Genomic DNA, 55,283 nt, shown 5'->3' with positions numbered 1-55,283 from the left:
AGCACTGCCCGACGCCCCACTCGTCCCTGCAACACGTGCATTGTAAAGCGTATCTACACATTCTTTAACCATCTCCAGATTGTCGGCGTCACCAACAATTTCGAGCGGAGACCTCCCGTAAATGTCGTTAGGCCACGGTTTGGTGCTGTGCACGGGACTTCTACTCTTGAATGCTTGCGAGCCGCCGGCGTCAACAAGTTTTTTGATCGCGTCCGCAAGAGCTAAGAAGTCCGCCCTATCTTCGAATCCCTCAGCGGCGAGTACACGCCTCACGTTCGATTGAGGATCGGCCAATGCGGGAACCGTAACACTAAGCTCATCAAAAGCGCCATCATGGTTCCCGTTGGTAACCATGCGGCTGCCCACGCGCGCCGTGGAGAAATGGGTCCACACCCGCTGAAACGGCTCCCTGATGGTCTCGGGAGCGAGTTCGATAAGCTTTGAGGGGAAGACTCCCTCGCTAATCTGACCGGCTGCGGCTGTCGCCTCCATGCTATTCAACTGGAAGTCGTCGTAGTCGAGTAGAGAGCTAACAAAAGTATTTCCCTTGCTGTCCATGCGTCGAAGCATGGAGACGACAGCTTCCTTGTAGCTCGCATGCCCGTGCAGATGCAATACTATCGGAAACTCCGTATCGATTGCTGACCTGCGAGAAGGGCCAGATTGGGCTCGGATCAATGCGTCCGCAATCTTGAGGAAGGATAGCGAGTCGAGTGCGTAAGATTGGGGGACTACCAGCTTGCGTCCGAGCGAGAGGGTTGCGAGAACGTCGGCAAACGCCTGCAACGATTCGGCTTCCGTGGCGTATTCATGTGCCCGGATATTTGTTCGAATCGAGTCAAGCGATTCCAAATATTGGAACGTATTTCCACTCACTTTGCACCTGCATGGAGCGTTGCAAGTCGCATCTGCGCGCCGGACATCGATAGTCTGCGGCCTTCTCGTCCCCACGGGCTCGGTTGCGCCGGCATTGTCTCCCCTTCGGCCGGAAGATTCTTCAGGTGAATGCCCTGCGCATCGAGTCAACCATCGATGCTGCTACCCCTGGTATCCAGCAACCGGCTGAGTCGCCATGGGCGGCCAGCGGAATGCCATGAGAGCCGGGGTCGAGCAGCGACGCCACCCTCCCACCTTCCTCTCACTTGTTGTCTCGTTCGTGGCCGTCCGGGGGGGCGACCGTAGACGAACGACTGGTCGAGTTCGCCTTGGTAGCGAACCGCCCCGGTCAAGCGTGTACGGGGACGAGCAGACTTGGAAAGCGTGCCGGGGTCCTGCTCACGCCGGCCCTGGCTCGGCTGATCTCAGCTGTTCCATCACTGGGCGAAAGCTCAGGACTGGTCTCGCTCCGCAGCCTCACGCTGTGATCGTGGCAGGCCGGCGGCCCGACAGCGGGCAGCCGGGCGACTCCCACCGGACGGGGGCGCACGGGCGGCTGTCAGCGAGGCGTCGGCCGAGCAGCCAACGGAGCAGCCAACGGAGCAGCCAAGCCAGCGAGCATGAGCGGACGATCACGGACGCAGACGTCCAGCCGCCCGGCGGGAGCAACTGCCGGAACAGGAGTCCGGGACCGACTCGTAATGCGTAGGTCGACGGTTCGATTCCGTCAGGCGGCTCGGTACAGAAGCCCAGGTCAACGACCTGGGCTTCGCCGTTTCCCGAGGTCGAGAACAGCGCCGCCGACCGTGCCGGTCCGCAAATAGTCCGCATCCCGCGCGGCGACTGCTTCGTCCAGCCGGTTGGCGACCGCGTCCAGGTCGTCACCGAACAGCCCGGCGTACACGTCCAAGGTCATCGACGCCGAGGCGTGCCCGAGCATCCGCTGCACCGCCTTGACGTTGGCGCCCGCCGCGACGGCCAGACTCGCCGCCGTGTGCCGCAGGTCGTGCGGAGTCAGTCCCGCCAACCCGACCGACGCCGCAGCCGGCGCAAAGACCCGCGAACGGAAGTTGGTGTTCCGCAGCGGCCCGCCGAGTCTAAGCGCTGCAAGAGTCAGGAGCGAGAACTGAGCGAGAACTGACGACGTTGCCGAATTGCGCTCTATCAGATCAAGGCGGCCCGCAAGCGGGCCGCGCCGGCCCGGCCCCGGCCTGCTGGCGACCTTCGGCCGGCATCGGCCGGCCCAGCCGGCCACGCTGACGGACGACCAGGACGTAGAAGACCTCGGGGCTCCGCCCCGAACCCCGGCCCTCCTCAGAGATCGGCCAGGAGCGGATCACCTCGCCGGGCACCACAAGGGCTACCAGCCTCCCCGGACGGGGCCAAGGTCGTTCGGCTGGTGAGGCGCTCCACCTTGTCCCCGTCCGGGGAGGCTGGACGGTCTACGACTGCCCGACGAGGAGATCCGCCCAGCTGGCGATGCCAGCCCAGATCACAACTCCTAGAACAGCTCCCACTGGATGTTGTCCGGGTCGCGGAAGACAATCATGGCTGGACCCTTCGAGTCCGCCTTCACTCCGCTGTTCGGGACCTCGTTCGCCGCCAGCACGTCGGCGAGGCGTGCGACTTCGCCCGCGGGCACGCCGATGGCGATGTGGTCCAGGCCGATGCGCGTTTCGGTGAAGCGGTCGCCGGAAGGCGTGCCGGGCAGGCCCGGGTGAAGCACGAGGCTGGTTGATGTGCCTCCCAGCCTGAACCGCAGCTTCTCACCCGGAAAGTCTTGATCCACCCGCAGCCCAAGGACTCCCTCATAGAAGCGGCGAGAACGTTCCAAGTCGCTTACGCACAGCGTGATGTGATGAAACTGGTAAGTCACCGAGCGGACGTTAGGTTCGAGTCCACTGCCCGTCAACGACATTCCAGCCCGGGCCATCCGTGGGCCAGTAACCGGGGCGCGCAGCGGTCACGAGCGGGCACGAAACGCAACCGGTCAGCCGCCGGCGGCAGGCCTTTCAGGCATCACGACCGGTTGAGCACGCTCTTCCAAACTGACGCTCCGCCGCCTGACCAGCAGTCCGCGTCTAGTCCGCAAGAGGCCGACCGACAGCGGGGGAGTGGTGCGAGATGTCGAGAGGTGTTTCCGCTGCTAGGCCGCCATGTACCGAGGTCGGAGGGACACGCAGTTCGATCTCGTAATGCGTAGGTCGACGGTTCGATTCCGTCAGGCGGCTCGGTACGGAAGCCCAGGTCACAGGCCTGGGCTTCGCCCTTTCCCGAGGTCCACGACGGTACGAGCATCGGTGCCGGTCCGGTCTCCTTGTCGCGCAGCTGGTCGTCGCCGTGGCCGCGCTTGTCGAAGTCCGTGGCCGGCTCGACGCCGAGGCGCACTCCGACGAGGTGCGTGCACTCGGGCGTGTCCGGCTACGTGACGAAGTCGTCTGCGCGGGGGTCGGCATCCCACCCGAGCTGAGCCAGTTGCCGGAGGACTGCTCGCGCCCGAGGCGTCCAGAAGAGCAGAACGTGATCACGTTCTGCGGTCCCGAAGGACACTGCGAGTGCAATGGCCCAATGCCCGCCCAGGACCGGTCCGTATGGCAGGGCGGTTACCTCAGCGTGTTGCAGCACGTCGGAGCCGGCGCGCGACGAGAAAGTCAACCTGCTGTCCTCGACCCAGAGGCACACCGACGGCCAGCGCATCCGCTTGACGACGCGGGGTGAATCGCCGCGAGTGAAGTCACGACGATCGACATAGGTTAATCCACCGCGTGCCAACAAGATCTTGGGAGCCATCACGGGATGATATGCGTAGAGTCCGAGAGCTCGGAGTGTGTCGATTTCCGGGTTTGGGCCTGGCACCCTGTTCGCCGTGGAAGACCTCATCGGGACCCAGGAACCACAGCAGCGGATCACGGACCCGGCTGCGGCAGTCCACGCGCTGGAGCGGGCGATCCCCGGCCTCGTCGAGCACAGACGCCCCGAGCCGGCCCCCGTCAACTGGCGGCTGCTGGAGGAAGGGCTTGGCACCCGCCTACCAACGGACTACAAGCTGCTCGCCGCGCTCTACCCCACCTTCACCCTGGGCGACTTCCTGGTCGTCGGCCTGCCCGCGCCCGGCGCGGAGCATCGCCGGCTGCACGGCATCCGTGACGATCTGGAGATCGTCCAGGACTGGTGGGAGGCGGACATGTCCATCGGCCTGCGCCCCCACCCAGCCCCGGGTGGCCTGCTTCCCTGGGCCCAATCGAACCAGGGCGACCTCTTTCTCTGGACTACAACTACGGCCGAACCCGATGACTGGCCGGTCACCGTCGCATCCCGCAACGGCGGCTGGTGGAACTACCTGGGCGGGGCCGTCCAGTTCGTGGCCGAGCTGATCGACGGCACACTGCAACCGTGGGAGCTGCCGCCGGTGCGCCCCGAGGTTATCGCCCACCGGCACTGAGCGAGCTGGACCCAAGGCGGGATCGTCTAGCCGACGTGTCGCCCACGGCGGCGGTCGGCGCGCTGCGGGTGTCGTAGCTCAGTTGACGAGGAAGGCGCTGGTCAGCGCAGCCCGCACCGCTTCAGGATGTCGATGATGACCGCCGACTTGCCCTGGACGTACAGCGCCATGTCCATCGGGTGTTCCCGGGCGACCCGGTGCTTCTCGGCCGCGTAGCGATCGCGGTCTTCCGGGTGGGTGCGAAGCCAGTCCCGGAGGATCAGGTGCCGCAGGTACTCATCGCAGTCAGGGCCGAAGACGTGCAGATTCACGCTGTGGTCGTGGTTCCAGAGACAGCGGTGCTCGTACCAGTCAGGGTCGCGGGTGCGGAGGAGGTAGCCGGCGGCCTCCAGCGGTGGCACGTACGCGGCTTCGTCTGCCGGATCCGCGACGATGAGGTCGATGTCGAGTCGATTCTTGGCCGCCAGCCCGGGCACGGCGGTCGACCCGACGTGCTCGACGGCGAGCGCCCTGGCGCCGAGTGCAGCCCGGACGACAGCCTCCTCCTTGGCGAACCTGGCGGGCCACTCAGGGTTGTAGGCGTCGATCGTGATGGGTGAGGTGACGTTCGCCGGACGGTTGCCGACTGCTCGCTTCGCAGCCTTGTCGCCGGTGAGATCCAGCGATGCCCGAGGCAGCGGTGGAATGCGCATTGCCGGCACGTTAGTGTGGCCGCCCGTGATTCGCCGCCCCGTTCGACTGGCTTCGCGGGATTCCGCCCGGCGGATCGCAACAGAAGCCCAGGTCAACGGGCGTGAGCTGGTGCCCGTCTGGTCGTACCATCCGGCTGCCGGTGGCGGCACGGAGGCGGCCGGACAGGGAGTACGACCAGGCGAACCCGGCCGGACGCGCTGATCGGCCGCCTCGGCGCGATGCGCGATGGAACGGGCTGTCATAGTGGCCGCATGCGCTTGATCAAATATGGCCACGCCTGCGTGCGCCTGGAGGCGGACGACCGGGTACTGGTGATCGACCCGGGGACGTTCTCCGAGGCCGAGGCGCTCGACGGGGTGGACGAGGTGCTGGTGACGCACGAGCACTTCGACCATCTCGACATCGCCAAGCTCGTGGCGGCGAGTCAGCGCAACTCCGCGTTCCGGGTGTACCTGCCGTCGGCGGCGATCGAGTCGGCCCCCGAGCTGGGCGGCGCAGCGGTCGCGGTCGATGCGGGGCAGCGGTTCACGGCGGCCGGGTTCGCCGTCGACGTGGTGGGCGGGGCACACGCCGAGATCTACGACGGTCTGCCCGGCTGCGCCAACGTCGGGTTCGTCGTCGACGGCACGCTCTACCACCCGGGCGACTCGCTGTTCGTCCCGCCGTCGCCGGTGGCGACGTTGCTCGTGCCGGCTGCCGCACCCTGGCTCAAGCTCAGCGAGGCGTTGGACTTCGTGCGGGCGGTACGGCCGAAACGGGCGTTCCCGATCCACGACGCCACGCTCAACGAGCTCGGCCAGGAATATTTCGACGGCTGGTTGGACCTCAAGGGCGGCACCGATTACGCGCGCATCCCGGTCGGGAAGTCGGTGACAATCCACTAGGTGGTGTCACCGCGGGTCGCCTCCTGACCTGCGAAAACTTCACTGTGGCCGGCCATGGAGCCGGCTTGGACGCGCGTCCTTCGTGGCCCGGCAGGCGGGATCCGTACGCCAGGACCGGTGGTCCCGGCCGGCCTGGCCGCAGGTTTGCCTACCCGGACGGCGGGGAGACTCGGCGCATGGGCTACCCCGACGAGTCCCCCGAGAGCCAGTTCATTCGGCAGGTGACAGCGCTGAGCGGAGAGCAGGCTGCGCTCTGGTTCTGGTCCGGTCTGGAAGACATAGCGGATGCGGCCGCCGTCCATCGTGACGAGGATCTGTACCTGGCGGTCCGCAAGATGGCCATCGCCGCGTTGTCCCAGGGCATGCCGTTGTCGTCGTGCAGCCCGGAGTACGTGTCCTGCCCCGCCTGCCATGCGTACACCGGTCAGAACTGCATCAACCTGCCCGGTCGGATGCTGCAGGACAAGCTGCATCCGGAGCGGGTCGAGCGGGTCCGGAAGCTCTGCGAGTTGATGGGCGTCGAGGCGTAGCCCGCTGCTGTTCCCGCCTCGCACCATCAGGGGTAGAGGTGCGGCGACAGGCACGACGCGAAGACCAACGCGAACCCCGCGTCGAGAATCGATGGCAGGCACAGCCACGCCAGCAGACCCGGCCGCGGCGGACGCCGTGCCGCACGGGTGCGGGGCGGCCCGAGGCGGCGGTCCAGATCGGGCGTGAAGTACTGCGCCAGTGCCCACTTCAACCCGCTGACCAGGGCCATGCCCAGGGTGAACATGCCCAGGGTTGCGGCCACCGCCATGACGGTTCCGAGGACCGGCATCGACGGCAGGTGCGGTCGGAGTTGAGCTGCGCCGATGTACCCGGCCAGCGGGACCATGGCCAGGCCGAACCACGCCTGGGTGCGGAACAGGTTGGCCATCTCGGCGTCCCCGCCGGTGGGTGGCCGGTCCCGCGCGTGGCCGCGTACCTCCGGCAGCGTCCAGACGAACCGCTTGTCCCGGTTGGCCAGGCGCACCAGCAGCGGCGCGGCCAGGACCACCACGGGCCGGCCCAGGTCCCACAACTGCCGGCGCCCACCACCGCGGCGGTCGACCATCAGCGGATCACCTGGCCACGACGCATCGCACCATTCTCGCCAGCGACCGCCAGCGACCGCCAGCGACCGCCAGCGACCGCCAGCGACCGCCAGCGACCGCCAGCGACCGGCAGCGACCGCCAGCGACCGGCAGGGGCCGGCCCGGCCGATGACCCCACGGTCCGGGGCCGGGGCCGGGCCGGCCCGGACGGCTTCGACGAAGCCAGCCCGCGCCGGCCCGGACTGCTTTGACGAAGCGAGCCCGGCGGGCACGGCTCGGGGCCGGCCCACCGGGCTCGCTCCGGCAGGGAGGTGAAAGGTCAGCGGTCGCGGTGCGGGTCGGCCGGGTCCGGCGGGAAGGTGCCCGCCCGCTGCGCCGGCAGGTCGGTCACCGCGTACCCGGTCTGCGGGTTGTCGTCCTGGCTGTCCCTACGGTGCCGGGCCAGCGCGGCTGCGCCGGCCGTCGCGCCGGCGGCCACGGCGCCCGCGGCCACCGCGGTGCCGGAGACGCCGGCCTTGCCGTCGTCACCGACCGAGCCGGCGGCGTGCGCGAGGCCGGGCGTGCCGAGGGTACGGCCGTCGTCGACGGTGCCGCGCCAGGCGCCGGTCTCGGCGCCCCGGCTCTCGATATACGCCTTGAACTTCTCCAGGTCGGCCTCGGTCCGCTTCTCGACGATGTGCAGCTTGTCGCCGGCCTTCTCGACGAGCCCTTCCGGCTCGTACTCCAGGCAGAGGCGGACCTGCGTGCGGTCGGTGTCGATCGGCTGGAAGTAGACCGCGCCGGCGTTGGTGGCGCCGCTGGTGGCCGCCCAGGCCACCTTCCGGTCCGGCACCTGCTCCAGGACCGTGGCGTCCCATTCGCGCTTCACTCCGCCGATCTCGGCGACCCAGTGCATCCGCCGGTCGTCGAGCTGGCGCACCTCCCGCACGCCGCCCATGAACCGGGGGAACTCCTCGAACTGCGTCCACTGGTTGTACGCGGTGCTCACCGGAACATTCACGTCGATGGACTTCTCGACCTTCGTGGTCATGGATCCTCCTCGTCGTTCAGTCGTCGGCTGAGAAATCCGTACCCCGGGAAGGCGCCCTCAACCTCGGGCGCTGCTGGAGGCCGTCGGCGTCGAGCCCGATGAGGAGCAGGTCTACCTGGCGCACAGCGCCCGACGGACGGTGCCCCTGCCACTCCTCCGGGCTGCTCATCTCCTGCGTCGGCACGCCTGCCTCCCCCCGTCGGTCGACGGTGACGGCGAAACCGTCCCGCGGGCGGCCGGTTTCCGTCATCGTCAGCTAGGGGCGCGCGGCAGACCAGGTTTGCCCCCGGTCGGCCCGGGTACGGGCTAACCCGCAGCGCGCCCGGATCGATCGACGGAGGCGGAGATGGAGAGCCGGCTGAAGGTGCTCGGGCACCCGGTGCACCCGATGCTGGTCATGTTCCCGGTGGCGCTCCTGGTCACCGCGGTGATCTTCGACGTGGTGGACACCGTCGGCGGGCCGGACTTCCTGGGCGAGGTCGCGTACTGGAACATCGCGGTCGGCCTGATCGGTGGCCTGCTGGCCGCGGCGGCCGGCGCGGTCGACCTGCTGGCCCTGCCGACCGGCACCCGCGCGAAGCGGGTCGGGCTCACCCACGCCGCCGCCAACCTCGCGGTGATCCTGCTCTTCGCCGCGGTCTGGGTGGTCCGGCTCAACGCCGACTCCCGGGCCGCCGGCGGCGCCCTGATCGCCATCGAGGTGGTCGCGGTGGCGATCCTCGGGGTCAGCGCCTGGCTCGGCGGTGAGCTGGTCGACCGGCTCGGCGTCGGGGTGGACCCGGAGCACGACCTGAACGCCCCGAGCTCGCTGCGACCCCCCTCGGCGAACCAGCGGATCGGAGAGGCGCGATGACGGAACAGAGTGGCGGTCGGGGCTGGCGCGGACGCCAGCAGGGCTGGGACCCGATGGGTGAGCTCCAGTCGCTGCGCGCGGAGCTGAGCCGGCTGGTCGGTGGCCGGTCCGGCAGCCCCGACGTGGAGCTGACCGAGGCCGCCGACGGCTGGGAGGTGGTGGTCCGGCTGCCGGGCGTGGCACCCGAGGAGGTCGCCGTCGAGCTGGACGACCGGGAGCTGTGCGTACGGGCCCGCTCGGAGGCCGAGGTCAACGCCGATCACGGCATCCCGGGCGGCTTCGAGACGCGCGGCTTCGAGTACCGGGTGGACCTGCCGTCCCGGGTGGACCCCGACCGGATCGACGCGGTGATGGACCACGGCCTGCTCCGGGTGCACCTGCCCCGGGCCGCCCGGCCCGCGCCGCGCACCATCACCGTCGGCCGGTCCGGTCCCCGTGCCGCCACCGGGAACGGCCGGCGGCTGGCCGATCCGGCCGCGGACCGGGAGCTGCACCACCCGGACACCACGGTCGACGAGATCGACCGGCCGTAGGGGTCGCGTGGGCACCCCGGGCGACAACCCCAGCTCGCCGCGCCGCGACCTGCCGCCGTCGCCGGTGCTCGGCCCGATCGGGGAGCGGGTGCCCAATGTCGAACGGATCGCCGTGCTGCGGGCCAACGCGCTCGGCGACTTCATCTTCATCCTGCCCGCGCTGGAGGCGCTGCGGGCCGCGTACCCGGCGGCGGAGCTGGTGCTGCTCGGCGCGCCGTGGCACGCGAAGCTCTGGGCGGACCGGCCCGGCCCGGTGGACCGGGTGCTGGTGGTGCCGCCGGCGCCCGGCATCCGGGAACCGGGGCCGGGCGAGGAACCGGCGGCCATGGCGGACTTCCTGGCCGCGGCGCGCGCGGAACGGTTCGACCTGGCGTTGCAGGTGCACGGCGGCGGCGCCAACTCCAACCCGGTGGTGGCCGGGCTGGGCGCCCGGGTCACCGCCGGCCTGCGCGCCGAGGACGCGCCGCCGCTGGACCGCTGGCTGCGCTACGTCTACTACCAGCACGAGGTGATCCGGGCCCTGGAGGTGGTGGCCCTGGTCGGGGCGCCCGCCGTCACCATCACCCCGGCCCTGGCGGTCACCGACGCCGACCGGGCCGAGGCCGGCCGGGTGCTCGGCGCGCCCACCCGGCCCCGGGTGGCGCTGCATCCCGGCGCCACCGACAATCGCCGCCGCTGGCCGCCGGACCGGTTCGGCGCGGTGGCCCGGGCGCTGGCCGGCGACGGGTACGAGGTGCTGGTCACCGGCACCCCGGCCGAGCAGGAGACGGTCGACGCGGTGGTCGCCGCGGCCGGCGTGCCGGTCAGTCCGCAGGTCGGCACGCTCAGCCTCGGCGGGCTGGCCGCCTGCTACCAGGGCTGCGCGCTGGTGGTCTCCAACGACACCGGGCCGCTGCACCTGGCCGCCGCCGTCGGCACCGCGACCGTGGGCGTCTACTGGGTCGGCAACCTGATCAACGGGGCCACCCCGCTGCGCGCCCGGCACCGCCCGATCGCCTCGTGGACCACCCACTGCCCGGTCTGCGGCGTGGACTGCACCCCGGGGATCTACCCGCACCGCCCCGGCGACGGGGAGTGCCCGCACCGCGACTCTTTCGTCGCCGACGTACCGGTGATCGAGGTGGTCGAGGCCGCCCGCGAGCTGCTCGCGGACGTCGGCGTCTCCGGCGGCGTCCGGGTCGAGCAGGTCAGGCCGGCTGGTCGGTGAGGAGCACCTCCCACGCCTCCACCTCCCGTTCGGTCACCGTGGTCGGCGACTCCAGGTGGTACGCCCCGCTGGGCAGCACGCCCGCGCCGCCGTGCCGCGCCATTACCGCGAGCTGGGCGGCGACGTCCTCGCCCTGGTGCCGCTCGTGCACCCGCCGCCAGAACTCGAAGCCGCCCGCGTCGACCAGCCGGGCCCGGTCGTAGAGCACGCACCCGCCGATCCAGGAGATCTTGTACGCCCGCCAGGCGCCCGGCGGCAGCCGCAGCTTCTCGGTGACGTGCAGCAGGTTCGCGGCCGGGTGGATGGACGCCCGCTGCCACTGCGGGGTGCCGGGGCGGATCCGTTCCGGCACGGGCCGGCCCGGCCACTCCTCGTAGTGCCGGTGGGTCTCCGGCCGGACGTCGTCGGCGTACGACAGGCCGTGCACCGCGTTGCCGACGAACCCGCAGCCCAGCTCGCGGATCGCGGTGACCAGCCGGGACAGCGTGCCGGGTTCCAGCCAGACGTCGTCGTCGAGGCAGAGCACGTACTCGGCGACCGACCGGCTCAACAGGTAGGCGCGGTGTTCGGCCAGGCCGCGTCGGGGCAGCCGGCGGGTCAGCAGCACCGGGTGACCCCGGTGGCGCAGCGCCCGCACCATGGTGGCCGCGGCCGGGTGGGCGTACGCGGGGTCCCCGTCGGACTGGTCGCTGACCACCACGCCGAAGCCGGGTACGTCCTCCTGGGCGGCCAGCCCGGAGAGGGTGACCGCCAGTTCGGCCGGGCGGTTGCGGGTGGGGATCAGCACGTCGAGCTGCCGGGGGCGGCGGAACCCTGCCGGGTCGCCGAGGTCGAGCGGTCGGTTCACGCCGACCTGCCCTCGCCGACCGGCGGGGTGACCGACTGGGCCCGGATCCGGTCGATGATCGCCGAGGTGGACCGGTCCGGCACGTACCCGAGGGTGCGGACCTGCCCGCCGAGCCGGCGGACCAGGGGGGCCTCGGGAACCATCTCGGGCGGGTAGTCGCCGCCCTTGACGTAGACGTCCGGGCGGACCGCCTCAATCAGCCCGGCCGGGGAGTCCTCCTCGAAGACCACCACGTGGTCGACGCACTCGAGCGCGGCGAGCAGCGCGGCCCGGTCCTCCACCGGGTTGACCGGCCGGTCCGGCCCCTTCAGCCGCCGTACGCTGCCGTCGGAGTTGACCGCCACGACCAGCAGGTCGCCGAGCGCGCGGGCCTGGGTGAGGTAACGGACGTGCCCCGGGTGCAGCACGTCGAAGCAGCCGTTGGTGAACACGATCGAGCGGCCGGCCCGCCGGTGCTCGGTGACGATCGCGCCCAGCTCGGCGGCGCCGACCAGGGTGGGATGGTCGCCCTCCTCCGGGCCGGTGCCGAGCGCGTCCAGCAGGTCCTCGCGCCGGCACACGCAGGTCCCGGTGTCGGAGACGGTGATGGTGGCGGCGAGTTGGGCGAGCTGGGCGGCGGTCGGCAGGCTCGCCTCCGCCGCCAGCGCCAGGGTCATCGCGGCCAGGTACGCGTCCCCGGCGCCCACCGCGTGGCTGGCCGGGACCGGGGTGCTGTGGCTGCGCCGGGGCTCGCCGTCGGCCCCGCCGACCACCGCGCCCTCGGTGTCCAGGGTCACCGCCACCACGTCCGCGCCGGTGTGCGCGCGCAGCTCGTCGAGGCGCGACTGGGCCAGCACGGCCCGGTCGACGCCCTCGCCGACCTCGGCGTTCACGGTCACGCCGGTGCCGGTCACGCTCAGCCCGTCGCCGGTGAGCGCGACCCGTTCCTCGCCGGGCGTCGGCTCGCCGGTCGGTCCGGCGGCGGCCGGCGCGGTGCCGGAGGTCGGGTGTGGGGTGCCGGGCGGCCGGTGCCCGGCGGGGGCGGAGCCCATGGCCAGGCTGCTGCCGTCGCGGAGCGGGTCCGGGACCGGCGCGGGCTCACCGGCGCCGCCGGGGGCCGCGCCGACGACCAGCTCGGAAGGGCCGTCGGCCGGGTCGTCCTGGTGGTCCAGGTGCAGGCCGTCCACCCGCCTCGGCGGGTGCCCGGCGCCGTTGAACCCGGCGGCCGCCCGGGCCAGCAGCCGGGTGGCCTCGGCGAAGCTCGGCGTCACCACGGTGGGGTTCAGGCCGCGCCAGTCGGCCAAATCGTGCGCGTCGAGGGCGACCGTGGCGTAGCGGTCCCGGTTGGCGACCAGCCAGGCGCGGACCCCGCCGGGCAGCGCCCCCAGGCCGTAGTCGCAGACGACCAGGGTGAGCGGCTGACCGTGCGCGGCGGCGTGCAGCTCCTCGGTGGCGCAGTGCAGCGCGGTCAGCAGCCGGGCCACCCCGTCGTCGTCGAGCGCGTCGTCCGGGTCGCCGGAGTCCTCGCGGAGCAGGATCTGGTTACCGGCCAGCATCCGCCGCTTCACCGGGGTCGGCCGGCCCGGCTGGTTGACCGTACGGTCCCAGACGCCGGCCCGGTCGAGGCAGTCGTGCAGTTCGTCGCCGGCCACGTCGGCGCCGACCGGCGCGACCAGGGCGGCCCGCCCGCCGAGCGCGGCGACGTTGACCGCGGTGTTCGCCGCGCCGCCGGCCGCGGAGATGCGCCGGCGCAGGGTGAGGACGGGGGCGGGCGCCTCCCGGCAGAGCCGGTCGGACTCCGCGAACCGCCACTCGTCCAGCATGGCGTCGCCGACCACCAGCACGGGGCGCCCCAGCCAGCTCTCCACGACGGTGGCGAGCCGGCGCTCTTCCGCTGCTGCTCCTGCCATGCCCCTTCGGGTCCCCCGAGCCGGTCCGGCCAAACCTGCCCGGCTGAGGGGCGGGCCACGCCGGGGTCCGGTTTCGTCGCGCCGGCCCCGGGAACGGGTCAAGAACACCCCGGAGAGGAGAAAGCACCATGGCAGCGACACTGCAGGGCAAGCGGATCGCGTTCCTGGCCGCCGACGGCGTCGAGGAGGTCGAGTACACCAAGCCCCGCGAGGCGGTGGAGAGCGCCGGCGCCCGGGTCGAGCTGGTCTCGATCGAGCCCGGTGAGATCCAGGCCTTCAACCACCTGGACCACGGCGGGAAGCACCCGGTCGACGTGACGACGAAGGAGGCGGACGCCGGGGCGTACGACGCGCTGGTGCTGCCCGGCGGCGTGGCGAACCCGGACTTCCTGCGGACGGACCCGGAGGCGGTCCGGTTCGTGAAGTCGTTCTTCGACGCCGGCAAGCCGGTCGGCGTGATCTGCCACGGGCCGTGGACGCTGGTCGAGGCGGACGTGGTGCGGGGCCGGCGGATCACCTCCTGGCCGAGCCTGCGTACCGACCTCACCAACGCCGGCGCCACCTGGGTCGACGAGCCGGTGGTGACCGACAACGGGCTGGTCAGCAGCCGCAAGCCGGACGACCTGCCGGCGTTCTGCGCCAAGATCGTCGAGGAGTTCGCCGAGGGTCGGCACTGACTTCTTCTCCCGCCGGGGGCATGATCCGCCCCCGGTGGGAAAGGAAGCGGGATGACAGCCCAGGCCGCTCGTCCCGTGCTGCCCGCCCGCCAGATCCGCCTGCTGATGCTCGGCCTGATGACCGGCATGCTGCTGGCGGCCCTGGACCAGACCATCGTCGGCACCGCGCTGCCCACCATCGTCGGCGAGCTGGGCGGGATCAACCACTACTCGTGGGTGGTCACCGCGTACCTGCTCGCCTCCACCGCCTCGACGCCGTTGTACGGCAAGATGGCCGACCTGTACGGGCGCCGCCCGGTCTTCCTCTTCTCGATCGGCACGTTCCTGCTCGGCTCGCTGCTGGCCGGCCTGTCGCAGAACATGACCCAGCTGATCGTCACCCGGGGTGTGCAGGGCCTCGGCGCGGGTGGCCTGCTGACCCTGGCGTTCACCATCATCTCGGACGTGGTCTCGCCCCGGGAGCGCGGCCGCTACCAGGGATTGTTCGGGGCCGTCTTCGGCATCTCCTCGGTGGCCGGGCCGCTGGTCGGCGGTTACTTCGCGGAGACCAACTGGCGGTGGATCTTCTACATCAACGTGCCGCTGGGCATCCTCGCGATCGTGGTCTGCTATCACGTGATGCGGCTGGTGCCGTTCCAGCGCCGGGACCACGCCGTCGACTGGCTCGGCGCGGGGCTGCTGGTCGCCGGGGTGAGCTGCCTGCTGCTCGCGCTGAGCTGGGGCGGCAACGAGTACGCCTGGGGCTCCGGGGTGATCATCGGGCTGCTGGTGGCCGGCGCGGTGCTCGCGGTGCTCTTCGTGCTCCAGGAGGCCCGGGTGGCGGAACCGATCCTGTCGCTGCGGCTGTTCCGCAACCGCACCTTCTCGCTGGCCAACCTGGCCGGGTTCGTGCTCGGTCTGGTGATGTTCGGGTCGATCATCTTCATCCCGCTCTATCTCCAGCTGGTCAAGGGCGCCTCGCCGACCCGCAGCGGTCTGCTGATGCTGCCGATGATGGCCGGCATCATCATCACCTCGATCCTGACCGGCCGGGCGATGAGCCGGATCGGGCGGTACAAGTGGTTCCCGGTGGCCGGCTCGGCCGTGCTGGTCGCCGGCATGCTGCTGTTCCGGCAGCTCCAGGTGGCCACCTCGCTCTGGGTCGCGTTCGGCTTCATGGTGGTGATCGGGGTCGGGCTGGGGCTGTGCATGCAGTCGCTGATCCTGGCCGTGCAGAACGCGGTCGACCCCCGGGACCTGGGCGCGGGCACCTCCTCGGCGACCTTCTTCCGGTCGCTGGGCGGCTCGTTCGGGGTGGCCATCCTGGGGGCGGTGCTGTCGTCCCAGCTCACCCGCCACCTCGCCGACCGGCTGCCGGGCGCCATCGCGCAGCTGCCGCCGGACCAGCGGGCGGCCGTGGCGGCCAGCGGCGGCACCGACATCTCGATCAACGATCCGGCGACGGTGCTGGCCCTGCCCGGCCCGGTGCGGGCCGCCATCCAGGGCGCCTTCGTCGACGCGCTGCACCTGGTCTTCCTCACCACCGGGCTGATCGCCATTCTGGCCGTGCTGGTGACCCTGCTGATGCCGAACGCCCAGCTGCGCGGGGCGGGGCCGCAGGGCGCCACCGGCGGGGCGGACCCGCTGGGCGGCAAGGCGCCCGCGCCGGGCGGCAAGCCGCTGGCGAAGGAGTCGAAGGAGGAGGCCGCCGCCGAGATGGAGGCGAAGTCGCAGACGATGCTCTGACCGGCGGTCAGCCGCGCCGGCCGGGCCCGGCCGGCGCGGGCCGGCGGGTCGGCCGGCGGCCCGTCGGGGTCACCGTCACGTCGCGGCGACGCTGCGGCGGGGGGCCCGCCGGGGTCGCCGTCACTTGAGGATCAGCCGGTTGGTCTGCTCGAAGACGTCCAGGTCGGCGAGGGTTTCGTGGACGCTGGCGGAGAGCGGGGTGGGCAGTTCCTCGGGGTGGAAGAAGCCGGCGTCGGTGGTCTCGTCGGTCATCCGGAGCAGGTCACCGTCCCACTCCTCGACCCGGAACGCGGTGGTGAAGACCTGGTAGGTGTGGCCGTACATGTTGGTGTGGGTGCGGTCGGGGCCGGTGTAGAGGGCGAAGGCGCTGACCCGCAGGGCGCGCAGCCCGGTCTCCTCGCGGACCTCCCGGACGGCGCAGTCGGCGATCGACTCGCCCAGCTCCATGGCCCCGGCCGGCAGCGCCCACTGGCCGTTGTCGGAGCGGCGGATCAGCAGCACCCGGGCGGCGTTGTCGCGGACCACGGCCCGGGCGCCCACGAACATCAGGGTGCGGTCGCCGGCGAGGGCGCGGAGCTGCCCGACGTACGAGTCGGCCCACGAGATGCTCACCCGGACAATCTACGCACCCCGCCGGGGTACGTCGGCCGTTCCGGGGGTTCCGTACGTGTGACCGGCGACACTACGTTGTTACCCATGCGTAGCACGATGATGGACGCCCCCCTCCAGGTCGCCCGGATCCTCGAACACGGCTCCACCGTGCACGGCACGGCCGAGGTCGTCACCTGGACCGGCGCGGAACCCCGCCGGATGTCGTACGCCGAGGTGGGCCGCACCGCCGCCCGGCTGGCCCACGCGCTGCGCGACGAGTGCGGGGTGACCGGCGACGAGCGGGTCGCCACCTTCATGTGGAACAACAACGAGCACCTGGTGGCGTACTTCGCCGTGCCGAGCATGGGCGCGGTGCTGCACACCTTGAACATCCGGCTCTTCCCGGACCAGGTCGCCTACATCGCCAACCACGCCGAGGACCGCGTGGTGCTGGTCGACACCACGCTGATCCCGCTGCTGGCCCGGGTGATCGGCGAGCTGGTCACGGTGCGGCACGTCGTGGTGGTCGGGGGCGGCGATCCCGCGCCGCTGCTGGCGGCGGCCGGCGACCGGATCACCGTGCACCACTGGGACGCGCTGCTGGACGGCCGGCCGGAGGTCTACGACTGGCCCGAGGTGGACGAGCGGGACGCCGCCGCGCTCTGCTACACCTCCGGGACCACCGGCAACCCCAAGGGGGTGGCCTACTCGCACCGCTCCATCTACCTGCACTCGCTCCAGGTCTGCATGCCGGAGGGCTTCGGCCTCGGCCCGGAGGACCGCGAGCTGGCCATCGTGCCGATGTTCCACGCGATGTCCTGGGGCCTGCCGTACGCGGCGTTCCTCTCCGGGGCGTCGCTGATCATGCCGGACCGGTTCCTCCAGGCCGAGCCGATCGCCGCGATGATCGCCGCCGAGCGCCCCACCCTGGCCGGCGCGGTGCCGACCATCTGGACCGACCTGCTGGCCTACCTGGACAGCCACGAGGTGGACACCTCCTCGCTGCGGGAGGTGATCGTCGGTGGCTCGGCCTGCCCGCCGGCGCTGATGCACGCCTTCCACGACCGGCACCGGATCGAGGTCATCCACGCCTGGGGCATGACCGAGATGTCGCCGCTCGGCTCGGTCTCCCGGCCGCCGGCAGGCGCGACCGGCGAGACGGCCTGGCGCTACCGCTACACCCAGGGCCGGGTGCCCGCCGGGGTCGCCGCCCGTATCGTCGGCCCGCTCGGGGAGCCGCTGCCCGCCGACGGGACCTCCGTGGGTGAGCTGGAGGTCTGCGGGCCGTGGGTGACCGCCCGGTACGTCGGGGACGAGACCCCGGACGAGGAGAAGTTCCGGGACGGCTGGCTGCGTACCGGGGACGTGGGCACGCTGTCGCCGGACGGCTACATCACGCTGACCGACCGGGCCAAGGACGTGATCAAGTCGGGCGGGGAGTGGATCTCCTCGGTGGAGCTGGAGAACGCCCTGATGGGTCACCCGGCGGTGCTGGAGGCCTGCGTGGTGGGCGTGCCCGACGAGCGTTGGGACGAGCGGCCGCTGGCCACCGTGGTGATCCGGGAGGGCGCCGCGGTCACCGCCGAGGAGCTGCGCGACTTCCTGTCGAAGTCGGTGGCGCGCTGGCAGTTGCCGGAGCGCTGGGCGTTCATCGACGCGGTCCCGAAGACCAGCGTCGGCAAGTTCGACAAGAAGGTGGTCCGGTCCCGGTACGCGGAAGGCGGCCTGGAGGTACGCGAACTGACCGCGCCGTAACGCATTCCGGCGTACCGTCGCCAACACGGGTAGGGGCATCGGTCCTCGCGGACATCCCTCCCCAGAGGGCGGCCCCGGCGTTCGCACCGCGCCGGGGCCGCCCGTCCCTTTGTGCGGGGCGACCCGCACCGTCATTCTCGCGAAACTTGTTCGCCTCTGTCCCGATGATGGGGAAATCTGCTTCGGGTCAGCCCGCCTCGCTGGTCGTGATCAGCACCTTGCCGACCGCCGAGTTCTCCACCGCCTCGTGCGCCGCCCGGGCCGCCTCCAGCGGGTGGTGGTGCAGCGGCAGGCCGGCCTCCTCGCCCACCCGGACCGCGCCCTGCGCCACCGCCGCCGCGATGTCCGACACCGCCTGCGCCTTCGCCGCCTTCGGCGCCGTGTAGATCAGCACGAACTGCCAGCGGGCGTTCGGCATCATCAGCGGCCGGATCGGCAGCGTCACCTCCGTGCCGCCGTCGTCGGCGTACACGCAGACCGCGCCGCCGGTGCGCAGGAGCTGCACGTCGGTGGCGGCGTTGCGGGCCGCGGAGACCTCGACGACCGTGTGCACCCCGTCGGGAGCGACCTTGCGGACCTCCTCGACCACGTCCTGCTCCCGGTAGTTGATCACGAAGCTGGCCCCGGCCGCCGCGGCGAGCTGCGCCTTCTCCGGGCTGCTGACCGTGGCGATCACGCAGGCGTCGGCCCACCGGGCGAGCTGGATCGCCGCGTTGCCCACCGCGCCCGCCCCGCCCTGCACCAGCACCACATGGTCGCTGAGCGCGCCCGCGTGCAGCTTCTCCGGCATGAACTCGCCGGCGGTCAGGCAGCGGTGCGCGGTCATGAACGGGATGCCCAGGGCCGCCCCGAGGTCGAACGGGGCCGAACCGAGCCGCACCGCGTGCCGGACCGGCACCACGGTGTACTCGGCGGCCGTGCCCCAGGGCCGCTGCCAGGCCGCCTCCCAGAGCCACACCCGCTCGCCGATCAGGATCTGGTCGACCCCCTCGCCGACCGCCTCGACCACCCCGGCGCCGTCCTGCCCGGGAATCTGCCAGCCCTGCGGCAGCGGCCACGCCCGACGGGCCTTCCAGTCGGTCGGGTTCACCCCGGCCACCGCCATCCGCACCAGCACCTCGCCGGGGCCTGGCTCAGGGATCGGCCGCTCGACCACCGCCAGCACCGAGGCGTCCCCGTTGCGCTCGTACACGACCGCCTTCATCGCCGTCCCCTCCCCGTCGCGACGTCCCCAACGGCTGCGCTACCCGGACCCTGCCTGATCATTCGGCCGGGCGCGCCCCCGAAACCGTACAACCAGGCACAGCCGGGCAGGAGGATGGCATGCCGGACGTACCACCGCGCGGACCGGACGTGCGGCCGGCGGCTCAGCCGAGCCCGGCCACCAGCTCCGGGGTGAGCGCGCCGATCTCCGGCAGCAGCACTGCGGCGAGGGCCGCCGCGTCCGGGTCCAGCGGGTACGACCCGTGCGGCACGGCCACCACCCGCATCCCGGCGGCGGCCGCCGACCGCACCCCGTTGGAGGAGTCCTCGATTGCCACGCAGCGGGCCGGGTCCACGCCGAGCCGGGCCGCCACGGCCAGCCAGACGTCCGGCGCCGGCTTGCCCCGGGCCGTCTCCTCGGTCGACAGCGTGGCGCCGAAGGCGTCGGCCAGGCCCATCGCGTCCAGCGCCGCCGCGATCAGCCGGGTGGGGGAGGAACTGGCCAGCCCGAGCGGCCAGCGCGCGGCCATCCGGCGCACCACCGCGTCGGCGTCGTCGATCAGCGGTACGCGCTGCGCGTACCGGCGGGTCATCTCGGCCACCACCTCGGCGGCGACCTGCTCGGCGCTGCGGTCCACGCCCAGCTCGCCGCTGAGATAGGACGCCCACTCGGCGGTGCTCATCCCCATCAGCCGGCGCTGGGTGTCCGGCTGCCAGGTGCCACCGTGCGCGGCCACGTACGCCCGCCGGACCTCCTCCCAGACCGGCTCGGAGTCCACCAGCACGCCGTCGAGGTCGAAGAGCACCGCGTCCACCACGTACCCATCCTGCCGGATCGACGGTCGGGTGTCCGCCGCTCGCTCGGCGCCTTCGGGGCGGGCCGGCCGGTGGCCGGACCGCGGGTCCGCTACGTGTCCGGCTGGCGGGACGGGGCGGATTTCGTCGCGGACACGCTGCTGACCGGCACCCGGCACCGCAACCGCCGGAACACCGTCCGGCAGCGGTATCGTTCGGCGAGTTCACCCGGATGAGAAGGGCGGGCAAGGCCGGTGCGGTTCCTCGCGATCATCTACGGAAACCGGGACTTCTGGGCGTCGGTTCCGCCCGAGGAGTGGCCGGTGGCGATCGCCGCCCAGGATGCCTTCAACGACAAACACCGCCGCTCAGGGGAGCTGGTCGCCTCCTTCGGGCTGGCCGACGAGACCCAGGCCAAGGTCGTGCGGGTACGCGCCGGGGTCCCGGTGGTGACGGACGGGCCCTACCTGGAGACCAGGGAGTACATCGCCAGCAGTTGGATCCTCGACGTGCCAAGCCTGGAGCGGGCGCTGGAGATCGCCGCCGAAATCCCGTTCGCCGCCAAGGGCGCGGTCGAGGTGTGGCCGATCGCGCACGGGGACGGGGTCGACCCGGAGCGTCCCCGCTGACCGCCGCGGACACGTTCAGCCCCATCCTGCGCGAGCACGCACCGCGGGTACTCGGGGCGCTGCTCCGTCGCTACGGCGGCCTGGACAGCTGCGAGGACGCGGTCCAGGAGGCCCTTCTGGCCGCAGTGAAGTCCTGGCCGGACGACGGGGTGCCCGACAACCCGTTCGGCTGGCTGTACGCCGTCGCATCCCGGCGGGTCGTCGACATTGCCCGCAGCGACACGGCGCGGCGCGCACGTGAACTGACACATGCCCGGCTCCAGGAGGCAGCCGCGGCCGAGCCCGCGCCAGAAGCCCAGGACGACTCGCTGGAGCTGCTCCTGCTCTGCTGCCATCCGGTGCTGAGCACCGCGAGCAGCATCGCCCTCACCCTACGTGCGGTCGCGGGCCTGACGACCGGCGAGATCGCGCGCGCTTTCCTGGTGCCCGAGACGACGATGGCCCGACGCATCACCCGGGCGAAGGAGGCGATCCACGCGGCCGGGGCATGCTTTCCCGAGCCCGAGCCGCCGGAGCGCGCTGTCCGCCTCGCCAGCGCGCTGCACGTTCTGTACCTGCTCTTCAATGAGGGATACGCGGCCAGTTCGGGTGAGCGCCTGACCCGGCCGGACCTCGCGGCCGAGGCCATTCGGCTGGCCCGAATGGCGCATCGGGCCGCTCCGCAAATGCCCGAGACGGCCGGGCTGCTCGCGCTGATGCTGCTGGCCGAGGCCCGCGGAGCCGCCCGCCTCGACGACGGCGGCGACATCGTCACCATCGATCAACAGGACCGCTCGCGATGGGACCGCTCGCTCATCGCCGAGGGCGTGGCGCTTGCCGAGCAGGCGCTCGCCTCCGGGCCGGTCGGCCCCTATCAACTGCTGGCCGCGATCTCCGCGCTGCACAGCGAGGCGGCGACGGCTGAGGAGACCGACTGGCCGCAGATTCTGGCCCTCTACGAGCTTCTCGACAGGGTCGCCCCGAACCCGATGGCCGGCCTCGGCCGGGCCGTCGCGCTCGCCGAGGTACGGGGTCCGGACGCGGCGCTCGCTCTTCTGGCGGAGCTCGCGGAAGATCCCCGGCTCGCTGAACACCACCGTTTCCTGGCGACCCGAGCTCATGTGCTGGAACGGCTCGGCGAACGCGCCGCCGCCCGGACCGAGTGGGCCCGGGCCGGGGCGTCCGCCGGAAACGCCGTCGAGCGGCGTTGGCTCGAGGCGCGGGCGACGCGCCTCGAGCCGTGCGACCAGCGTCAGCGCAGCACGTCGTAGCTCAGATGGGTGGCGCCGGCCCCCGCGACTGTCCGGATCGGACGCAGCCGGAGGGGCGTGGCGACCGCATCGAAGAACCGCTCGCCGTGACCGAGCACCACATGGGCAACGTGCAGGGAGAGTTCGTCGACCAGTCCGGCCTCCAGCGCCTGGCGGGCAAGCTGCACGCCGCCGGCGATCAGAACGTCACGGTCACCGGCCAGCTCGCGCGCCCGGCGCACCGACTCCTCGATGCCGCCGGTGACGAAGATGTAGGTCGTCCCACCCAGCTTCTCCATCGGGGCTTCGGGGCGGTGGGTGTTCACCACGACCGGTACGCGGAACGGCGGGTTCTCGCCCCAGTGCGGGTTACCGAAGTCGAACATCCGGCGGCCGACAACCTGCGCGCCCCACCGGGAGAAGTCTTCCGCCCACAACCGCGACTCCTCCGTGTCCTCACCCCCGGACATGCCCTGGCGCTCCTGCCAACTCCGGAGCGGGAACTGCCAGCCGAGGACGGCCTCGTGCACGGCCATCGACTCCCCCGGTACGTCAAGGTTGCTGCTCCCGGCGATCCCGTCGAGCGAGACCGACATGCCCAGGACGATCCTTCCCATGGTTCCTGCTCCTCCAGCCGGGGACGCCCAGCGCGTCCTTCGACCCCCTAGTCGGAGCAGAACCGCGGCCCACGACATCGGTCCGCAAGATTTTTTCGGACGTTTGCCGATCCGCCCGCCCGGTGTCGCTGCAGAGGCGTCCTCGCTGCGATCACGCCATCGGCGTGGCCATCCCCCACGGCGCTACGACCTGCACCACAACCATGGCCAGGTCAGCGTCGGCACCAGCCGGGAGACACCGCAGTTCGCCGTCGCCGGCCTCGCGGCGACGCCTGTCCAGACGGCGGGACGCGTCCGTCGTGGTGGCGATCCGTGAGTAAAGGGGCGGCGGGCTGTCACCCGTGCGGGCTAGTCTGCGCAGGACCCAGCCAATCGATACATGGGAGTATGCATGCAATTCGATGGACGGTTACGACGAAGAAGCCTGGCTGCGGCGGTGGCGACCGCCGTCGTGGCGCAGCTGGCGCTCTTCGGCAGTTCGGCGTCGGCGGGGGAGACGCCGCTCTGGAAGACGGAGGTCGGGAAGATCCCGACCGCGAAGTACACCCGCGACGCGAAGCTCTACATCACCGAGTCCGGCGAGGCGTTGGCCCCGTACGTGACCGGTGGCCTGGGTGACAGCCGGCTCGCCCCGGTGCTGGCCGACGTGCAGAGCCGGTACTTCGACGGCGCGCGGCTCAAGAGCGCCGCCGACGGCGAGGTCGCCTTCGACCACCTGGAGCCCCTGGAATCGTTCCTCAAGAGCCGGCTGACCGGGGCCAGCCCGCCGAACGGTGCGGCGGAGCAGGCGCACGTCCGGGCGCTGGTGGAGACCCTCTCCGGTGCTCGGCTGCTGGCCGACGCGGCGATCCAGGACGCCGAGGCGACCATCGGCCCGTTCCGGGCCAGCCCACCACCCGCGCCCGCCCCGGCGGGGCTGACCGAGGCGTTCGCGGATCTGGAGGCGGCCCGGGGCAACCTGGCCAAGGCCGACGAGATGCTGGTCAAGGCCAACGTCGAGCCGGCGACGATCCAGGCCGGGCGGGCCTGGGCGAGCGGCTTCAACGTGCTGGCCCGGCTGGGCATCAGCTACGACGGCGACCACGACTCCGACGGCGTGATCGACGTGGTCGAGCTGCGCTTCGGCTCCAGCCCGCTGCTGGTCGACTCCGACGGCGACGGGCTGACCGACAAGTTCGAGATCACCGAGCTGGCGGGCTGGACCCGGCCGAACCAGGCCGACACCGACGGCGACTCGGTCACCGACGGCGATGAGGACGTCGACCACGACGGCCTCACCAACCTCCAGGAACAGGACCTGGGCACCTCGCCCACCAACCCGGACACCGACGGTGACGGGGCCAACGACGGCGCCGAGGTCGCCAAGGGCAGCAACCCACTGGTTCCCGACCAGCCCCGCGCCCCGCCGGCGCCTGGCGACGTGCCGCCGATCGTGCCGGTGCCGAACGAGGCGGACACCGACGGTGACGGGCTGATCGACGTCGCGGAGGAGGAAGCCCTCACCGACGTCAACAATGTGGACAGTGACGGCGACGGCCTGTCCGACGGCACGGAGATCAACGACCTGGGGATCGACCCCCTGGTCCAGGACACCGACGGCGACGGCCTGCGCGACGACTACGAGGTGGCGCACAGGGACGACCAGGGTCTCGACCCGGGCCGCCCGGACGAGCAGGTCAGCAAGTGGACCTACGTGTCCGACTTCCTGCTCGGCATGTTCGCCGGCGACTTCGCCCCGCGTGACTCGATCGCCTGGCTCTCCGGGAACCTGTGCTCCGGCGCGCTGAGCTTCATCCCGGTCGTCGGTTGGATCGTCGGCGGCCTCGCCGACATCCGCGACACCATTGCCGGGCTGATCCACGGTGACTGGATCGGTGCGGGGCTGAGCATCCTCGGCGTCGTCCCCTACGTGGGGGACGCCGTGGCGATTCCGGGGAAGGCCGTACGGTTCGTCCTCAAATTCGCGCACCGACTCGAACAGGTCGTCCTGCTCGTCGCCACGTACGAGAGCATTCCGGACAGCATCAAGGAAGCCGCGCTCGAACAGATCCTCGGTGACGACTGGACCGCGCTCCAGGACGCCGGATTCCCGAGCGCCGGCTTCAGCACGCTATCGGTGCGGGCCGGCATGCTGCGACTCGCCAAGGGCGAGCGGACGAGTTTCGCCCGGCTGCGGGCCGCGTACCAGAATGCGCTGCATGTCGCGGGTCCGCGGGTCCGCTACATGTACGGCTGGCGGGACGGGGAGGATTTCGTCGCGAACACCCTGCTGACCGGCACCCGGCACCGCAACCTCAAGGTGTTGACCCCGCAGTATCCGACGCCGAGATCTGTTTCCCGGAAGCCGGACATCGCCGTTGAGGATCCGCCGGGCGAACTGACTCTGCACGAGGTGAAGACCGGCGTCCCGAACTACGGCAGCGAATTGGCCGAATGCGAGAAGGACGCTTGGATGCTCAAGCAGCCGTCGGTCGACGTGGTGGACGCGAACAAGCAGACCAGCAAGTACAAGGTACGCGGGATCCATTGGCATTTCCTGCCGCATGACGCGTACGACAGCCTGGGCCCGACCCAGGAAATCCTCGACTGCTTGATCCGGAATAACATCCCCTATACCATCCACTTCCCCGAATGAGCGCTTGAGGAGGTGATCGGGTTGGGTCGACCGGCTGGTCGACCCAACCCGGCCTTTTATGGGTGACCAACTTGTCGTCATGCAATTCGATGAAGCCGGTGAGCCGGGGGCCGACCTGCCGGTCGACGTCGTTCTCGGCAGATTGCGGGAAGTGTTCGGGGACGATCCCGAGCTGGATCTTCCCATCGAGGACGGCGACGTCGTCGAGCTTGAATTCACCGGAGCGCGAGCCAGCATCGACGGCTTTGTCTATGCCGGCGCGCAGGGCGTCCAGCGGGTGGTCGTCGAGATCGCGGACAGATCCTGGGGTGAGCCGGTGCACGAATTCCGGCAGGAGGTCACGCCCGCGCTGGACGCGTTGGTCGCGCTCGCCCGCGACACGGGTGCGCGCTTCTTCGACTCGGTCGATCCCCGCTCGGCCAGCCTGACGACGGAACAGGCTCTGGATCTGCTCGCGCCGACCGATCCACCCAGGGCCGGCTGACCCCCGGCCCGGATGATCCGTTGGCCCGCGCCGAAACGGACGCCAACGGCCGGACCCTGGCCGGCCCCCGGCCGGACCCGGCCGGAGCAGGACCGGACCCGGCCGGAGCAGGACCGGACCCGGCCGGAGCAGGACCGGGCCCCGGCCGGAGCAGGACCGGGCCCCGGCCGGAGCAGGACCGGCCCGGCGGTGGCTCAGCGGGCCGGGGCCGACGCGTGGCTCAGCGGGCCGGGGCCGACGCGTCCCTGGCGCTGTCGCGCTGTGCCGGCAGGCCGATCGGGGCCTTCGCCGGGATGATCGTGCGGCACCGGGTGGCGATCGGGTCGAGCAACTCGCGCAACCGCGCCGTACGCTCCGCGCCCAGCGCCCGCCACGGGCCGAGCGCGGCCCGGTCGGTGGCCTCCTCGACCGTCCGGAACGTCGCGGTGGCGTGCTCCGTGGCGGTCCGTTCGGAGGTCAGCCACCCCTTCGCCACCAGCCGCTCCTCGGCGGCCGTCCACTCCTCGTCGGTCCAGCCCCGGGCGGCCTGGTGGAACTGCCGGGACTGGTCGACCCGGCACCGCCAGGCCACCACCTCGACCGGGTCCAGGCCGGTGGTGACCAGCGCCGCCACGTGCCCGTCGCCGCGGTGCTCGCGCAACGTGGTGGCGGCCTGCCAGAGCCGGGCCAGCGGATATTCGCCCCGAGGGAGGGCCGCGTTGACCGCGCCGAGCACCCGGCCGGCGACCTCCACCCGGCCGGCCGCCTCCTCCAGCAGGTCGGCCGCCTCGACCAGGTGTGCCTCGGGCAGCTCGTAGGTGAACTCGGCGAGCGCCTGCACCGCCCCGGTGAGCCGAGCGCGCAGCGCCTCCTGCGGGGTGGCCAGCCGCCACACCGAGGGCAGCGCCCGGGCCACCATCGCCGGCGCGAAGCTGAAGAAGGCGGCCACCACCGTCGGCGCCTCGACCGGCCCCAGCGGGGCGGCCCGGCCGGCGAAGTAGCCCCGCCAGTAGCCGCGGAGCCCGACCGCCTCGTAGGCGGCCCGGGCCCGGGGGTGGAAGTACGTCACCGCGTGGACCGGCTCGAAGCAGGTCCACATCACCCGGGCCGTTCCCGGGTCGTCCAGCGCCGTCACGTGCACCTCCGCGTCGGTGGGCAGGTCACCGCGGGCGGGGACCGCCCGCGGTGACCTTGAACCTACTGCCGCTGGGTGACCGGACGGAAGCCTGCTGTGACCTACTGCGCGGCGAGCACGTCAACGACGAAGCGCAGCGCCCCGGCCGGGTAGCCGGCCGGCGGCTTGGTGCCGTACGCCAGCTCGGCCGGGAGGTCCAGCTGCACCCGGCTGCCCACCGGCACCCCGACCAGGCCTTGGTCCCAGCCCTTGATGACCTGCCCGACGCCGATCGGGAAGGTGGCCGGCTGGCCGTTGTTCCAGGAGGCGTCGAACTCCTTGCCGTCCTTGTAGGTGACGCCCACGTAGTTGGTGGTGATCGTCTGGCCGGACTTGACGGCCGGGCCCTTGCCCTTGATCAGGGTGGTCACGGCGAGCTTCTTCAGCTCGCCCGTGCCGGCCTCGACCTTCGGCCGGGTGCCCAGCGCCGGGTCGGCGCCCTCGGGCAGCGCCGGGGCGGCCATGGTCGGCTCGGCCACCGCGCTCGGCGACGTGCTCGCGCCCGCGTCGACCTTCTTGTCGTCGTCGCCGCTGTTCAGCCAGACGATGCCGCCGATCAGCGCGGCCACCGCGAGGACACCGGCGAAGGCGCCGAGCATCGACTGCCGGCGGCGCCGCTTCTCGGCGGCCTGCTTCGCCGCCAGCTGGGCGGCCAGCCGCCGTTCCGCCTTGGTGCCCGGGCCCTGGCCCGCCGACCGGTTCTCCACGCGCTCGCTCACGTCGACTCCCTGCTGGGTGGGGTGGGTGCGCCCCCGGCGGGCCGCCGCCGAGGCCAGCGCACACGGTACCCGGCCGGACGCCCCCTGTGCTCCTGCGGCGCAGGGCGGATCAGACAGTGGGCCGGTCGAGGGAGGTTTCCGGGCGGTCAGGCCGACTTGCGCGGCGCGGCCTTCTTCTCCGCCGCCTTCTTGGCCGGGGCCTTCTTGGCGGCCGTCTTCTTGGCCGGCTCGGCCTTCTTCTCGGCGGCCTTCTTCGCCGGGGCCTTCCGGGCCGGGGCCTTCTTGGCGGCGGCCTTCTTCTCGGCGGTCTTCTTGGCCGGGGCCTTCGCCGCCTTCTGCGCCGAGCGGGCCGACGAGATCGGGGTCGGCTCGGCGCCGCCACCCGAGGGCGCCTCGCCCCGGGCCGCCCGGGCCCGCTCCACGGACGCCTTCAGCGCGGCCATCAGGTCCACCGCGGCGGCCGGCGCGGCCTCTTCCTCCTCCGGCTGGACCACCTCGCGGCCCTCGATCTTGGCGTCGATGACCTCCTGCAACGCGGCCCGGTAGTCGTCGGTGAAGGCGTCGGGCTCGAACTCGCCGGCCATCGAGTCGATCAACGAGCTGGCCATCGCCAGCTCCGGCGGGCGGACCTTCAGGTCCTCGTCGAGGAAGCCGAAGTCGGGTTGGCGGATCTCGTCCGGCCAGAGCATGGTGTTGAGCAGCAGCACGCCCTCGCGTACCCGCAGGGTGGCGAGCTGCTCCCGCTGGCGCAGCGCCACCTTGACGATCGCCACCCGCTCCGAGTCGGCGAGCGCGTCGCGCAGCAGCACGTACGGCTTGGTGGCCGAGCCCTCCGGCTCCAGGAAGTACGCCTTGTTGTAGAGGATCGGGTCGACCTGCTCGGCGGGGACGAACTCCAGCACGTCGATCGCGTGCGAGGTGCTCAGCGGCAGGTCGGCGAAGTCCTCGTCGGTGAGGATGACCATCTCGCCGCCGCCGATGTCGTACCCCTTGGCGATGTCGTCGTAGGTGACCTCCTCGCCGCAGACCGAGCAGGTGCGCTTGTACCGGATGCGGCCGCCGTCCTCGCGGTGCACCTGGTGGAAGCGGATGTCCTTCTCCTCGGTGGCCGAGTAGACCTTCACCCCGATCGACACCAGGCCGAACGACACCGCTCCTTTCCAGATCGCCCGCATCACGCGCTCCTCTCCCCGGTTCTGACCAGGATCGCAAACGATCGAACGTCCCGCACGTGCTTCCGGGTGCAACTAGAGTCGAATGGTGCCCGGCGCGCCGATGAAGCCGATGCTCGCGATGACCGGGCAGCTCCCGGCCGGTGCCGGCTGGGCGTACGAGTTCAAGTGGGACGGGGTCCGGGCGCTGGCCGACATCGTGGCCGGGCGCCCGCACCTGTACGCCCGCTCGGGCGTCGACATCACCGTCGCGTACCCGGAGCTGATCCCCCTGGCCGAGCAGGTCGACGACGCCCTGCTCGACGGCGAGGTGGTGCTCTTCACCGACGGTCAGCCGTCGTTCACCGCCCTGGCCGAGCGGATGCACGTGCGCAACGCGGTCAAGGCGGCGCGGCTGGCGGCGACCGTGCCCGTCACGTACATGATCTTCGACCTGCTCCGGTTGCGCGGCGAGGACCTGACCGGCCGCCCCTACCGGGAGCGGCGGGCGGCGCTGGAGTCGCTCGGACTCGGCGCGGCCCGGTGGGCCGTGCCGCCCAGCTTCGGCGACGGCGCGGCCACCTACGCGGCGGCCGGCGAGCACGGCCTGGAAGGGGTGATGGCCAAGCGGGCCGACTCGGCCTACCGGCCGGGGGTGCGCTCGCCGGACTGGGTGAAGGTCAAGCTGGAGGTGACCGGCGACTTCGTGGTCGGCGGCTGGCGGCCCGGCGCCCGCAAGATCGGCGGCCTGCTGGTGGGGGTGCCCCGGCCGGACGGGCGGCTCACCTACCGGGGCCGGGTCGGCGGCGGGATCGGCGCGGCGCTGGAACGGGAACTGCTGCGCGAGTTGGAACCGCTGCGCGGCGCGGCGTCGCCGTTCGCCGGGGACGTGCCGCGCGAGGATGCCCGGGGCGCGATCTGGGTACAACCACGGGTCGTGGTGGAGGTGAAGTACGGCCAGCGCACCCCCGACGGGCGGTTGCGCTTCCCGCGGATCCTGCGGCTGCGTCCGGACAAGCCCGCCGAGGAGGTCGACGATGCCGGCTGACCGGTTGCGGGTGGACGTCGAGGGCCGCGCCCTGGAGCTGTCCAACCTGGACAAGGTCCTCTACCCGAAGGCCGGCTTCACCAAGGGTGAGGTGATCGACTACTACACCCGGATCGCCCCGGTGCTGCTGCCGCACCTGCGGGACCGGGCGTTGACCCGGATCCGCTACCCGAACGGCGTCGACGGCGGCTCGTTCTTCGAGAAGAACGCCCCGGCGGCCACCCCCGACTGGGTACGCACCGAGAACCTGCCCGCTCCGGGGTCGAGCAAGGGGCGGGAGACCATCGACTACGTGGTCGCCGACGACCTGCCCACCCTGGTCTGGTTGGCCAACCTCGCCGCGTTGGAGCTGCACACGCCACAGTGGCGGATCGGGGAGCAGCCGGACCTGATGGTGGTCGACCTGGACCCGGGGGCCCCGGCGGCGTTGCAGCAGTGCTGCCAGGTGGCGCTGCTGATGCGGGACCGGCTGGCCGACGACGGGATCGACGCCTACCCGAAGACCTCCGGCAAGAAGGGCATGCAGCTCTCCTGCCCGATCGCCGGCACCCAGTCCGCCGACGAGGTGTCCGGGTACGCCCGGCGGATCGCCCAGGAACTGGAGCGGGCGCACCCGAAGCTGATCGTGTCGAAGATGGCGAAGAACCTGCGCCCCGGCAAGGTCTTCATCGACTGGAGCCAGAACAACGCGGCGAAGACCACCGTGGCGCCGTACTCGCTGCGGGCGCAGGCGGCGCCGTCGGTGTCCACGCCGTTGACCTGGGACGAGGTCGAGGCCGGCGGTCGCGGGGGGAGGCCGGCCGTCCGCCAGTTCAGCTCCGCCGAGGTCCTGGACCGGGTCGAGGAGTACGGCGACCTGCTCGCCCCGCTGCTGGACGGCGGCCCCGAACTCCCCGCCGCCGCGGCCTAACAGCGCCCCACAATCCGCTTCCGTTACATCGGCAGCCACCCTGCTCACCAGGTCTTCTGTCGATGCCGTCGGCGTGGTCTCATACCCCCAACGACGACGTCATCGACCGTGGTCAGGGCAACGACGCGTCGATCCGCACCGCCCCGTTGAGAAAGGTGCACCGATGCACAGGAGATCCGCTTTCCGACTGGCGGTCCTCACCGCCACAGCTGCCACGCTCCTGGCGTCCGGCAGCGCGTACGGCGCGGCGGGCCTGGCCGCGCCCGCCACCACCATCCCGGGTGGCGCGACGTGCGACCCGGCCGCCGACGCGCCGGGCATGGCGCGGGTCGCCGAGGGCGCCACGGCCAAGGAGCCGGAGCTGTACTCGAAGAACGAGGCGAACGCCTACGGGGTGATCAAGGATGCCCCGCGCCTGGCCAACGGCAGCGTCACCGTGCCGACGGTCTTCCACATGATCTCCGACCACCCGCTGAGTGCGGCCGAGAAGGCCCGGTGGAACACGCTCATCGCGGCGCAGATGACGGTGCTCAACGACTCGTACGCGGGCCGGACCGCCCCCGACGCCTCCGACACGCCGTTCCGGTTCACGCTCGTCGACACGACGTGGACGGTGAACAGCGCCTGGTACACGGTGGTGCCGGGCAAGAACGAGCGGGACATGAAGAAGGCGCTGTACACCGGCGACTCGGAGACCTTGAACGTCTACGCGGCCAACATCGGCGGCGGGCTGCTCGGCTGGGCGTACTTCCCGAAGGACTACAACAACGGCCGGGACTACATCGACGGCGTGGTGATGCTCGACGAGTCGATGCCGGGCGGCACGGCGGGCAAGTACGCCCTCGGTGACACGCTGACGCACGAGGTCGGGCACTGGCTGATGCTGGAGCACACCTTCGCGCACGGCTGCTCCGCCTCCGGCGACTTCGTGGCGGACACCCCGCGCGAGGCGGCCCCGCAGTTCAACTGCCCGGTGGGCGCGGACACCTGCACCGCGCCGGGGCTGGACCCGATCCACAACTTCATGGACTACACGCAGGACTCCTGCATGAACATGTTCACCCCGGGCCAGGCGGACCGGATGAGCGACGCCTGGGTGGCGTTCCGCGCGGGCGGCGCCGGCTGAGCAAGCCGGCACCCACCCGCACCTCCCGGCTCAGCCAAGGGGTTGCCGCACCGGTCAGGACGATCGGTGCGGCAACCCCTTGATCGATTGGAGCGGGCTGCCCGGCCGGGTCACCCTGCTGCGCGGCGGCCGGCCGCGGCCGGCGGAACACGGGCGGCGGTTGGCCCTGCTGGTCGACCGGTTTCGGCGGGGCGGGGTGACCGGCGTGGCACGGGAGACCGGTTCACCCGGCTAGGGTGAGCTGACCGCCAGGAGGGAGAGCAACCGATGGCTGGACAGCCGAGCGCCGTCGTGGGCGCCGCACCCACCGAGGCCGCGCTGCTCACGTACTGCGACGACACGACGGGGGAGCGGACCGCGCTCACCGCCCATCAGCTCGGCGACTGGGCGGGCCGGTGTGCCGCGCTCCTGCGCGACGGGTGCGGGCTGCGCCCCGGCGACCGGGTCGCGGTGCTGCTGCCGCCGCACTGGCGTACGGCGGCGGTGTTGATTGGCGCCTGGTCGGTGGGGTTGGCGGTCTCGTTCCGGCCCCGCGCCCTGGCCGGGCTGCCGGTGCTCGAACCGGGCGCCGACCGGCCGTACGACGCGGTCTTCGTCACCCCGGAACGCCTCGACGACTGGCTGGAGGACGTGCCCGACGGGACACACCGCTACCTGGTCGGCACCGGCGCCGAGCCGCTCGCCGAGGTGCCGCCGGGCTGGCTGGACTGGTCCGCCGAGGTGCTGCGGCACCCGGCCGCCGCCCCCGACCTCGCCGCCCTCCAGCCGAGCGACCCGGCCAGCCCGGACGGCACCAGCTACGGCGAGTGGGGCGCGCTGGCCAAGGCGGTCGCCGAACAGCTCGACCTGCGCGCCGGGGACCGGCTGCTGGTCGACGCCGGCGAGCACGAACAGCCGCTGAAGTGGCTGCTGGCCCCCCTCGCGGCCGGCGCGTCCGTGGTGCTCTGTGCCAACCTCGACCGGGCGCGGCTGGACGCCCGCATGGCCGCCGAGCGGGTCACCCGGGTGCTGTGACCTCGTCGCCGACGTATCGAGCGGGCCGCCCCGGCCGGTCGATGTCGGCCCGACGCCGTCCTGCCACGCACGGCGCTGATGTCGCTCCCTGCGAAGCAGCGGGCGGCGGTGGATCCCGGCGGCGCTCTCCTGACGGCGTGCCGGGTGCTCGGGCGGCGTCCCGACCGATCCCGGCGGCGCTGCCCTGGGGGCGTGCCGGGAGTCCGGGCGGCGTCAAGACGGATCCCGGCGGTGCTGCCCTGGGGGCGTGGCGGGTGCTCGGGCGGCGCCCCGACCGATCCCGGCGGTGCTGCCCTGGGGGCGTGGCGGGTGCTCGGGCGGCGTCCCGACCGATCCCGGCGGCGCTGCCCTGGGGGCGGGCCGGGTGCCCGGGCGGCGTCCCGACCGATCCTGGTGCCGTGGGGGAATGCGAGGGCTCGAGAGCGATATGCCGCTGCGGCATATTCATGCCTCAGCGGCATATCTGCCGCGAGCATCATGCCGCCCAGCCGCCCAGCCGCCCAGCCGCCCAGCCGCCCAGCCGCCCAGCCGCCCAGCCGCCCAGCCGCCCAGCCGCGCAGCCGCGCAGCCGCGCAGCCGCGCAGCCGCCCAGCCGCCCAGCCGTTCGCCGGATGAGCGGAGGCGAACGGTGCCGGGCGGGCCCGGCGGCCAGACCGGGCGCCCGATCCCGCCGCGTCCCGGCCACCGCACGGGGGCGTTCCAGGACCCAGTGATCCCCTACGATGCCCGGGGAGCGCAGTGCGGCGGACGGGGAGGGACAGCATGGCGGACTTCACGGTGGACCCGGAGGACGTCCGGACCCACGGCCGGACCATCGGCACCACCATCGCGGAGGACTACGCGAACGCGGCCGACGAGCTGGCCCGAGACGCGGTCGTCGACACGCCTGGGTTCGGCATCGCCCTCTCGCCGGTGGAGGCGCTCTACATCCAGCGCGTCGACTTCCTGGTCAAGGACGTACGCGGGGCCGCGGACGTGTGCCGGCAGATCGGCTCGAAGCTGGGCGTCGTCGCCGACCAGTACGAGCGCGCCGAGGACCTGCACGTCGGCGGGTTCGGCGGCACGCCCGCGAAGATGAGCGGCTTCGGTGACGCGTACGGCAGGACCGGCACCGCGCAACTGCTCACGGACCCGGCGGTGCTCGGCGGCGCCGCCACGGTGGCCGCCACCATCACGCTGGCCGAGATCGGCGCGGTCATGGGCGGCCTGTCGGCCTGCGCCGCGCTCTGCCCGACGTTCATCATCGGCGTGGCCGCCGCCGCGCTGTTCGTGGCGAACCCGGTCGGCATCGCCCAGGCCGGCGCGGATCTGATGCGGCACGGCGACAACCTGCAGAAGGCGCTCAACGCGAACTTCGACAAGATGTGCGCGGCGGCCACCGGCACCTGGAAGGGCGAGGGCAAGGACAACTTCGTCATCATGGCCACCAAGCTCAAGGGCCACCTGGACGAGTTGGGCGCCTACATCCGTACCCTCGGGGAGGCGCTGCACTCCCTGGAGATCGCCCTCGGCGGGCTCTGGATCGCCCTAGGCGCGATGACCGTGCCGTTCCTGACCTGGCTGATCGCGATGCGCGCCGCCGAGCTGGTGCCCGGCGCCGCGGTCGTGCTGGAGCCGATCATCGAGGCCGCCGGGGCGGCCGTGGCCGGCTCGGTCACCACGATGGTCGCGGCGGTGACCGCGCTGGGCGGCCTGGTCCTGGCGGTCATCAACGGCCTCGCCAAGGACTTCCTGAAGCTGATGGCGCTGCCCGACGACGGCGCGGCCGGCACGCCCGACCTGACCGAGTTCCGCGTCGGCGAGAACTTCGCCTGACCGGAAAGAGGAGACATCGTGATCGACCCGGACGCCCGACGCCGCATCGAGGGCATGGCGGAGCAAGCCAACCGGTTCGCCGGCCAGATCCAGGACCTCACCGGCGAGGGCAGCGACGACACCGGGCTGGTGCGGGCGACGTGCGGCGCGAGCGGCCGCCTCGTCGACATCGAGCTGGCCGCCGAGACCCGGCGGATGCAGACGTACGAGCTGCGCGAGGCGATCCTCGCGGCCACCGGCCGGGCCGCCGACGCGGCCAGTGCCCGGCTGGCCGGGGTGGTCGCCGAGATGACCCAGGGCGCCGCCGACGGGTTCGGCACCGACGCCGTGCGCCAGGCCCGGGAGCAGGTCGCCCAGTACCAGCGGCTCGTCGACGCGCAACGGGAGAAGCTGGACCAGCTACGCGGCAACCTCGGCCGGTCATGAGCGCCGTCGCGCCGGAGCTGCGGATGCGGCGACCCCTGCTGCGGATGCTCGGCACGCTGCGGCCGATCCGGGCCGGCTACCAGGCCCGCCCGGTGAGCGCCATGGGCCTCGTGCTCCTGGTCATTGTCGGGATCCTCGCCCTGGTGGTGACCGTGCCGCTGGCCGGGCAGGTGCCGTGGCTGCCGTTCGTCGCCGTACCCGTGGTGGTGGTGCTCGGCCCGGTGGCGTACCTGCTGCTCACCGTCGCCGCCAGCACCTGGTACGGCTACGGCGCCGGGCACCCCATGCTCGAGGTGGCCGACGGCGAGGTGCGCGGCCGGCTGCGCGGCGTCTGGGCCGACGAACTCGCCGACGCCGACCCCGCCGCCCCGAACTGGTGGGACCTGCGGCTGCCGGCCCGGGCACTCACCGGGGTACGCGTGGACCGCGACCGGCCCGGCGGCCCGCTCCTCATCCTCGACGTGCCGCCCGCCGTGGCGGAAGCGCTGGTCAGTGACGACGGCACCGGCAAGCTGGCCGGGCACTGGCGGGACCGGGTGGACAGCCCGGCGGCCTGGCAGGTGGGGCTCTACGAGGGACGGTTCGGCCGGGAGCGCCGCCTGCGGGCGCTGCTCGACGCGCTCGCCGCCGCCGGCGCCCCGCGATCCTGACCCGCGACGGCCCGGCCGCGACGAATCCGGTTGACACCCGCCGGCACCGCAGGGCCTACTGCCCCGGGCGCGCCGACGCGCCGGCCGGCCCCCGGCCGGTGCTCCCGGCGGGCGGAAGGAGCGGGCGGACGTGCTGACCTGGCAGGAACTCGGCGAGGAACACCTCCCGTCGCTGGCTGGCCTGGCCGGCGCGTGCCTGGCCGAAGACGGTGGGCTGCCGCTGTTCGCCGATCCGCCGCTGCTGCGGGCGCGACTGCTCCAGACGCGTACCCTCGCCGGCTGGCACGGCGATGAGCTGGTCGCGGCCGTCGGGGTCGGCACCGGGCGGACGCCGGCCGCCAGCACCGGCCTGGTGCACCCGGCCTGGCGCGGGCGGGGCCTCGGCGGCCGGCTGCTGACCTGGGCTGAGGAGCAGGCCGGCGACGTTGACCTGCTGCTGACCACCGAGTCGTGGAGCGCGGGCGCGGACGCCCTGTTCACCGCGCGCGGCTACGAGCGGACCTTCACCGAGTGGGTGCTCCGGCACGACCTGGCCGCCCTCCCCGAGGTCGCCGAGCCCGAGGGCGTCACCACCGGTCCGGCGCTGCTCGACGCCGAGCTGTTCGAGACATACCGGGCGAGCTTCGCCGACCGCCCCGGCTTCGCCTCGCCCAGCGCGGAGGAGTGGCTGGGTGACCTGGCGGAGGAGGACGGGTACCGGCCGGACCTGTCGCTTGTCGCGCGCGGGCCCGACGGTGCCGCCGTGGGTTTCCTCAACGTCATCGACACCTGGATCGACCAGGTGGGTGTGGTCCCCGGGTGGCGGGGAAGGCGGGTCGGGGCGTACCTGGTGGCGGTTGCCCTGCGGGGCCTGGCCGCCGATGGGGCGCGGGAGGCGTGGCTCTGCGTCAACGACAACAACCCGGCCGCGGGCCTGTACCGGCGGCTCGGCTTCCAGGACGCCGGCCGCCGCGCCCGCTACCTGCGCCCCGGCCCGGTCCCGCCGCACTCCTGATGAAGAGGCCGGTTGGCCGCCGGCTGCCTGCCGTCCGTGGTCTGCCGGCCGGCTTCCTGGCCCGCCGGCTCGCCCTCGACGAGGCCGGGATCGACACCGGCCTCACGCAGCAGCTCGCGCAGCCGCTGCTTGACGTCGACCGTGGCGTCCAGGGACTTCACGACCGACGCTGTCGCACGTTCCATCAGCTGGTCGAGCTCGTACTCCCTGTCATGGTCCATGGTGTGCCTCCTTCCTGGCCGAGTCGCGGTTCAGCATGCGGATGAGCTTCTGACGGGCATGCCGCAGGTTCGACCGAACGGTGTCGGGGTGCTGCCCGGTGATGGCGGCGATCTCGGCGTGACCGTAGCCGTCGTAATGCAGTGCGAATGCCACGCGCTGGGCTTCCGGCAGCGCCTGCAACAAACGCACGGCCTCGTGGACATCCTCGTTGGCGTCGAACGTCGCTACCATGGCGTCCTGTGCGACCCGCTTGCCCGTGTCGATGTCCCGGCGGGTCACGGTCCAGCTGCGGTGCAGCGTACGCAGGGCGACCGTGCGGACGAATGCCTTCGGGGAACGGATGCTCGGCCAGTTGGTGAGCGCTACCCGCATCGCTTCCTGGGCGAAGTCCTGCGCCTCGTCCCGTGCGGCGCCGGCACGGATCAGCAGCCCGACCAGCGGGTTGACGTCACCTTCATAGAAGGCGGCGAACTCCGCCAACTGCTCCGGGCTGAGCTCGATCTTGGTTGGCGACGGCATGTCGTGTTCCTCCACTCTCTCCGGCGAGGACGGAGACGTAGGTGTGCCTCTCTGCGCATGGCGGTTCCTTTCCTCCAGCAGTGGTGGACTCGGACTCTCCGAGCTCGTCGCCTGCGCCCCCCAGGTAGGCGCACATAAGGTCGTCGTACGAGACGACGGCCAATGATCGGCTGCCTGGTGCCGTGAGTTGTGTACCGGCCGGGGTGTCAGCGTGCAACGGTTCGCCAAGCATCTTCGGCGCCGGTGCCGCGACTCACCGGCTACGGCGGATCAGGTACACGCTCACCAGGAAGATCCCGAGGGCGGCGGCGATCGCGGTGACCGCCAGCGAGTTCGACATCGCGTACGCCGAGGGCACCCCGACCAGGGCCGCGTTCATCACCACGAGGAGCTTGTCCGGATCGTCGCGACGCTGGTTGGCCGACTTGTCGTGCTCGCTCGCGCCTTCCCGGTGCAGGGAGCCGTTCTCCGTCTCGGGCACTGTCATCCTCCAGTCACGCCGGCTACACAGGAGATTCATGAGGAAGTGCCACAGGGAGAGCATGCTGTGCAACGGCGGGCAGCCCCGATATCCGGTTCGCGATCGATCGTTCGGATCAGGCGCTCGGGTCGTGGGTCGGGATGATGCGGACCTGGTTCCGGACGGCGTGCAGCCGGTGCAGGGTACGGAAGGCTTCGTCGCGGTCGTCGTCGGCGAGCCGGCCCGGGTAGGGCGCCTTCTGCCGGACGTGTTCGATCTGCAGCCCGTGCCAGGCCGCGTCACCGGCGACCAGCACCGGCCCGTCCGAGGTACGCAGCAGCACACCGGCACTGCCCGGCGTGTGCCCGGCCAGCTCCACCATGATCACCGACCCGTCGCCGAGCAGGTCGTGACTGCGCTCGAAGGTGAGCACCGGCGGCCCCTCCAGCTCGTAGCTGTCCAGCCGGCGGCCCCGCAGCGCGGCCCGCACGCCGCCCGCCGGCGCGGTGTCGCCGGACATCATCCAGTCCCGCTCCCGCTTCCGCACCAGGACCGGCAGCCCCGGCAGGTCGAGCAGCCCACACACGTGGTCCCAGTGCAGGTGGGTGGGGAGCGCGAAGTCGATCGTGTCGGCCGGAATGCCGGCCCGGTCCAGCGCCGTCGTGGTCGGCAGCACCTGGTAGCGCGGCCGCACCGCCGGCCGCAACGTCCACGGCAGCTCGCCGATCACCCGTTCGCCGACGTCAGCGCAGACCGACGGGTCGAGCAGGACGGTGACCTCCGGATGCCGGATCACGTACGTGGTCAGGGCGTTGCCGACCCGGCGCGGTCGCCGGACGGCCTCGGCGATCAGTGGCGTGGGCACCGACCGCACCGTCTGGTCCAGGGCGATCAGCTCGACCTCGACATCTCCGGGCGGGATGCCGGCGTTGGACAGCCCGGCGAGGAAGCGCCGATCGACCGGACGCGGCCGGAGCAGGCGGTACGGCAGGGCCGCCAGCGCGCCAGCCGCCACCGCGGCCTCACGGACCGTCTGGATCATGAACGTCCCCCTCTTGCCCTGTCGCGTCATGCGGTGTGGGCTGCACGGTAGAAGTTCAGGTCGACCTGAAGTCAATCCGTGAGGAGCCGGTGTGACGACGTGGCGAATCGGAGACGCGGCGGCGTTGCTCAACGTCCCGACGCATGTGCTGCGGCACTGGGAGGAGGTCGGCGCGCTCGCACCGGCCCGGCTCGCCAACGGGCACCGCAGCTACGACGACGAGACGATCACCCGGGCGCGGCTGATCCGGCTCTGCCAACGGGCCGGCATGTCCCTGACCGAGATCCGAGACCTGTACCGCGGCGACGGCGAGCACCGCGCCGCGCTGGTGCGGGACCGGCGGGACCGGATCGCCGACCAGATCAGCCGGCTACACGCCGCGCAGGACTTCCTCGATCACGTACTCGCCTGCGCCCACCCGATGGTCTCCACCTGCCCCGAGTGCAGCAGCTTCGCCTCTGACGGACACGAATCAAAGCAGGGGCCTTCTCCCGCCCGCCGCGATGACTGACGAGCGGCACCTCTGCTGAAGAGGCCGAAGCCCTGTCCCGGCTGCTGGCGGCGCGGTCAGCGGCGGTGCAGCCACGGCGCGCGCCGCGCGCACCCCGAGCTGTGATCCACCGGCAGCCCGCACCGCCCGCCGCCGTCCGGCAGCGGCCGGTCACAGAAAACCCAATGGCGTACGCACTGCTCGTCCTCCGCCGACACGGTCACCCCGCCCGGCTCGACCCGGGCGCTGAAGTGGGCCAGCACCCGAGCGGCGGTACGCGCGAAGATCCGGGCCCGGTGCAGGTCAGGGGCGGTGACCGGCAGGTGGATCACCCAGCGGTCGGTCATCGGTAGTGGCGGGCGGCCGACTGGGCGCTCTGCCAGGCGCGCAGGGCGTTCTTGATCCGCAGGTTCTCCTCCTGCACGGCGCGCAGGCCGGTCTGCGCGACGGTGAGCTCGTCGGCGACCTGGTGCAGGAAGGCGCGGATCTCGACGGGGTCGAGGCCACGCCGCCGGACGTTGAAGCAGCGCTCGCGGATCTGCCACGGTCGGAGCGGCTGGCTTCTCCTGGCTTCTGTGATCGGTCGTCTCTCGTTGCGTCGGCCCACCAGCCGACGGATCAGGTTGCGCACGGGGGACCGCCCTTCGTCGGGTCGCGTCGACGTGTGGTGGGGCGGCCTCCGCCGTGTTGCCGCCGGCGGAGACCGCCCTGCCCTGCGACCGGTTGACGGGTACGGCGGCAGGGCCGCGCCGGGGGAGCGCGGGGGTGTGAGGTCTCGACGGCGATGCGAGACCGGTACGAGAGGCGCCAACCGACCGCAACAGCACCGCATCACCGAGAGCGACGGTATTGCCACCGAGTTACCTATGTCAAGCATGTCTCCGAGTCAGCTACCCACCTACGTCAGCAGTGCTACGTGCGTTGCCTGTGCCGAGACGGGTGATCGATACTGGGCGGGCCAACCGACTGCAAGGGGCCTGACGTGCCTATTCCGCCCACGATGGACGAGCTGCTCGACGACCTGTTGAAGAAAATCAAGGACGGGACCTATCCGCCTGGGTCTCAGCTCCCGTCTGGCCGGATGCTGGCAGACGTGTACGACGTCTCGCAGTCGACGATCAGTCGTGCTGTGGCCAGGTTGCGGCAACAGGGTGTGCTGGTCGGTCGCCCGGGTCGAGGGGTCTTTGTCTCGGAGTCCGCTCGTCGGTGACCCAGAGATCGGCACGCAATCTGGAAGCCGCTTGGTCGTCCGGCGCATGGTCTAACCAACAAGCTTTAGCACCCCGACTCTCGCCGCTGGTCTGGCGACGGCAGGCATAGCTGTCGGGTTCGCGACAGAGCGTCTAGGTCCGTGGCAGGGGCTGTCGAGCGTTGATCTTACTTCAGCCTACGGGGCACCAGTATGACCGCGCATCGGCTAAGCGCCTTGACCAGCCAAAATGTGGCTATCCCGGAAGATGTTACCGCCGATCAATCTCATCTCCGGAACCCTTTGACTGCGCAAACAGACCAGGTCGGACCACCCCACTGGCCCAACGCCTTGGGGTCCCGCATCGAGGACTCTCGCCGGTAATGTCCGCGGCACATCTTGATGGAGGTGGGGTCAGGTGGTTGCGCGGCTCACGACGTCCCCCGTCGATGAGGCGAAGCGGGCCCCGGCGACGCCGGTGGTCGGTGACCCGGGCAATCGACGCCGAGGCATCTCGCTCAACTCAAGCCTCGCCCCTGCTGGGTCGATGCGTCTCATGGGCCACCGACATGTCTGCTCGGCGGGTGCCACAAATGCCGTCCTTCTGACTTGTGGCCGCCTCTCCAGGTGGGGGCAGCGCGATGCCTAACAAGCAATCCCCGCTTATCAATCGGTTCTCCGCTTGGCTCGAAACGCCCGGCCCGGCGTCACGTCAGAGCGATGAAGCCGAACATTTCCGGCTTGCCGCGGTCGTACTAGACGCAAATGTGCTCCTTGACCTTTATCGCCTTACCGCACAAGGCCGCGAGCAAATCATGAAGGTACTGCGGGGCCTAGCAGAGCAGCGCCGCTTGTGGCTCCCGCACCAGGTAGCAGTAGAACTTGTGCGTAACAGGGCGACCGCCGTTCAGGGGCGGGTTGCCGCCTTGAGTAGCATCGGGAAACTTGTCAGTAGTCGCCTCCAGAGCTCCCAGAACTTGGTGAAGGAAGCACGCGACGCAGTCGCCGAGCTCGTGGGACGAATGACGCAAGATCCTGGCCTCGCGGCGGAGATCCGGGCGTCAATGGACGATCCGGCACTCGAGAAGGTATTTGCCGAGTGGCGAACGACCCTTGGTCGACAGGTCGAGGATCTCCGACGAGCAGACGCGTTCACGCCTCGTCAGTTGATCGATGGCGACTCGCTCCTGCCAGAGATCGGACATCTCTACGATGACCGCATCGGCAACCCCCTACCGGAGCGCGAAGTGCGGGACCTCGTGGAGCACGCAATAGCATATCGATACCCTAACCGAATACCGCCGGGATTTGCTGACGCTGACAAGCCGACCGACCTTGCTTCAGCGGGCGATTATCTGATGTGGGAAGAGATCATCGCCTACGCCAATACTATGGCACGGCCACGACGCCTAATCCTGGTTTCTGGTGACACCAAGGGTGATTGGTACGAGCTCGACGCAAACGGACGACCGCTTCAGCCCTGGCCGTCATTGGTGGCAGAGTTGAAGCAGCGCGCCAAGACAGACATCCTGATACTGACCCCCAGGCTCTTTCTCGAGGGTGCGCAGATTCATCTCGGCGCGGACTTCAACCCGGAGACCTACCAAGAGGTGGATCGGATAGCGGACGAGGACCTGGCCGAAGCGCACGGCGCCGAGGACGACCCAGGAAAGGAGCGCCACATCTCGGCCGATTCCCTCGTCGCTACGGCCCTTCAAGGATCTCAGAGAGTCAGTCGCCGGCTTGATAAGAGACTGATGCGCCTGGTCGACGAGCGGGAGATGCTTCGTGCGGCATTGGCTGCCGCTGGCTCCGCTCAGGCGGACTCCACACCTGACAACCGATCCTATCGGAGAGCGATCGAGATGCGAATCGACTTACTGGAGCGGCGCATTGAAAGTCTCGGCATCGAAATAGAACGTTCAGGTCAGCCATAAAGTCGGCCCAGGAGGAGGCGTAATGCGAGTTCTCTCGTCGGTCGCTAAGCAATTGACACAGGTCGCACCTGGGGGTCCGCGTGGCCCCGTCAGCGCTGATGCCCTCAAGAATCTCATCGACTTCGACGCCTACGTGGGGGAGGTCTACTCGCTTGGGTACAGCGAGGCGCTCGTCCAAATCCACGACTACCACCGGCGCCAAGTGGGCGGAATCCCGGCGCTGTCGTTCCTGGTGGCTACCCGGGTGGGACGAGAGGATTCAGTCGACGGCCGCGATGAGGATGCATCGGTAGTTTTGCTGCGAGTCTTGGACCACGCCAACCTCCCGAACGCGCAGGAAGCCCTCAGGGTTAGAGTGGAGACGGCTCAACGGGTAAGTGGCGAGGCCAAGACGTGGGACCACAGAGATGTCATGGACCCCGCCACACATCATCTCCTGAGTTACGCTGGCGTCAAATGCAGGGTCCTCGGCACATTTCACCTCGAGTGGACGAACGATAGCTCATTCGTGCTCTCATTCGGTTCCGACTTGAGCAACTACTACCCCAACCAGGGACTAAAGGTCTACAAGCCGCGCGGCGAATTCCTCGCTAAAATCGTCAACTATCGAGACCTGAAGCGCTCATCCGGGGATGAACACCACGTACCCCTAGGGTATGTGCGATACGCGTCAACAAATAGGTCATTCCAGCAGATCAATGACGTTCGGGTCAGCATAACTCCTACGGACCTGCTAGCTCAGAAGACTGCTCTCTTCGGTATGACGCGGACGGGAAAGAGCAATACCACGAAAATGGTGTTGCGGTCCGTCTTCGCTCTACGGTTGCAAAATCCGAAGACCCGCATCGGTCAGATCGTATTTGATCCAGATGGCGAGTACGCTAACGAGAATACGCAAGACGAGGACAGCCAACGCAATCCATCGGCAATAAAGAACGTTTGGGCGCTAGGGCGGGCCGACCAGCAATCGGTCCTGAAGCAGGACGTTGTTACGTATGGGATCCAGCCTCACCCTAACGACCCTGGACGCCGGCTCATGCTTCTCAACTTCTTAGTGAACGAGAATCTAGAGATCGGCAAACAGATTGTCGACGTGTCCCTGTCAGGCGAGAACGCGAAGTACGTCGCGAACTTCCGCGACGTGTCGCTCACGCCGCCGAATGGTCCAGAGTATGGGCCGGAGGCAGTTCGGCACCATCGCCGCGTTCTTGTCTATCGCGCCCTGCTCGTGAAGGCTGGTTTCCCCGCCCCGGACTCCATCCGGCCACAATTGTCGCACGGTCGAACTCCGCTTTTTGGTCGGAAGTTCCTGGAGGCAATGCGTACGTCCGAAGGAAAAGATTCGGCACAGTACGCCGCTGGCGCCACAATCCTCGGCAAGTCGTCGCCGACGTGGCATGAGTTGGGCCAAGCCATGCAGGCGCTGCGCAATTATCTTAACGATGGGAACTCAGCGTTCGGCGGGTTCGATCAAAAGTATGTTGAAGAGAGCAGCTCGGGCTCGTGGGCCGATGAGGACCTGAAAAAGATTCTTGAGATGTTCCATTACTCAAATGGGGCCCGCCTTATCGGCCGAGTAAAGGCTCAGCATACCCACCTGACCACAAAGGACTATGCTGACGAAATCTACGAGCATCTCGCCGAGGGCCGGCTTGTGATCGTTGACCAATCTAGTGGCGATCCCATCATTAACAAGTCATCAGCAGACCGGATCATGTGGGAGATCTTCTCCCAGAATCAGAACGACTTCCGGAATGCTAGGCGTCCTCCCGAGATCCTCGTGTATTTGGAGGAGGCGCATAACATTCTTCCTTCTTCCGGGGAGACTGACTTCGCTGATGTCTGGGTGCGCACGGCAAAAGAGGGTGGCAAGTACCGCATTGGACTTGTGTACGCCACGCAGGAGGTAAGCTCCATTCAACGCAATATCCTCCGTAACACCGCGAATTGGCTGATTGGGCACCTGAATAACACTGATGAGACTAAAGAACTTCGAAAGTTCTATGACTTTGCCGACTTTGAAACGAGCATCTTGCGCGCTCAAGATCCTGGATTTATTCGGCTGAAGACGCTCTCGAACCCCTATGTGGTCCCGATCCAGGTAGATCGCTTTACCATAGCCAGCCAAGGGTCCGGTGACTAGGTCCATGTCGTACGAGGGGGAGTTCGCGTCCTATAGACCGTTGCAGAGGATAGCGGATTCAAATCAAGTGCAAGGCTTGTTAAAGCGTGCCAAGCGGTTGCCCGTTGTTGGCTCGACTGGGCGTCTCCCCGAGCCGAGCCATCTAGAACCGCTGACTGTCGACTTGCCGGAATTCGTGGTTGCAATCGATGGTAGTAGCGCTGAGATCGACGTCTCCACAGGATATCCAGGAAGTCGGATAGGTTACGTGACTGTTGCGAGCGTGCTCCTAAATCTGCGCCTTGTGGACATCCTAGATGAAGATCGGCCAGTTGACCCCGTTAGATTTAGAGCCACCGAAGAGGCAGACACCATTCCTGCCGCTTTGCCGGGCAGTAACGTCGTAACCCGCGACTATCCCTCGGCGCGGGATTCATTCAGAGCCGAGTTGTATGACCTGCTGCAAGACGCGGAGGTCGATGAGGACGACGACTCCACGCTGTTGGAGACCTTTGAGATTTTACTTCGCCACAAGCCGACGGAGCGTCTGCAGCGATGCCCCTATGAGTACGACGGCTGTCAGGAGACGATGCTCGTCGGCCCGGGACTTAGCGATTGCTCGTGCTCGAAGCGCCGCGTGATTTTTTCGACTGACGCCCTGCGCATACATGAGGGATTCAGGGAAGACTCCTCCAACTTGGAGATGCTTAGCGAAGTGATGCAGGTGTGGGAGAGGATCATGTTGGTCCATCTCCTGCTTTGCTTCGAGCGCAAGGGTCTTCTGTCAAAGGCAAACAAGGTTGCGTTTTTTGTTGACGGGCCACTTGCGGTTTTCGGGCACCCGGCCTGGCTCAGCGCCGCGATAAAGGTCGAGTTGCAGCGGCTCAATGCGATTGTGCGTCGTGAGACTGGAGCCGATCTGATCATTGTGGGAATCGAGAAGTCGGGTTCGTTCGTCCAGCATTTTGAAGATCTAGCCGGTGTGAAAGGCGGCGATGATGCCTTGCTATTCGGGGAGAGGACATGCTTCCTTCCCACTGATGACTACATTAAGAGCCGGATAATCTACTCCAATAGCGACAAGCGGTATGGTGAGGCGACGTATTTTGGGCGAAAGTTCTTTTATCGGACTGACAACTTGTCCCGGGTGGTAGGTTCTATCCCTTTCCTTGATGAGGAGCAGGACTCCCTCGATTCCTCAGACCTCTCACGCTACCGTCAGTTGCCGGCGGTGTGTGCGCTGCTCGACAAGCTCGTATCTTCGCGCTTTGCTAATTCGGTTTCACCAATCATTGCGGCACACGCCCATGCTGCAATTCCTTTCACCCTTGGGGCTAAGGTATTGCATCGACTGGCCGTCGCCCTTATGAGAGACGAGAAATGACCGGCAAGAGTTACGGGGACGCCGTTCGCCGTTGGGAAGGGGTTGGCCCCTACTATGCCATGTTCCCGACGGCTTTCGCCGACGAAGTTGTTCGCGCCTACTCTAAACCCGGTGACGTCGTCCTTGACCCGTTTGCTGGTCGCGGTACTGGTGTATTCAGTGCTGCTTGGCAGGGCCGGCAGGCGTTCGGCGTTGAGATCAACCCAGTAGGTTGGATCTTCGCCCGAACGAAGCTCGAGCCCGCAGAGTACAGGTCGGTGGTAGGCCGTCTTGAATATGTCAGTGCTCTAGCCAACGACTGCGAACGCGAAGCAGAGGAGCTCCCGGAGTTCTTCCACAGGTGCTTTTCCGCGCCGGTGCTGCACTTCCTTGTTGCCGCTAGGCGGACCTTGGACTGGCGGGACGATGTGGTGGATAGCACCGCAATGGCCATGTTGCTTGTCTACCTTCATGGCAAGAGGGGCGCGTCGCTGTCAAACCAGATGAGGCAGACCAAGGCAATGGCTCCAGACTACGCGGTCCGGTGGTGGAAGGAACGAGACCTGGATCCCCCCGAACTGGATCCTCTCTCATTCATGAAAAGCCGATTGAGTTGGCGATACGCGAAGGGTCGGCCGGGTCTGACTGGCAGCCGGATGCTTCTAGGTGACGCCACGGAGGTATTGCCGGAGTTAGGAGAGTTGTTGCGGAAGGAACGGAAGCAGGTCCGCTTACTCTTTACCTCGCCGCCGTACTTCGCACTGACGAACTACCATTACGACCAATGGCTTAGGCTGTGGCTGATGGGGGGTCCGCCCAGCGCTCAGCGCTTGCCCGGGGCGCACAAAGTCCGAGGCAAGTTTGAGAACCCGAAGGCTTATAGAGAACTTTTGTTGAGTGTGTTTAGTGCTTGCGCGGAAAGGCTTTCGAAGGACGGGGTCGCGTACGTCCGAACTGGGGCGGCGTCGCTCACGCTCGACGCTACTCGCGAGGCACTGCACACCGCACTCCCCCGGTTCGCGATGCGGGAAGTTCGCCGTCCGTATACAAAGGCCACCCAAACCAGTCTGTTTGGCGACTCTAGCAAAAAGGCGGGCGAGGTGGACCTGGTGCTGACCCGGCTATGACGACTCCGATCCGGCGGGCAGCAGTTCGAGGCGGCAATCGGTATCGGGCGGTCAACCTCAATCAACGCTCGGGAGTTTCGGGCCGAGCACGTCGTCCGCGTCCACGATCGTGTACGCGTACCCCTGCTCGGCGAGGAACCGCTGCCGGTGTGCCGCGTACTCGGTGTCGATCGTGTCCCGGGACACCACCGTGTAGAAGTGCGCCTGCCGCCCGTCGGCCTTCGGCCGCAGCACCCGCCCCAGCCGCTGCGCCTCCTCCTGCCGCGACCCAAAGGTCCCCGACACCTGAATGGCGACGGCAGCCTCCGGCAGGTCGATGGAGAAGTTCCCCACCTTGGAGATCACGAGCGTCTTAACCTCACCCGACCGGAACGCGTCGAACAGCCGCTCGCGCTCCTTGTTGGTCGTCGATCCCTGCACGATCGGCGCGTCCAGATACTCGCCGAGCTGGTGCAACTGGTCGATATACCCGCCGATGACCAGCACCTGCTCGTCCGGGTGCCGGTCCACCAGCGCCCGCACCACCGGCAGCTTCGTCCGGGCCGTCGCCGCCATCCGGTACCGCTCCTCGGCCTCCGCCGTCGCGTACGACAGCCGCTCGGCGTCCGTCAGGGTGACCCGTACCTCGGTGCACTCGGCCGGGGCGATCCAGCCCTGCTGCTCGATGTCCTTCCACGGCGCGTCGTACCGCTTCGGGCCGATCAGGCTGAACACGTCGCCCTCCCGGCCGTCCTCGCGTACCAGCGTCGCCGTGAGGCCGAGCCGGCGGCGGGCCTGGAGGTCCGCGGTGAACCGGAAGATCGGCGCGGGCAGCAGGTGCACCTCGTCGTAGATGACCAGACCCCAGTCGCGCGCCCCGAACAGGTCCAGGTGGGTGAACGCGCCGCCCTTGCGGGAGGTGAGCACCTGGTACGTGGCGATGGTGACCGGGCGGATCTCCTTGCGCTCGCCCGAGTATTCGCCGATCTCCGCCTCGGTCAGCGAGGTGCGGGCGATCAGCTCCCGCTTCCACTGCCGGCCCGCCACCGTGTTCGTCACCAGGATCAGGGTCGTCGCCTTCGCCTCGGCCATCGCCGCCGCGCCGACGAGGGTCTTGCCGGCGCCGCACGGCAGCACCACCACGCCGGACCCGCCGGCCCAGAACGCCTCCACGGCCTCCCGCTGGTACGACCGCAGCGTCCACGGCTTGCCGCCGTCCTTGCCGGCCTCGGCCAGGTCGATCTGGTGCGCCTCGCCGTCCACGTACCCGGCCAGGTCCTCCGCCGGCCAGCCCAGCTTGAGCAGCGCCTGCTTGAGCCGGCCCCGCTCCGACGGGTGCACCTGGATGGTGTCGTCGTCGAGCTTCGGGCCGAGCATCCCGGCGAGCTTCTTGCTCTTCGCGACCTCGATCAGCACCATCCGGTCCAGCGCCCGCAGCACCAGACCGTGCGCCGGGTCGTTGGCGAGCTGGAGCCGGCCGTACCGGTCCATGGTCTCGGCCACGTCGACCAGCAACGCGTGCGGCACCGGATAACGCGAATACTTGATCAGGGTGTCCACCACGCCCTCGGCGTCGTGGCCGGCCGCCCGGGCGTTCCACAGACCCAGCGGCGTCAACCGGTAGGTGTGCACGTGCTCGGGGGAGCGTTCCAGCTCCGCGAAGGGGGCGATCGCCATCCGGCACGCCTGCGCGTCCGGGTGGTCGATCTCCAGCAGCAGCGTCTTGTCCGACTGCACGATCAGTGGTCCACCGCTCACGCCAGTGCCCTCTCCCTCGCCCGGCCCAGGGTCACCCACACGCCGGCTGACCAGCCGAAGGGTGACCATCCAGTGTTGCACGCCCGGAGCTGTCCGGAAAAAGTCACGCTGGACAGGCAACGTCACACTCTTCCCGTACGTCTAGCAAGCGGGACAACTGTCAGGGGGAGGACCAGATGAAGCCTGTCCGGTTGGTCAGCCGGGTCGTCGCCCTGGCCGCTGTCGTGCTGGTCGGCGCCGGTGCGTGCACGCTCGATCCGGACGGCGACGGATCCGGGGCAGCCGCCCCGGAACCCGTCAGCGTGACGGAACGAGCATCGGGGGCGAGCGTGACGCCCGGGCCGGACCCCACGACCCGGTCCCCGTCGGTGAAGCCCAGCCGGCCCGCCACCCCGAAGCCCAGCCGGACGGCGACCACCCCCAAGCCGACCGCCTCGCCCAAGCCCAGCAGCACCGGGTACACCGGCTGCCCCCAGGGCGAGCACCAGCGGGCCGTCGAGACGTACCTGGCCCGGCTGGGCGGGTTCGGGCCGGTCACCGTCGACGGCAAACAGTCCGCCGCCGACTGCGCCGCGATCAAGAAATTCCAGCGCCGGTACGGAATCAGCCCCGCCGCCGGGCGCGCCGGCGTCACCACGTACTCGGTGGCGAAGCGGCTGGCCAGCACCAACGTGAAGCGCTGCAACGCCGGCACCGGGCTCACCTTCTGCGTGGACCTCACCCACCAGACCGTGTGGGCGATGCGCGGCGGCACCGTGGTGCTCGGCCCGACCGTCACCCGCACCGGCATGGCCGGCTACGCCACCCCGGGCGGCACCTACCGGGTCGCCAACCGGAACCTGAAGGAGTGGTCCAACCCGTACGAGGTGTGGCTGCCCTACTGGCAGCGGTTCAACGGCGGCATCGGCTTCCACGAGACCACCACCTACCTGCACAACGGCTCGATCGGCTCGCACGGCTGCGTCAACCTGCTGCACCGCGACGCCGTCCGCCTCTGGGAGCTGGGCTCGGTCGGCACCCGGGTCGTCGTCTTCGGCCGCCGCCCCGGCACCTGACCCGCCGCGCCACCCGGGCCGCGTGAACCCGGCGTGACCCCGGCCGCCTGACCCCGGCCGCGTGACCCCGGCCGCCTGACCCCGGCCGCCTGACCCCGGCCGCGTGACCCCGGCCGCGTGACCCCACCGCCCGGATCAGGGTTTTAACCCCTGGTCGGTGAGGTCGTCGCGGTGCCACTCTGGGAGCGGGTTCCGGACGGGGCGGAGGACTGGGATGACCGTCGAGCAGGACGAGCAGCACGAGGTGTCCACCGCGACCCTGATCGGGTACGCGACCGCCGCCGTGGCCCTGTTCGGCTGGTTCCTCTTCGGGCTGCTCGTGCAGCGCCAGGGCTTCGTCGCCTCGTTCGGCGAGGCCGCCGGCACCGGCTTCGGGCTGCTGCTCGCCGTCTCCGTCATCGGCGCGTTCCGCCGCAACGGGCGCTGACCCAGCGACGCGGCGCGGCGCCAGGCGTGTCGCGCCGGGCCCGCGCGGCTCAGTCCTCCCGCACCGCCGCGGTGATCCGGTGCAGCGCGAAGGTGTGCAGCATCTCCGTGCGCTCGTCCTCGGCGCGCAGGTAGCCCGCCCCGATCGACACCGGCCGGACCAGCCGGGACGCCGTCGCCCCGTGCGCGTCGACGTAGCCGACCCAGACCAGCGCCTTGTCCCGGACCGCCTGCTGGAGCACCGCGAGGGCGTCGCTGTGACTGTGCGCCGGCGCCGGACCGGTGCGCGCCGCGCCGCCGCGGACCACCGCCGGGGCTCGCCGGGCCGCCCGCGCCGCCGCGTCACCGCGCCGGATCTGCTCCACCACGCCGAGCAGGCGCGGCAGCGGCAGCCGCGGCGCGGCCAGCGGATCCACGGTACGGGTGGCCGGCATCCGGGCCGGCGCCCGCCGGGTGCGCGGCCGGGCCAGCACCGCCGAGCCGGTGGCGTCCTCCGGCACCGGCGCGTAGCCGGCGTCGCGCAACGCGGTCAGCATCCGCTGCACCAGGTACGGGGTGACCAGCACCGTCGGGGCGAGCCGGCGGAACGCCAGCGGCTCCAGCCGCTTGTCGGCCAGCACCTCGGTGAGCAGCGCCTCGTCGTCGCTGCGCACGTACCCGCCGGCCGAACCGACCCGCAGGCCGCCGTGCTTGCGGGCCACGTCGTCGACCAGGTACGTGAGGCCCTGCGGCACCGGGGTGCGGGACCGGCGGCGGAACAGGCTGTGCAGGTCGTCGGCGGAGTAGCCGGCGTCCAGGGCGCGGCGGATGCTGGCCGTGGTGACCCGGTGCACGCTCGCCCCACCGGCCGACTCGTGCTCGGCCACCACGTCCAGTTCACCGGCGAGCGCCGGGTCGGGCGGGCCGGGCACCACCACGGTCAGGTCGGCCTGCAGCAGGAAGTGGTCGACCGGGGCGGGCAGCAGCGCGTCCAGCGCCCGCACGGCGGTCGACGGCTCCCCGGACTCGGCGTCCGAGCGCAGCCCCAGCGGGTCGTCGGCCCGCTCGTCGGCCTCGGCCATCTCGGTCAGCAGCAGCCGCCCGTACGAGGTGAGCGCGCCGAGCCCGGTCACGCCGAGCTGGGCCGCCTCGGCCAGCACCTCCCGGTGCGCGGCCTCCCGACCCCGGGCCCGCCGGGGCGCCCGCCAGTCGAGCAGCTCCAGCACCTCCTCCGGGGTCGGTGCGGCCGCCGGCGCCAGGTCGGCCAGCACGTCGAGCACCGCACGCCGGACGGTCGGCGCACTGGCCCGCTCCGCCTCGGCGGAGAGCACCGTGATCGGCCGGTCCCGGTCGTCACGCTGCCCGACCAGTCCCGCCTGGCGGGTCATGGTCAGCCAGGCCCGGGCCAGCTGCTCCCAGCGCTGCGCCAGCGAGGCCGCCCGCCACACCTCGTACCCGGCGGTGGGCAGGATCTGCTGGTCGCCGCCGTACCGGGCGGAGCTGGAGCCGGTCAGGTCCAGCTCGCCGGCCAGCCCGGCCGCGTACGCCACCTCGAACAGCAGCGCGGCGCTGCCGTCGTCCAGCCCGAGGTTGCGGGCCATCCGGCGCAGGTCGCGTACGCCGACGCCGCCGGAGCGCAGCACCGGGGCCGGCTCGACGGCGAGGCTGTCCAGCAGCGCCTCGGTGTGCCGGACCACCTCCATGGTCTGCCCGGCCCCGGCCGAGTCCACCGACTTCGCCTCACGGGGTGGGCTGGCCACCACGGGCGGGGCACTGCGCAGCGGGCCCAGCGGGCCACTGTCCCGGCGCAGCAGCAGCGCCACCTCGCGGGGCAGTTCGACGGTGCCGCCGCCCTTGGCGCCCGACATTCGGACCAGCAGGCGGTGCTCGACCAGCCAGCGGATCGGCGAGCCGGTCGGCGCGCCCCCGTTGACCAGGTCCGGCGGGAGGACGTCCTCGGCACCGCTGGCCGGGGCGTCCAGCGCGCCCGGTGGCACCGTGCCCACCGGCGGGCCGGCGGCCAGCCGGTCCAGGATCGCCCGCGCCGACGGCGGCGCCGACAGCAGCGTCCGGCGCAGCTTCGCCGGGTCCGTGCAGACGGCCGCCGCCCGCGGGTCCAGCTCCGCCGCCGGCCGGCCCAGCCCCGCCGGGTACGGCGACACCTCGTCGACGCCGCCGACCACCTGGAGGTCGTGCTCGGGCCCGTACAGCAGGAAGAGCGCCCGGAGCCGGTTCACCGCGCCCCGGATGGTGGTGGGCGCGGGCGGGTGCGCGCCGGCGGTGGCCATCGCCAGGATCGCCTCGACGCTGGTGCCGCCGCCCTCCGGGTCGCGGGTGAGCCGAGCCGCGTCGAGGATCTGCAGGGTGAACTGGTCCAGCCCGTCGAGCGCCCGGGCGACGGAGACCCGCGACTGGGCGCGGATGGCCAGGGCGGAGACGTCGGCCGGCACCGGTACGACGAGGTCCGGCCGCAGCTGGAGCAGGGCGGCGAGGGACTCGTCCGGGAGGGTCCGGAGGTGATCGGCGAGTGAGGTGGTCATCGTCGTTCCACGCTAGCCCGGCGGGGGCCCGTCGCGCCCCTCGGACGTGCGGCTGGCTTCGGGTTCGACGGGTACCTTCTCGGGATGCCCCCACTCATGGTCGGTTTCGACTTCGACATGACCCTGGTCGACTCGCGTCCCGGCATCGCCGCCTGCTTCCGGGCGTTGACCGAACGGACCGGAGTGCCGGTCGATGCCGAGCTGGCCGTGTCCCGCCTCGGGCCGCCGCTGCGCACCGAGATCGCGTACTGGTTCCCGCCCGAGCAGGTGGACGAGGCGGTGACCCTCTACCGGGAGCTCTACCCGGCGTACGCGATCACGCCGGCCGTGCCGATGCCCGGCGCGGCGGACGCGCTCGCGGCGGTGCATGCGCGCGGCGGCCGGGTCATGGTGGTCACCGCCAAGCTGGGCCGGCTGGCCAAGCTGCACCTGGACCACCTCGGGCTGGCCGTCGACGAGCTGGCCGGGGACCTCTTCGCCGAGCAGAAGGCGACCGCGCTGCGCGAGCACGGGGCGACCCTCTACGTGGGCGACCACGTGGCCGACATGACGGCGGCCAGCGCGGCGGGAATCCCGGGCGTGGCGGTGGCGACCGGGCCTTGTTCGGCGGCCGACCTGGCGGCGGCCGGAGCGGAGCTGGTGCTGGATGATCTCACCGGATTCCCAGGGGCGCTGGACCGGATCATCGGGCTAGCCTTGGAGGGGTAGAGGTTCCGAGCGAAGCAGGGGTTTTCAGGTGCCGACGGGTCGAGTGAAGTGGTATGACGCGGCCAAGGGATACGGGTTCGTCACCAGCGACGAGGGTGGCGACGTGTTCCTGCCGAAGGGCGCGCTACCGGCGGGGGTCACCGACCTGAAGGGCGGCCAACGGGTCGATTTCAGCGTGGTCGACAGCCGCCGGGGTGCGCAGGCGATGGGTGTGAAGCTGCTGGAGGCGCCGCCGTCCGTGGCGGAGCTGCGCCGCCGGCCGGCCGAGGAGCTGCACGGCCTGGTCGAAGACATGATCAAGGTGCTGGAGGCGAAGGTCCAGCCGGACCTGCGCCGGGGCCGCTTCCCGGACAAGAAGACCGCGCAGAAGATCGCTCAGCTGGTCCACGCGGTGGCGCGCGAGCTGGAGGTCTGAGGGACGAGCCCGGCGTCGGCGGCCCGGCCCAGCAGCGCCTCGACGGCGGCGAAGCCGGCCTCTCCCAGGTCGGCCGTGAACTCGTTGACGTAGAGGGCGATGTGCCGGTCCACCACGTCGGGCTCCATCTCCTGCGCGTGGGCGAGGACGTACTCCCGGCTGGCCTCCGGGTCGGCCCAGGCCTGCCGGACCGACTCGCGGACCCAGGCGGCGGCCTCGACCGGGTCGACCGCGCCCTTGCGGGCCAGGATCGCGCCGAGCGGGATCGGCAGGCCGGTGTCGCCCTCCCACCACTCGCCGAGGTCGACCAGCGCGGTCAGCCCGTGCCGCGGGTAGGTGAAGCGCGCCTCGTGGATCACCAACCCCGCGTCGTACCGGCCGGCGGCGACGCCCGGCATGATCTCGTGGAACGGCACCACCTCGATCCGCGCCGGCGCCTGGTCCGCCGCCCAGAGCCGGAACAGCAGGTACGCCGTGGTCCGCTCGCCCGGCACCGCCACCGTCGCGCCGGACAGGTCGGCCCGGTCGCCCCGGGTGAGCACCAGCGGCCCGCAGCCCCGGCCCAGCGCGCCACCGCAGGGCAGCAGGTGGTAGTCGTCGAGCAGCCAGGGCAGCGCCGCGTAGCTCACCTTCACCAGGTCGAACGCGCCACGCTCGGCGGCCGTGTTCGTGACGTCCACGTCGGCGTACGTCACCTCGACCGACGGTGCGCCGGGCACCCGGCCGTGCACCAGGGCGTCGAAGACGAAGGTGTCGTTGGGGCAGGGGGAGATCGCCAGGGAGAGCGCCACGCCCCCACCGTAACCCCGCCCCCGCCCGCTCCCGCCACCCGCCCGGTAGCTGCGGACGAGGCACCCCTCTCCGTCGACTACCGACTTGATGACGCAGGTGAATCGTTGGGGTGCGCGGGGCCCTTGCCGTTCGTGCCGCTCTCGACAGTCGATCCCCACGATCTGCGGATCGGGGCCGTGGATCGGGCCGTGGATCGGGCCGTGGATCGGGACCGGGCGTGAGGAGTCGGAGCCGAGCCGGAGCCGCCGGTGGTCCGGCTGTCTTGGCTGCCCACTCCATGACGCTGACGGTTCGGGCGTGGACATGGACATGGACATGGACGGGGCGTGGGCGTGAGGGCCGGGGGCGGGGAGCCGGAGCGACCGGGGGTGCTGCCTCGTCTTGGCTACCGGCTTGATGACGTGAATGGATCGGCGCGTGAGCCGGACGTGGGGAGCCGGAGCGGCCGGGGATATGGCTGTCTTGGCTACCGACGTGATGACGT

At 70.6% G+C, this 55,283-nt stretch carries 55 protein-coding genes, 1 tRNA gene and 1 pseudogene (1 of these 57 running past the window's edge); 32 read left to right on the top strand and 25 right to left on the bottom strand.

Features of this window, described 5'->3' with window-relative positions:
- The 3 genes from LQ51_RS32770 to LQ51_RS15495 form a co-directional block, all read right to left on the bottom strand.
- On the bottom strand, window positions 1–852 hold the 5' portion of the coding sequence (locus LQ51_RS32770; RefSeq protein WP_156313093.1) for a hypothetical protein. It extends 639 nt beyond the left edge of the window; only the first 852 of its 1,491 coding nucleotides appear in the window; it begins with the start codon at window positions 850–852; its stop codon lies off the left edge, out of view.
- A gap of 778 nt (window positions 853–1,630) precedes the next feature.
- On the bottom strand, window positions 1,631–2,131 hold the full coding sequence (locus LQ51_RS32040; RefSeq protein WP_231605753.1) for a tyrosine-type recombinase/integrase: 501 nt from the start codon (window positions 2,129–2,131) through the stop codon (window positions 1,631–1,633).
- Between the two features lie 246 nt (window positions 2,132–2,377).
- A complete protein-coding gene (locus tag LQ51_RS15495; protein ID WP_052744885.1) occupies window positions 2,378–2,752 on the bottom strand; it encodes a VOC family protein in 375 nt (124 codons plus the stop codon).
- A gap of 274 nt (window positions 2,753–3,026) precedes the next feature.
- Between LQ51_RS15495 and LQ51_RS32765 the strand changes: the two genes are divergently transcribed.
- Window positions 3,027–3,107 (top strand) — tRNA-OTHER (locus tag LQ51_RS32765).
- A gap of 190 nt (window positions 3,108–3,297) precedes the next feature.
- Here LQ51_RS32765 and LQ51_RS15490 read toward each other — a convergent pair.
- Window positions 3,298–3,666 carry a hypothetical protein gene (locus tag LQ51_RS15490; RefSeq protein ID WP_156313092.1) on the bottom strand — a complete coding sequence of 123 codons (369 nt, stop codon included), beginning with the start codon at window positions 3,664–3,666 and terminating at the stop codon, window positions 3,298–3,300.
- A gap of 76 nt (window positions 3,667–3,742) precedes the next feature.
- Between LQ51_RS15490 and LQ51_RS15485 the strand changes: the two genes are divergently transcribed.
- Window positions 3,743–4,318: an SMI1/KNR4 family protein gene (locus LQ51_RS15485; RefSeq protein ID WP_046566423.1), complete on the top strand. Its 576-nt coding sequence runs from the start codon at window positions 3,743–3,745 to the stop codon at window positions 4,316–4,318.
- 101 nt (window positions 4,319–4,419) lie between these two features.
- On the opposite strand, the gene LQ51_RS15480 is transcribed toward LQ51_RS15485, so the two are convergent.
- The gene (locus tag LQ51_RS15480; protein ID WP_052744884.1) at window positions 4,420–5,010 is read right to left on the bottom strand and encodes a GrpB family protein; all 591 of its coding nucleotides are present in this window, start codon (window positions 5,008–5,010) and stop codon (window positions 4,420–4,422) included.
- 252 nt (window positions 5,011–5,262) lie between these two features.
- On the opposite strand from LQ51_RS15480, the gene LQ51_RS15475 reads away from it, so the two are divergent.
- Both LQ51_RS15475 and LQ51_RS15470 read left to right on the top strand, forming a co-directional pair.
- Window positions 5,263–5,895, top strand: a complete 633-nt coding sequence (locus tag LQ51_RS15475; RefSeq protein ID WP_046566387.1) for an MBL fold metallo-hydrolase — start codon at window positions 5,263–5,265, stop codon at window positions 5,893–5,895.
- Window positions 5,896–6,071: 176 nt separating this feature from the next.
- Entirely contained in the window at window positions 6,072–6,425 is a 354-nt protein-coding gene (locus LQ51_RS15470; protein WP_046566386.1) for a zinc finger domain-containing protein, read from the top strand.
- Window positions 6,426–6,451: 26 nt separating this feature from the next.
- Here LQ51_RS15470 and LQ51_RS15465 read toward each other — a convergent pair whose 3' ends face one another.
- The gene (locus tag LQ51_RS15465; protein ID WP_046566384.1) at window positions 6,452–6,991 is read right to left on the bottom strand and encodes a hypothetical protein; all 540 of its coding nucleotides are present in this window, start codon (window positions 6,989–6,991) and stop codon (window positions 6,452–6,454) included.
- A 560-nt stretch (window positions 6,992–7,551) separates the two neighbouring features.
- Window positions 7,552–8,001, bottom strand: a pseudogene (locus LQ51_RS33950) (SRPBCC family protein); the annotation flags it as partial.
- A gap of 346 nt (window positions 8,002–8,347) precedes the next feature.
- Here LQ51_RS33950 and LQ51_RS15450 point away from each other — a divergent pair.
- The 3 genes from LQ51_RS15450 to LQ51_RS15440 are packed head-to-tail and all read left to right on the top strand — an operon-like array spanning window position 8,348 to window position 10,594.
- Window positions 8,348–8,854 (top strand): DUF2231 domain-containing protein, encoded by a 507-nt coding sequence (locus LQ51_RS15450; protein WP_046566382.1) that lies wholly within the window; start codon window positions 8,348–8,350, stop codon window positions 8,852–8,854.
- The gene (locus LQ51_RS15445; RefSeq protein WP_046566381.1) at window positions 8,851–9,387 is read left to right on the top strand and encodes an Hsp20/alpha crystallin family protein; all 537 of its coding nucleotides are present in this window, start codon (window positions 8,851–8,853) and stop codon (window positions 9,385–9,387) included. The genes LQ51_RS15450 and LQ51_RS15445 overlap by 4 nt, the downstream gene beginning before the upstream one ends.
- 49 nt (window positions 9,388–9,436) lie before the next feature.
- Window positions 9,437–10,594 (top strand): glycosyltransferase family 9 protein, encoded by a 1,158-nt coding sequence (locus LQ51_RS15440; RefSeq protein ID WP_369799861.1) that lies wholly within the window; start codon window positions 9,437–9,439, stop codon window positions 10,592–10,594.
- On the opposite strand, the gene LQ51_RS15435 is transcribed toward LQ51_RS15440, so the two are convergent.
- Complete coding sequence (locus tag LQ51_RS15435) at window positions 10,575–11,441, bottom strand: glycosyltransferase family 2 protein (protein ID WP_046566378.1); 867 nt, start codon at window positions 11,439–11,441, stop codon at window positions 10,575–10,577. The two genes, LQ51_RS15440 and LQ51_RS15435, sit on opposite strands and share 20 nt — an antisense overlap.
- On the bottom strand, window positions 11,438–13,330 hold the full coding sequence (rfaE2, locus tag LQ51_RS15430) for a D-glycero-beta-D-manno-heptose 1-phosphate adenylyltransferase (protein WP_046566376.1): 1,893 nt from the start codon (window positions 13,328–13,330) through the stop codon (window positions 11,438–11,440). The genes LQ51_RS15435 and rfaE2 overlap by 4 nt, the downstream gene beginning before the upstream one ends.
- 128 nt (window positions 13,331–13,458) lie before the next feature.
- Here rfaE2 and LQ51_RS15425 point away from each other — a divergent pair, with 128 nt between their 5' ends.
- Window positions 13,459–14,007 (top strand): type 1 glutamine amidotransferase domain-containing protein, encoded by a 549-nt coding sequence (locus LQ51_RS15425; protein WP_046566375.1) that lies wholly within the window; start codon window positions 13,459–13,461, stop codon window positions 14,005–14,007.
- A gap of 51 nt (window positions 14,008–14,058) precedes the next feature.
- Window positions 14,059–15,732, top strand: coding sequence for an MDR family MFS transporter (locus tag LQ51_RS15420; RefSeq protein WP_046566374.1), 1,674 nt, complete (start codon window positions 14,059–14,061; stop codon window positions 15,730–15,732).
- Between the two features lie 120 nt (window positions 15,733–15,852).
- Here the strand turns inward: LQ51_RS15420 and LQ51_RS15415 are convergent, their stop codons facing one another.
- Entirely contained in the window at window positions 15,853–16,344 is a 492-nt protein-coding gene (locus LQ51_RS15415; RefSeq protein WP_046566373.1) for an NUDIX domain-containing protein, read from the bottom strand.
- An 84-nt stretch (window positions 16,345–16,428) separates the two neighbouring features.
- On the opposite strand from LQ51_RS15415, the gene LQ51_RS15410 reads away from it, so the two are divergent.
- Complete coding sequence (locus LQ51_RS15410) at window positions 16,429–18,078, top strand: fatty acid--CoA ligase (RefSeq protein ID WP_046566372.1); 1,650 nt, start codon at window positions 16,429–16,431, stop codon at window positions 18,076–18,078.
- Window positions 18,079–18,265: 187 nt separating this feature from the next.
- Here the strand turns inward: LQ51_RS15410 and LQ51_RS15405 are convergent, their stop codons facing one another.
- Window positions 18,266–19,282, bottom strand: coding sequence for an NADPH:quinone reductase (locus LQ51_RS15405; protein WP_046566370.1), 1,017 nt, complete (start codon window positions 19,280–19,282; stop codon window positions 18,266–18,268).
- Window positions 19,283–19,445: 163 nt separating this feature from the next.
- Window positions 19,446–20,099 carry an HAD family hydrolase gene (locus LQ51_RS15400; protein WP_046566367.1) on the bottom strand — a complete coding sequence of 218 codons (654 nt, stop codon included), beginning with the start codon at window positions 20,097–20,099 and terminating at the stop codon, window positions 19,446–19,448.
- 231 nt (window positions 20,100–20,330) lie between these two features.
- Between LQ51_RS15400 and LQ51_RS15395 the strand changes: the two genes are divergently transcribed.
- Both LQ51_RS15395 and LQ51_RS15390 read left to right on the top strand, forming a co-directional pair.
- Window positions 20,331–20,705 carry a YciI family protein gene (locus LQ51_RS15395; RefSeq protein ID WP_046566365.1) on the top strand — a complete coding sequence of 125 codons (375 nt, stop codon included), beginning with the start codon at window positions 20,331–20,333 and terminating at the stop codon, window positions 20,703–20,705.
- Window positions 20,657–21,955 carry an RNA polymerase sigma factor gene (locus LQ51_RS15390; RefSeq protein WP_369799859.1) on the top strand — a complete coding sequence of 433 codons (1,299 nt, stop codon included), beginning with the start codon at window positions 20,657–20,659 and terminating at the stop codon, window positions 21,953–21,955. Before LQ51_RS15395 ends, LQ51_RS15390 begins: the two co-directional genes overlap by 49 nt.
- On the opposite strand, the gene LQ51_RS15385 is transcribed toward LQ51_RS15390, so the two are convergent.
- On the bottom strand, window positions 21,937–22,551 hold the full coding sequence (locus LQ51_RS15385; RefSeq protein WP_046566364.1) for a dihydrofolate reductase family protein: 615 nt from the start codon (window positions 22,549–22,551) through the stop codon (window positions 21,937–21,939). The two genes, LQ51_RS15390 and LQ51_RS15385, sit on opposite strands and share 19 nt — an antisense overlap.
- A gap of 436 nt (window positions 22,552–22,987) precedes the next feature.
- Here LQ51_RS15385 and LQ51_RS31275 point away from each other — a divergent pair, with 436 nt between their 5' ends.
- Both LQ51_RS31275 and LQ51_RS15375 read left to right on the top strand, forming a co-directional pair.
- Window positions 22,988–25,186: a hypothetical protein gene (locus tag LQ51_RS31275; protein ID WP_052744882.1), complete on the top strand. Its 2,199-nt coding sequence runs from the start codon at window positions 22,988–22,990 to the stop codon at window positions 25,184–25,186.
- Window positions 25,187–25,265: 79 nt separating this feature from the next.
- Complete coding sequence (locus tag LQ51_RS15375; RefSeq protein WP_156313091.1) at window positions 25,266–25,670, top strand: hypothetical protein; 405 nt, start codon at window positions 25,266–25,268, stop codon at window positions 25,668–25,670.
- 220 nt (window positions 25,671–25,890) lie between these two features.
- On the opposite strand, the gene LQ51_RS15370 is transcribed toward LQ51_RS15375, so the two are convergent.
- From LQ51_RS15370 to LQ51_RS15360, 3 genes are all read right to left on the bottom strand, one after another.
- Window positions 25,891–26,748: an SCO6745 family protein gene (locus tag LQ51_RS15370; protein ID WP_046566414.1), complete on the bottom strand. Its 858-nt coding sequence runs from the start codon at window positions 26,746–26,748 to the stop codon at window positions 25,891–25,893.
- 137 nt (window positions 26,749–26,885) lie between these two features.
- A complete protein-coding gene (locus LQ51_RS15365) occupies window positions 26,886–27,542 on the bottom strand; it encodes an FKBP-type peptidyl-prolyl cis-trans isomerase (protein WP_046566359.1) in 657 nt (218 codons plus the stop codon).
- 146 nt (window positions 27,543–27,688) lie between these two features.
- On the bottom strand, window positions 27,689–28,717 hold the full coding sequence (locus LQ51_RS15360; protein WP_046566412.1) for a non-homologous end joining protein Ku: 1,029 nt from the start codon (window positions 28,715–28,717) through the stop codon (window positions 27,689–27,691).
- 85 nt (window positions 28,718–28,802) lie between these two features.
- Between LQ51_RS15360 and ligD (LQ51_RS15355) the strand changes: the two genes are divergently transcribed.
- The 8 genes from ligD (LQ51_RS15355) (at window position 28,803) to LQ51_RS15320 (ending at window position 36,676) form a co-directional block, all read left to right on the top strand.
- A complete protein-coding gene (gene ligD / locus LQ51_RS15355) occupies window positions 28,803–29,741 on the top strand; it encodes a non-homologous end-joining DNA ligase (protein ID WP_046566410.1) in 939 nt (312 codons plus the stop codon).
- On the top strand, window positions 29,731–30,651 hold the full coding sequence (gene ligD / locus LQ51_RS15350; RefSeq protein ID WP_046566357.1) for a non-homologous end-joining DNA ligase: 921 nt from the start codon (window positions 29,731–29,733) through the stop codon (window positions 30,649–30,651). Before ligD (LQ51_RS15355) ends, ligD (LQ51_RS15350) begins: the two co-directional genes overlap by 11 nt.
- Window positions 30,652–30,814: 163 nt before the next feature.
- A complete protein-coding gene (locus LQ51_RS15345) occupies window positions 30,815–31,777 on the top strand; it encodes a zinc metalloprotease (RefSeq protein ID WP_046566356.1) in 963 nt (320 codons plus the stop codon).
- A gap of 267 nt (window positions 31,778–32,044) precedes the next feature.
- Window positions 32,045–32,791 (top strand): TIGR03089 family protein, encoded by a 747-nt coding sequence (locus tag LQ51_RS15340; protein WP_046566355.1) that lies wholly within the window; start codon window positions 32,045–32,047, stop codon window positions 32,789–32,791.
- Between the two features lie 762 nt (window positions 32,792–33,553).
- Complete coding sequence (locus LQ51_RS15335; protein ID WP_046566353.1) at window positions 33,554–34,606, top strand: hypothetical protein; 1,053 nt, start codon at window positions 33,554–33,556, stop codon at window positions 34,604–34,606.
- Window positions 34,607–34,624: 18 nt separating this feature from the next.
- Window positions 34,625–35,032: a YbaB/EbfC family nucleoid-associated protein gene (locus LQ51_RS15330; RefSeq protein WP_046566351.1), complete on the top strand. Its 408-nt coding sequence runs from the start codon at window positions 34,625–34,627 to the stop codon at window positions 35,030–35,032.
- Window positions 35,029–35,682: a hypothetical protein gene (locus LQ51_RS15325; RefSeq protein WP_046566350.1), complete on the top strand. Its 654-nt coding sequence runs from the start codon at window positions 35,029–35,031 to the stop codon at window positions 35,680–35,682. Before LQ51_RS15330 ends, LQ51_RS15325 begins: the two co-directional genes overlap by 4 nt.
- Before the next feature lie 130 nt (window positions 35,683–35,812).
- Entirely contained in the window at window positions 35,813–36,676 is an 864-nt protein-coding gene (locus LQ51_RS15320) for a GNAT family N-acetyltransferase (RefSeq protein ID WP_046566349.1), read from the top strand.
- On the opposite strand, the gene LQ51_RS15315 is transcribed toward LQ51_RS15320, so the two are convergent.
- From LQ51_RS15315 to LQ51_RS15300, 4 genes are all read right to left on the bottom strand, one after another.
- On the bottom strand, window positions 36,640–36,897 hold the full coding sequence (locus tag LQ51_RS15315) for a hypothetical protein (RefSeq protein WP_046566348.1): 258 nt from the start codon (window positions 36,895–36,897) through the stop codon (window positions 36,640–36,642). The two genes, LQ51_RS15320 and LQ51_RS15315, sit on opposite strands and share 37 nt — an antisense overlap.
- Window positions 36,887–37,432, bottom strand: coding sequence for an RNA polymerase sigma factor (locus tag LQ51_RS31270; protein WP_052744881.1), 546 nt, complete (start codon window positions 37,430–37,432; stop codon window positions 36,887–36,889). Before LQ51_RS31270 ends, LQ51_RS15315 begins: the two co-directional genes overlap by 11 nt.
- 238 nt (window positions 37,433–37,670) lie before the next feature.
- Entirely contained in the window at window positions 37,671–37,898 is a 228-nt protein-coding gene (locus LQ51_RS15305) for a hypothetical protein (protein ID WP_046566346.1), read from the bottom strand.
- Window positions 37,899–38,013: 115 nt separating this feature from the next.
- Window positions 38,014–38,919, bottom strand: a complete 906-nt coding sequence (locus LQ51_RS15300; RefSeq protein ID WP_046566344.1) for an MBL fold metallo-hydrolase — start codon at window positions 38,917–38,919, stop codon at window positions 38,014–38,016.
- A gap of 91 nt (window positions 38,920–39,010) precedes the next feature.
- Here LQ51_RS15300 and LQ51_RS15295 point away from each other — a divergent pair, with 91 nt between their 5' ends.
- Window positions 39,011–39,430: a helix-turn-helix domain-containing protein gene (locus LQ51_RS15295; RefSeq protein ID WP_046566342.1), complete on the top strand. Its 420-nt coding sequence runs from the start codon at window positions 39,011–39,013 to the stop codon at window positions 39,428–39,430.
- 56 nt (window positions 39,431–39,486) lie between these two features.
- Here LQ51_RS15295 and LQ51_RS15290 read toward each other — a convergent pair whose 3' ends face one another.
- Window positions 39,487–39,756 carry a hypothetical protein gene (locus LQ51_RS15290; RefSeq protein WP_046566340.1) on the bottom strand — a complete coding sequence of 90 codons (270 nt, stop codon included), beginning with the start codon at window positions 39,754–39,756 and terminating at the stop codon, window positions 39,487–39,489.
- Window positions 39,753–40,028 (bottom strand): DivIVA domain-containing protein, encoded by a 276-nt coding sequence (locus LQ51_RS15285; protein WP_369799860.1) that lies wholly within the window; start codon window positions 40,026–40,028, stop codon window positions 39,753–39,755. The genes LQ51_RS15290 and LQ51_RS15285 overlap by 4 nt, the downstream gene beginning before the upstream one ends.
- 381 nt (window positions 40,029–40,409) lie before the next feature.
- On the opposite strand from LQ51_RS15285, the gene LQ51_RS15280 reads away from it, so the two are divergent.
- The 5 genes from LQ51_RS15280 (at window position 40,410) to LQ51_RS15260 (ending at window position 47,147) form a co-directional block, all read left to right on the top strand.
- Entirely contained in the window at window positions 40,410–40,619 is a 210-nt protein-coding gene (locus LQ51_RS15280) for a winged helix-turn-helix domain-containing protein (RefSeq protein WP_046566338.1), read from the top strand.
- 620 nt (window positions 40,620–41,239) lie between these two features.
- Window positions 41,240–42,535, top strand: a complete 1,296-nt coding sequence (locus tag LQ51_RS32760; RefSeq protein WP_156313089.1) for a PIN-like domain-containing protein — start codon at window positions 41,240–41,242, stop codon at window positions 42,533–42,535.
- A 22-nt stretch (window positions 42,536–42,557) separates the two neighbouring features.
- Window positions 42,558–44,678 carry a helicase HerA domain-containing protein gene (locus LQ51_RS15270; RefSeq protein ID WP_082159437.1) on the top strand — a complete coding sequence of 707 codons (2,121 nt, stop codon included), beginning with the start codon at window positions 42,558–42,560 and terminating at the stop codon, window positions 44,676–44,678.
- Between the two features lie 4 nt (window positions 44,679–44,682).
- Complete coding sequence (locus tag LQ51_RS15265; protein ID WP_046566335.1) at window positions 44,683–46,041, top strand: DNA double-strand break repair nuclease NurA; 1,359 nt, start codon at window positions 44,683–44,685, stop codon at window positions 46,039–46,041.
- On the top strand, window positions 46,038–47,147 hold the full coding sequence (locus tag LQ51_RS15260) for a DNA methyltransferase (protein ID WP_046566334.1): 1,110 nt from the start codon (window positions 46,038–46,040) through the stop codon (window positions 47,145–47,147). The genes LQ51_RS15265 and LQ51_RS15260 overlap by 4 nt, the downstream gene beginning before the upstream one ends.
- 57 nt (window positions 47,148–47,204) lie before the next feature.
- Here the strand turns inward: LQ51_RS15260 and LQ51_RS15255 are convergent, their stop codons facing one another.
- A complete protein-coding gene (locus LQ51_RS15255) occupies window positions 47,205–48,884 on the bottom strand; it encodes a DNA repair helicase XPB (protein WP_046566333.1) in 1,680 nt (559 codons plus the stop codon).
- Window positions 48,885–49,060: 176 nt separating this feature from the next.
- On the opposite strand from LQ51_RS15255, the gene LQ51_RS15250 reads away from it, so the two are divergent.
- Together LQ51_RS15250 and LQ51_RS15245 are read left to right on the top strand one after the other, a co-directional pair.
- Entirely contained in the window at window positions 49,061–49,939 is an 879-nt protein-coding gene (locus tag LQ51_RS15250; RefSeq protein ID WP_046566332.1) for a L,D-transpeptidase family protein, read from the top strand.
- 214 nt (window positions 49,940–50,153) lie between these two features.
- On the top strand, window positions 50,154–50,366 hold the full coding sequence (locus LQ51_RS15245; protein ID WP_046566331.1) for a hypothetical protein: 213 nt from the start codon (window positions 50,154–50,156) through the stop codon (window positions 50,364–50,366).
- A 49-nt stretch (window positions 50,367–50,415) separates the two neighbouring features.
- Here LQ51_RS15245 and LQ51_RS15240 read toward each other — a convergent pair whose 3' ends face one another.
- Window positions 50,416–52,884, bottom strand: a complete 2,469-nt coding sequence (locus tag LQ51_RS15240; protein ID WP_046566330.1) for a helicase-associated domain-containing protein — start codon at window positions 52,882–52,884, stop codon at window positions 50,416–50,418.
- 84 nt (window positions 52,885–52,968) lie between these two features.
- On the opposite strand from LQ51_RS15240, the gene LQ51_RS15235 reads away from it, so the two are divergent.
- Both LQ51_RS15235 and LQ51_RS15230 read left to right on the top strand, forming a co-directional pair.
- Window positions 52,969–53,592: an HAD family hydrolase gene (locus tag LQ51_RS15235; protein ID WP_046566329.1), complete on the top strand. Its 624-nt coding sequence runs from the start codon at window positions 52,969–52,971 to the stop codon at window positions 53,590–53,592.
- A gap of 28 nt (window positions 53,593–53,620) precedes the next feature.
- Window positions 53,621–54,007 (top strand): cold-shock protein, encoded by a 387-nt coding sequence (locus LQ51_RS15230; RefSeq protein ID WP_007074225.1) that lies wholly within the window; start codon window positions 53,621–53,623, stop codon window positions 54,005–54,007.
- Here the strand turns inward: LQ51_RS15230 and LQ51_RS15225 are convergent.
- Complete coding sequence (locus LQ51_RS15225; protein ID WP_046566326.1) at window positions 53,968–54,798, bottom strand: 1,4-dihydroxy-6-naphthoate synthase; 831 nt, start codon at window positions 54,796–54,798, stop codon at window positions 53,968–53,970. The two genes, LQ51_RS15230 and LQ51_RS15225, sit on opposite strands and share 40 nt — an antisense overlap.
- Between the last annotated feature and the right edge of the window lie 485 nt (window positions 54,799–55,283).

The sequence above is a fragment of the Micromonospora sp. HK10 genome, from assembly GCF_000982955.1.
Lineage (GTDB): Bacteria > Actinomycetota > Actinomycetes > Mycobacteriales > Micromonosporaceae > Micromonospora.
Note: the sequence above shows the minus strand (reverse complement) of the source record. Positions and strands in the feature narration are given on the sequence as shown.

Excerpts from the sequence above, each read along its gene's own strand:
- LQ51_RS15360 (WP_046566412.1), bottom strand. The coding sequence starts at position 28,717 with ATGCGGGCGATCTGGAAAGGAGCGGTGTCGTTCGGCCTGGTGTCGATC.
- LQ51_RS15480 (WP_052744884.1), bottom strand. The coding sequence starts at position 5,010 with ATGCGCATTCCACCGCTGCCTCGGGCATCGCTGGATCTCACCGGCGAC.
- LQ51_RS15335 (WP_046566353.1), top strand. The coding sequence starts at position 33,554 with ATGGCGGACTTCACGGTGGACCCGGAGGACGTCCGGACCCACGGCCGG.
- LQ51_RS15280 (WP_046566338.1), top strand. The coding sequence starts at position 40,410 with ATGGACGAGCTGCTCGACGACCTGTTGAAGAAAATCAAGGACGGGACC.
- LQ51_RS15410 (WP_046566372.1), top strand. The coding sequence starts at position 16,429 with ATGCGTAGCACGATGATGGACGCCCCCCTCCAGGTCGCCCGGATCCTC.
- LQ51_RS15270 (WP_082159437.1), top strand. The coding sequence starts at position 42,558 with ATGCGAGTTCTCTCGTCGGTCGCTAAGCAATTGACACAGGTCGCACCT.
- LQ51_RS15260 (WP_046566334.1), top strand. The coding sequence starts at position 46,038 with ATGACCGGCAAGAGTTACGGGGACGCCGTTCGCCGTTGGGAAGGGGTT.
- rfaE2 (WP_046566376.1), bottom strand. The coding sequence starts at position 13,330 with ATGGCAGGAGCAGCAGCGGAAGAGCGCCGGCTCGCCACCGTCGTGGAG.
- LQ51_RS32760 (WP_156313089.1), top strand. The coding sequence starts at position 41,240 with ATGCCTAACAAGCAATCCCCGCTTATCAATCGGTTCTCCGCTTGGCTC.
- LQ51_RS15375 (WP_156313091.1), top strand. The coding sequence starts at position 25,266 with ATGCAATTCGATGAAGCCGGTGAGCCGGGGGCCGACCTGCCGGTCGAC.
- LQ51_RS15385 (WP_046566364.1), bottom strand. The coding sequence starts at position 22,551 with ATGGGAAGGATCGTCCTGGGCATGTCGGTCTCGCTCGACGGGATCGCC.
- LQ51_RS15265 (WP_046566335.1), top strand. The coding sequence starts at position 44,683 with ATGTCGTACGAGGGGGAGTTCGCGTCCTATAGACCGTTGCAGAGGATA.
- LQ51_RS15465 (WP_046566384.1), bottom strand. The coding sequence starts at position 6,991 with ATGGTCGACCGCCGCGGTGGTGGGCGCCGGCAGTTGTGGGACCTGGGC.
- ligD (WP_046566357.1), top strand. The coding sequence starts at position 29,731 with ATGCCGGCTGACCGGTTGCGGGTGGACGTCGAGGGCCGCGCCCTGGAG.
- LQ51_RS15450 (WP_046566382.1), top strand. The coding sequence starts at position 8,348 with ATGGAGAGCCGGCTGAAGGTGCTCGGGCACCCGGTGCACCCGATGCTG.
- LQ51_RS15340 (WP_046566355.1), top strand. The coding sequence starts at position 32,045 with ATGGCTGGACAGCCGAGCGCCGTCGTGGGCGCCGCACCCACCGAGGCC.
- LQ51_RS15420 (WP_046566374.1), top strand. The coding sequence starts at position 14,059 with ATGACAGCCCAGGCCGCTCGTCCCGTGCTGCCCGCCCGCCAGATCCGC.
- LQ51_RS15345 (WP_046566356.1), top strand. The coding sequence starts at position 30,815 with ATGCACAGGAGATCCGCTTTCCGACTGGCGGTCCTCACCGCCACAGCT.
- LQ51_RS15325 (WP_046566350.1), top strand. The coding sequence starts at position 35,029 with ATGAGCGCCGTCGCGCCGGAGCTGCGGATGCGGCGACCCCTGCTGCGG.
- LQ51_RS15315 (WP_046566348.1), bottom strand. The coding sequence starts at position 36,897 with ATGGACCATGACAGGGAGTACGAGCTCGACCAGCTGATGGAACGTGCG.
- LQ51_RS15370 (WP_046566414.1), bottom strand. The coding sequence starts at position 26,748 with ATGTGGACCTGCTTCGAGCCGGTCCACGCGGTGACGTACTTCCACCCC.
- LQ51_RS15250 (WP_046566332.1), top strand. The coding sequence starts at position 49,061 with ATGAAGCCTGTCCGGTTGGTCAGCCGGGTCGTCGCCCTGGCCGCTGTC.
- LQ51_RS15490 (WP_156313092.1), bottom strand. The coding sequence starts at position 3,666 with ATGGCTCCCAAGATCTTGTTGGCACGCGGTGGATTAACCTATGTCGAT.
- LQ51_RS15245 (WP_046566331.1), top strand. The coding sequence starts at position 50,154 with ATGACCGTCGAGCAGGACGAGCAGCACGAGGTGTCCACCGCGACCCTG.
- LQ51_RS15470 (WP_046566386.1), top strand. The coding sequence starts at position 6,072 with ATGGGCTACCCCGACGAGTCCCCCGAGAGCCAGTTCATTCGGCAGGTG.
- LQ51_RS15475 (WP_046566387.1), top strand. The coding sequence starts at position 5,263 with ATGCGCTTGATCAAATATGGCCACGCCTGCGTGCGCCTGGAGGCGGAC.
- LQ51_RS15235 (WP_046566329.1), top strand. The coding sequence starts at position 52,969 with ATGCCCCCACTCATGGTCGGTTTCGACTTCGACATGACCCTGGTCGAC.
- LQ51_RS15240 (WP_046566330.1), bottom strand. The coding sequence starts at position 52,884 with ATGACCACCTCACTCGCCGATCACCTCCGGACCCTCCCGGACGAGTCC.
- LQ51_RS15445 (WP_046566381.1), top strand. The coding sequence starts at position 8,851 with ATGACGGAACAGAGTGGCGGTCGGGGCTGGCGCGGACGCCAGCAGGGC.
- LQ51_RS15300 (WP_046566344.1), bottom strand. The coding sequence starts at position 38,919 with ATGATCCAGACGGTCCGTGAGGCCGCGGTGGCGGCTGGCGCGCTGGCG.
- LQ51_RS15405 (WP_046566370.1), bottom strand. The coding sequence starts at position 19,282 with ATGAAGGCGGTCGTGTACGAGCGCAACGGGGACGCCTCGGTGCTGGCG.
- LQ51_RS15425 (WP_046566375.1), top strand. The coding sequence starts at position 13,459 with ATGGCAGCGACACTGCAGGGCAAGCGGATCGCGTTCCTGGCCGCCGAC.
- LQ51_RS15290 (WP_046566340.1), bottom strand. The coding sequence starts at position 39,756 with ATGACCGACCGCTGGGTGATCCACCTGCCGGTCACCGCCCCTGACCTG.